The sequence below is a fragment of the Pseudomonas sp. NY15437 genome (assembly GCF_048068435.1).
Lineage (GTDB): Bacteria > Pseudomonadota > Gammaproteobacteria > Pseudomonadales > Pseudomonadaceae > Pseudomonas > Pseudomonas nitroreducens_B.
Genome location: NZ_JBLUQC010000014.1, coordinates 108,762 through 163,990, shown reverse-complemented (window position 1 = coordinate 163,990; position 55,229 = coordinate 108,762). Strand labels below are relative to the sequence as shown.

51 protein-coding genes (2 of these 51 cut by a window edge) are annotated in these 55,229 nt (G+C 68.3%); 25 read left to right on the top strand and 26 right to left on the bottom strand.

Annotated elements, in window-relative coordinates:
* The 4 genes from hppD to ACNFIA_RS26035 form a co-directional block, all read left to right on the top strand.
* A protein-coding gene (hppD, locus tag ACNFIA_RS26050; protein WP_416789864.1) for a 4-hydroxyphenylpyruvate dioxygenase crosses the window boundary here: on the top strand, positions 1-150 show its end. Its footprint begins 933 nt before the window's first position; the window shows 150 of its 1,083 coding nt (coding positions 934-1,083); its start codon lies beyond the left edge, outside the window; the stop codon is at positions 148-150.
* Between the two features lie 52 nt (positions 151-202).
* Positions 203-844 carry a maleylacetoacetate isomerase gene (gene maiA / locus ACNFIA_RS26045; RefSeq protein ID WP_416789862.1) on the top strand — a complete coding sequence of 214 codons (642 nt, stop codon included), beginning with the start codon at positions 203-205 and terminating at the stop codon, positions 842-844.
* 100 nt (positions 845-944) lie between these two features.
* On the top strand, positions 945-2,360 hold the full coding sequence (locus tag ACNFIA_RS26040; RefSeq protein WP_416789861.1) for an amino acid permease: 1,416 nt from the start codon (positions 945-947) through the stop codon (positions 2,358-2,360).
* 91 nt (positions 2,361-2,451) lie between these two features.
* Positions 2,452-2,829 carry an MliC family protein gene (locus ACNFIA_RS26035; protein WP_017517672.1) on the top strand — a complete coding sequence of 126 codons (378 nt, stop codon included), beginning with the start codon at positions 2,452-2,454 and terminating at the stop codon, positions 2,827-2,829.
* A 171-nt stretch (positions 2,830-3,000) separates the two neighbouring features.
* On the opposite strand, the gene ACNFIA_RS26030 is transcribed toward ACNFIA_RS26035, so the two are convergent.
* Positions 3,001-3,795, bottom strand: a complete 795-nt coding sequence (locus tag ACNFIA_RS26030; protein WP_416789868.1) for a nucleoside-binding protein — start codon at positions 3,793-3,795, stop codon at positions 3,001-3,003.
* Positions 3,796-4,165: 370 nt separating this feature from the next.
* Between ACNFIA_RS26030 and arfB the strand changes: the two genes are divergently transcribed.
* Positions 4,166-4,579, top strand: a complete 414-nt coding sequence (arfB, locus tag ACNFIA_RS26025) for an alternative ribosome rescue aminoacyl-tRNA hydrolase ArfB (protein ID WP_416789859.1) — start codon at positions 4,166-4,168, stop codon at positions 4,577-4,579.
* Positions 4,580-5,041: 462 nt separating this feature from the next.
* Here arfB and ACNFIA_RS26020 read toward each other — a convergent pair whose 3' ends face one another.
* The 5 genes from ACNFIA_RS26020 to glcD form a co-directional block, all read right to left on the bottom strand.
* Positions 5,042-6,733, bottom strand: a complete 1,692-nt coding sequence (locus ACNFIA_RS26020) for a lactate permease LctP family transporter (RefSeq protein ID WP_416789858.1) — start codon at positions 6,731-6,733, stop codon at positions 5,042-5,044.
* Between the two features lie 244 nt (positions 6,734-6,977).
* Positions 6,978-7,376, bottom strand: coding sequence for a heme-binding protein (locus ACNFIA_RS26015; protein ID WP_259753840.1), 399 nt, complete (start codon positions 7,374-7,376; stop codon positions 6,978-6,980).
* Positions 7,355-8,629, bottom strand: a complete 1,275-nt coding sequence (gene glcF / locus ACNFIA_RS26010) for a glycolate oxidase subunit GlcF (protein ID WP_416789857.1) — start codon at positions 8,627-8,629, stop codon at positions 7,355-7,357. The genes ACNFIA_RS26015 and glcF overlap by 22 nt, the downstream gene beginning before the upstream one ends.
* The gene (glcE, locus tag ACNFIA_RS26005) at positions 8,629-9,669 is read right to left on the bottom strand and encodes a glycolate oxidase subunit GlcE (protein ID WP_416789856.1); all 1,041 of its coding nucleotides are present in this window, start codon (positions 9,667-9,669) and stop codon (positions 8,629-8,631) included. Before glcE ends, glcF begins: the two co-directional genes overlap by 1 nt.
* A complete protein-coding gene (gene glcD / locus ACNFIA_RS26000) occupies positions 9,669-11,168 on the bottom strand; it encodes a glycolate oxidase subunit GlcD (protein ID WP_416789855.1) in 1,500 nt (499 codons plus the stop codon). The genes glcE and glcD overlap by 1 nt, the downstream gene beginning before the upstream one ends.
* 241 nt (positions 11,169-11,409) lie before the next feature.
* Between glcD and glcC the strand changes: the two genes are divergently transcribed.
* Complete coding sequence (glcC, locus tag ACNFIA_RS25995) at positions 11,410-12,171, top strand: transcriptional regulator GlcC (RefSeq protein WP_416789853.1); 762 nt, start codon at positions 11,410-11,412, stop codon at positions 12,169-12,171.
* A gap of 161 nt (positions 12,172-12,332) precedes the next feature.
* On the opposite strand, the gene ACNFIA_RS25990 is transcribed toward glcC, so the two are convergent.
* The gene (locus ACNFIA_RS25990; protein ID WP_416789852.1) at positions 12,333-12,842 is read right to left on the bottom strand and encodes a MerR family transcriptional regulator; all 510 of its coding nucleotides are present in this window, start codon (positions 12,840-12,842) and stop codon (positions 12,333-12,335) included.
* A 79-nt stretch (positions 12,843-12,921) separates the two neighbouring features.
* Here ACNFIA_RS25990 and ACNFIA_RS25985 point away from each other — a divergent pair, with 79 nt between their 5' ends.
* Positions 12,922-14,154, top strand: coding sequence for an NADH:flavin oxidoreductase/NADH oxidase family protein (locus tag ACNFIA_RS25985; RefSeq protein WP_416789850.1), 1,233 nt, complete (start codon positions 12,922-12,924; stop codon positions 14,152-14,154).
* Between the two features lie 160 nt (positions 14,155-14,314).
* On the opposite strand, the gene ACNFIA_RS25980 is transcribed toward ACNFIA_RS25985, so the two are convergent.
* Positions 14,315-15,040 carry an SDR family oxidoreductase gene (locus ACNFIA_RS25980; protein ID WP_416789848.1) on the bottom strand — a complete coding sequence of 242 codons (726 nt, stop codon included), beginning with the start codon at positions 15,038-15,040 and terminating at the stop codon, positions 14,315-14,317.
* 112 nt (positions 15,041-15,152) lie between these two features.
* Here ACNFIA_RS25980 and ACNFIA_RS25975 point away from each other — a divergent pair, with 112 nt between their 5' ends.
* Positions 15,153-15,938, top strand: a complete 786-nt coding sequence (locus tag ACNFIA_RS25975; RefSeq protein WP_416789846.1) for a LysR family transcriptional regulator — start codon at positions 15,153-15,155, stop codon at positions 15,936-15,938.
* A gap of 1 nt (position 15,939) precedes the next feature.
* On the opposite strand, the gene ACNFIA_RS25970 is transcribed toward ACNFIA_RS25975, so the two are convergent.
* Complete coding sequence (locus ACNFIA_RS25970) at positions 15,940-17,145, bottom strand: MFS transporter (RefSeq protein ID WP_416789844.1); 1,206 nt, start codon at positions 17,143-17,145, stop codon at positions 15,940-15,942.
* A gap of 88 nt (positions 17,146-17,233) precedes the next feature.
* On the opposite strand from ACNFIA_RS25970, the gene ACNFIA_RS25965 reads away from it, so the two are divergent.
* The gene (locus ACNFIA_RS25965) at positions 17,234-17,788 is read left to right on the top strand and encodes a TetR/AcrR family transcriptional regulator (RefSeq protein ID WP_416789842.1); all 555 of its coding nucleotides are present in this window, start codon (positions 17,234-17,236) and stop codon (positions 17,786-17,788) included.
* Between the two features lie 133 nt (positions 17,789-17,921).
* On the opposite strand, the gene ACNFIA_RS25960 is transcribed toward ACNFIA_RS25965, so the two are convergent.
* Both ACNFIA_RS25960 and ACNFIA_RS25955 read right to left on the bottom strand, forming a co-directional pair.
* Positions 17,922-19,154 (bottom strand): FAD-dependent oxidoreductase, encoded by a 1,233-nt coding sequence (locus ACNFIA_RS25960; protein WP_416789840.1) that lies wholly within the window; start codon positions 19,152-19,154, stop codon positions 17,922-17,924.
* A gap of 163 nt (positions 19,155-19,317) precedes the next feature.
* Positions 19,318-20,388, bottom strand: a complete 1,071-nt coding sequence (locus ACNFIA_RS25955) for an AbrB family transcriptional regulator (RefSeq protein ID WP_416789839.1) — start codon at positions 20,386-20,388, stop codon at positions 19,318-19,320.
* Between the two features lie 106 nt (positions 20,389-20,494).
* Between ACNFIA_RS25955 and ACNFIA_RS25950 the strand changes: the two genes are divergently transcribed.
* Positions 20,495-21,397 (top strand): LysR family transcriptional regulator, encoded by a 903-nt coding sequence (locus ACNFIA_RS25950; protein ID WP_416789838.1) that lies wholly within the window; start codon positions 20,495-20,497, stop codon positions 21,395-21,397.
* Positions 21,398-21,813: 416 nt separating this feature from the next.
* On the opposite strand, the gene ACNFIA_RS25945 is transcribed toward ACNFIA_RS25950, so the two are convergent.
* Positions 21,814-22,740, bottom strand: coding sequence for a TauD/TfdA dioxygenase family protein (locus ACNFIA_RS25945; RefSeq protein ID WP_416789837.1), 927 nt, complete (start codon positions 22,738-22,740; stop codon positions 21,814-21,816).
* Positions 22,741-23,207: 467 nt separating this feature from the next.
* Between ACNFIA_RS25945 and ACNFIA_RS25940 the strand changes: the two genes are divergently transcribed.
* The 5 genes from ACNFIA_RS25940 to ACNFIA_RS25920 all read left to right on the top strand — a co-directional run bounded on the left by ACNFIA_RS25940 (position 23,208) and on the right by ACNFIA_RS25920 (position 32,211).
* The gene (locus ACNFIA_RS25940) at positions 23,208-25,487 is read left to right on the top strand and encodes an acylase (RefSeq protein ID WP_416789835.1); all 2,280 of its coding nucleotides are present in this window, start codon (positions 23,208-23,210) and stop codon (positions 25,485-25,487) included.
* 187 nt (positions 25,488-25,674) lie between these two features.
* Positions 25,675-26,592, top strand: a complete 918-nt coding sequence (gene ppk2 / locus ACNFIA_RS25935) for a polyphosphate kinase 2 (RefSeq protein WP_416789833.1) — start codon at positions 25,675-25,677, stop codon at positions 26,590-26,592.
* Positions 26,593-26,777: 185 nt separating this feature from the next.
* Positions 26,778-28,391: an inorganic phosphate transporter gene (locus ACNFIA_RS25930; protein ID WP_259753856.1), complete on the top strand. Its 1,614-nt coding sequence runs from the start codon at positions 26,778-26,780 to the stop codon at positions 28,389-28,391.
* 984 nt (positions 28,392-29,375) lie between these two features.
* Positions 29,376-30,614, top strand: coding sequence for a glutamine synthetase family protein (locus ACNFIA_RS25925; protein WP_259759599.1), 1,239 nt, complete (start codon positions 29,376-29,378; stop codon positions 30,612-30,614).
* A gap of 256 nt (positions 30,615-30,870) precedes the next feature.
* On the top strand, positions 30,871-32,211 hold the full coding sequence (locus ACNFIA_RS25920; protein WP_259753857.1) for an MFS transporter: 1,341 nt from the start codon (positions 30,871-30,873) through the stop codon (positions 32,209-32,211).
* 43 nt (positions 32,212-32,254) lie between these two features.
* Here the strand turns inward: ACNFIA_RS25920 and ACNFIA_RS25915 are convergent, their stop codons facing one another.
* From ACNFIA_RS25915 to flgA, 4 genes are all read right to left on the bottom strand, one after another.
* The gene (locus ACNFIA_RS25915; protein WP_259753858.1) at positions 32,255-33,004 is read right to left on the bottom strand and encodes a flagellar brake protein; all 750 of its coding nucleotides are present in this window, start codon (positions 33,002-33,004) and stop codon (positions 32,255-32,257) included.
* A 95-nt stretch (positions 33,005-33,099) separates the two neighbouring features.
* The gene (locus ACNFIA_RS25910) at positions 33,100-33,561 is read right to left on the bottom strand and encodes a flagella synthesis protein FlgN (RefSeq protein ID WP_416789832.1); all 462 of its coding nucleotides are present in this window, start codon (positions 33,559-33,561) and stop codon (positions 33,100-33,102) included.
* A gap of 43 nt (positions 33,562-33,604) precedes the next feature.
* Complete coding sequence (gene flgM / locus ACNFIA_RS25905) at positions 33,605-33,919, bottom strand: flagellar biosynthesis anti-sigma factor FlgM (RefSeq protein WP_259753860.1); 315 nt, start codon at positions 33,917-33,919, stop codon at positions 33,605-33,607.
* A 142-nt stretch (positions 33,920-34,061) separates the two neighbouring features.
* On the bottom strand, positions 34,062-34,751 hold the full coding sequence (gene flgA / locus ACNFIA_RS25900) for a flagellar basal body P-ring formation chaperone FlgA (RefSeq protein ID WP_259759601.1): 690 nt from the start codon (positions 34,749-34,751) through the stop codon (positions 34,062-34,064).
* A 137-nt stretch (positions 34,752-34,888) separates the two neighbouring features.
* Here flgA and ACNFIA_RS25895 point away from each other — a divergent pair, with 137 nt between their 5' ends.
* Both ACNFIA_RS25895 and cheR read left to right on the top strand, forming a co-directional pair.
* Positions 34,889-35,827, top strand: a complete 939-nt coding sequence (locus ACNFIA_RS25895; RefSeq protein ID WP_259753861.1) for a chemotaxis protein CheV — start codon at positions 34,889-34,891, stop codon at positions 35,825-35,827.
* A gap of 121 nt (positions 35,828-35,948) precedes the next feature.
* Entirely contained in the window at positions 35,949-36,770 is an 822-nt protein-coding gene (gene cheR / locus ACNFIA_RS25890; protein WP_259753863.1) for a protein-glutamate O-methyltransferase CheR, read from the top strand.
* A 252-nt stretch (positions 36,771-37,022) separates the two neighbouring features.
* Here the strand turns inward: cheR and ACNFIA_RS25885 are convergent, their stop codons facing one another.
* Positions 37,023-37,391: a hypothetical protein gene (locus ACNFIA_RS25885; RefSeq protein ID WP_416789831.1), complete on the bottom strand. Its 369-nt coding sequence runs from the start codon at positions 37,389-37,391 to the stop codon at positions 37,023-37,025.
* A gap of 114 nt (positions 37,392-37,505) precedes the next feature.
* On the opposite strand from ACNFIA_RS25885, the gene ACNFIA_RS25880 reads away from it, so the two are divergent.
* Both ACNFIA_RS25880 and ACNFIA_RS25875 read left to right on the top strand, forming a co-directional pair.
* Positions 37,506-41,822, top strand: coding sequence for a DEAD/DEAH box helicase (locus ACNFIA_RS25880; protein WP_416789830.1), 4,317 nt, complete (start codon positions 37,506-37,508; stop codon positions 41,820-41,822).
* 57 nt (positions 41,823-41,879) lie between these two features.
* Positions 41,880-43,400 carry a glycosyltransferase family 39 protein gene (locus ACNFIA_RS25875; protein WP_416789828.1) on the top strand — a complete coding sequence of 507 codons (1,521 nt, stop codon included), beginning with the start codon at positions 41,880-41,882 and terminating at the stop codon, positions 43,398-43,400.
* 4 nt (positions 43,401-43,404) lie between these two features.
* Here the strand turns inward: ACNFIA_RS25875 and ACNFIA_RS25870 are convergent, their stop codons facing one another.
* On the bottom strand, positions 43,405-43,722 hold the full coding sequence (locus ACNFIA_RS25870; RefSeq protein ID WP_416789826.1) for an Mpo1-like protein: 318 nt from the start codon (positions 43,720-43,722) through the stop codon (positions 43,405-43,407).
* Between the two features lie 148 nt (positions 43,723-43,870).
* On the opposite strand from ACNFIA_RS25870, the gene ACNFIA_RS25865 reads away from it, so the two are divergent.
* Positions 43,871-44,869, top strand: a complete 999-nt coding sequence (locus ACNFIA_RS25865; RefSeq protein ID WP_416789825.1) for an AraC family transcriptional regulator — start codon at positions 43,871-43,873, stop codon at positions 44,867-44,869.
* A 245-nt stretch (positions 44,870-45,114) separates the two neighbouring features.
* On the opposite strand, the gene ACNFIA_RS25860 is transcribed toward ACNFIA_RS25865, so the two are convergent.
* A complete protein-coding gene (locus ACNFIA_RS25860; protein WP_259753874.1) occupies positions 45,115-46,569 on the bottom strand; it encodes a TrkH family potassium uptake protein in 1,455 nt (484 codons plus the stop codon).
* 155 nt (positions 46,570-46,724) lie between these two features.
* On the opposite strand from ACNFIA_RS25860, the gene ACNFIA_RS25855 reads away from it, so the two are divergent.
* Positions 46,725-47,096 carry a YkgJ family cysteine cluster protein gene (locus ACNFIA_RS25855; RefSeq protein ID WP_259753876.1) on the top strand — a complete coding sequence of 124 codons (372 nt, stop codon included), beginning with the start codon at positions 46,725-46,727 and terminating at the stop codon, positions 47,094-47,096.
* Positions 47,097-47,173: 77 nt separating this feature from the next.
* Positions 47,174-47,734, top strand: coding sequence for a nitroreductase family protein (locus tag ACNFIA_RS25850; protein WP_416789823.1), 561 nt, complete (start codon positions 47,174-47,176; stop codon positions 47,732-47,734).
* Here ACNFIA_RS25850 and ACNFIA_RS25845 read toward each other — a convergent pair.
* The 7 genes from ACNFIA_RS25845 to ACNFIA_RS25815 all read right to left on the bottom strand — a co-directional run bounded on the left by ACNFIA_RS25845 (position 47,715) and on the right by ACNFIA_RS25815 (position 52,404).
* On the bottom strand, positions 47,715-48,209 hold the full coding sequence (locus ACNFIA_RS25845) for a hypothetical protein (protein WP_416789821.1): 495 nt from the start codon (positions 48,207-48,209) through the stop codon (positions 47,715-47,717). The genes ACNFIA_RS25850 and ACNFIA_RS25845 overlap by 20 nt on opposite strands.
* Positions 48,210-48,235: 26 nt before the next feature.
* A complete protein-coding gene (locus tag ACNFIA_RS25840) occupies positions 48,236-49,570 on the bottom strand; it encodes a sensor histidine kinase (protein WP_259753882.1) in 1,335 nt (444 codons plus the stop codon).
* Between the two features lie 93 nt (positions 49,571-49,663).
* The gene (locus ACNFIA_RS25835) at positions 49,664-50,125 is read right to left on the bottom strand and encodes a Spy/CpxP family protein refolding chaperone (protein ID WP_416789819.1); all 462 of its coding nucleotides are present in this window, start codon (positions 50,123-50,125) and stop codon (positions 49,664-49,666) included.
* Between the two features lie 169 nt (positions 50,126-50,294).
* On the bottom strand, positions 50,295-50,972 hold the full coding sequence (locus tag ACNFIA_RS25830) for a response regulator transcription factor (RefSeq protein ID WP_259753885.1): 678 nt from the start codon (positions 50,970-50,972) through the stop codon (positions 50,295-50,297).
* Positions 50,973-50,985: 13 nt separating this feature from the next.
* A complete protein-coding gene (locus ACNFIA_RS25825) occupies positions 50,986-51,408 on the bottom strand; it encodes a translation initiation factor 2 (IF-2, GTPase) (RefSeq protein WP_259753887.1) in 423 nt (140 codons plus the stop codon).
* A 101-nt stretch (positions 51,409-51,509) separates the two neighbouring features.
* Positions 51,510-51,809 (bottom strand): YciI family protein, encoded by a 300-nt coding sequence (locus tag ACNFIA_RS25820; protein ID WP_416789817.1) that lies wholly within the window; start codon positions 51,807-51,809, stop codon positions 51,510-51,512.
* Position 51,810: 1 nt separating this feature from the next.
* The gene (locus ACNFIA_RS25815; protein WP_259753889.1) at positions 51,811-52,404 is read right to left on the bottom strand and encodes a septation protein A; all 594 of its coding nucleotides are present in this window, start codon (positions 52,402-52,404) and stop codon (positions 51,811-51,813) included.
* Positions 52,405-52,585: 181 nt separating this feature from the next.
* Between ACNFIA_RS25815 and ACNFIA_RS25810 the strand changes: the two genes are divergently transcribed.
* The 3 genes from ACNFIA_RS25810 to ACNFIA_RS25800 form a co-directional block, all read left to right on the top strand.
* A complete protein-coding gene (locus tag ACNFIA_RS25810; protein ID WP_416789816.1) occupies positions 52,586-53,461 on the top strand; it encodes a PHP domain-containing protein in 876 nt (291 codons plus the stop codon).
* On the top strand, positions 53,458-54,087 hold the full coding sequence (locus ACNFIA_RS25805) for an L-threonylcarbamoyladenylate synthase (protein ID WP_259753891.1): 630 nt from the start codon (positions 53,458-53,460) through the stop codon (positions 54,085-54,087). The genes ACNFIA_RS25810 and ACNFIA_RS25805 overlap by 4 nt, the downstream gene beginning before the upstream one ends.
* A 61-nt stretch (positions 54,088-54,148) precedes the next feature.
* A protein-coding gene (locus ACNFIA_RS25800; RefSeq protein WP_416789815.1) for a tryptophan--tRNA ligase crosses the window boundary here: on the top strand, positions 54,149-55,229 show its 5' portion. The gene runs 155 nt beyond the window's last position; 1,081 of the gene's 1,236 nt are visible here — the first part of the coding sequence; its start codon is at positions 54,149-54,151; its stop codon lies off the right edge, out of view.

Sequence of the window (55,229 nt, the reverse complement as noted above, 5' to 3'; positions counted from 1 at the left end):
CAGATCTTCACCAACACGGTGATCGGGCCGATCTTCTTCGAGATCATCCAGCGCAAGGGCAACCAGGGCTTCGGCGAGGGCAACTTCAAGGCCCTGTTCGAATCCATCGAGGAAGACCAGATTCGCCGTGGCGTGATCTCCGACCAGTAATGCGCTTGCCGGGCGGCCGCGCGGATAGCGCGGCCGCCTGCGGAGAATCGCCATGCTCACCCTGTATTCCTACTGGCGCTCCAGCGCCGCCTACCGCGTGCGCATCGCCCTCGGGCTCAAGGGCCTGGCCTACCGCCAGGTGCCGGTGCACCTGGTGAAGGACGGCGGCCAGCAGCACGCCGCCGACTACAAACAGCTCAACCCGCAGGAGCTGGTGCCGTTGCTGGTGGATGGCGACGCGCGCATCGCGCAGTCCCTGGCCATCCTCGAGTACCTCGACGAAACCCACCCGCAGCCCGGCCTGCTGCCGCGCGACGCGCTGCAGCGTGCGCAGGTCCGCTCCCTGGCCCTGCACATCGCCTGCGACATCCACCCGCTGAACAACCTGCGCGTGCTGCAGTACCTCAGCGGCCCGCTGGAGGTGGCGGACGAGGCGAAGAACGCCTGGATCCGCTACTGGGTCGAGACCGGCCTGCGCGCGGTGGAAGCGGGCGTCGCCCACTGGACCGGGCCGCTGTCCCTGGGCGAGCGCCCCGGCTACTTCGAGGCCTGCCTGATTCCCCAGCTGTACAACGCCCGCCGCTTCGATTGCGACCTTTCCGCCTGCCCGCGCCTGCTCGCCATCGCCGCGCGCTGCGAAACCCTCGACGCCTTCCAGCAGGCCGCCCCGGAGGTGCAGCCCGACGCCCAGTAAGCCCCACCGTTCCACCGCTCTTTAGCCTTGCCTTGCCCGCACCGTCCGGCCACAAGCCGGGCGGCCGATTCCCGTCACAGATAACAACAACAGGTGACGCATGACGCGTGAAACTCAACACGCAGGCCAGCTCCAGCGCGGCCTGAAGAATCGCCATATCCAGCTGATCGCCCTGGGTGGCGCCATCGGTACCGGGCTGTTCCTCGGCTCGGCCGGGGTGCTCAAGTCCGCGGGGCCGTCGATGATCCTCGGTTACGCCATCGCCGGTTTCATCGCCTTCCTGATCATGCGCCAGCTCGGCGAGATGATCGTCGAGGAGCCCGTCGCCGGGTCCTTCAGCCACTTCGCGCACAAGTACTGGGGCGGCTTCGCCGGCTTCCTCTCGGGCTGGAACTGCTGGGTGCTGTACATCCTGGTGGGCATGTCGGAGCTCACCGCGGTGGGCAAGTACATCCACTACTGGTGGCCGGAGGTGCCGACCTGGGCGACCGCCGCACTGTTCTTCGTGGTGGTCAACGCCATCAACCTGTTCAACGTGAAGGCCTTCGGCGAGGCGGAGTTCTGGTTCGCCATCATCAAGGTCGCCGCCATCGTCGGCATGATCGCCCTGGGCTGCTACCTGCTGGCCAGCGGCACCGGCGGCGAGCAGGCGGCGGTGAGCAACCTGTGGGCCCACGGCGGCTTCTTCCCCAACGGCATCGGCGGGCTGGTGATGGCCATGGCGATCATCATGTTCTCCTTCGGCGGGCTGGAAATGCTCGGCTTCACCGCCGCCGAGGCCGACCAGCCGAAGCAGGTGATCCCCAAGGCGATCAACCAGGTCATCTACCGCATCCTGATCTTCTACATCGGCGCGCTCACCGTGCTGCTCTCGCTGACCCCGTGGGACAGCCTGCTGCAAACGCTCAATGCCTCCGGCGACTCCTACAGCGGCAGCCCCTTCGTGCAGATCTTCTCGATGATCGGCAGCAGCACCGCGGCCCACGTCCTCAACTTCGTGGTGCTCACCGCCGCGCTCTCGGTCTACAACAGCGGCACCTACTGCAACGGCCGCATGCTGGTAGGCCTGGCGGAGCAGGGCGATGCGCCGCGGGCCCTGGCCAAGGTGGACAGCCGTGGCGTGCCGGTGCGCTCGCTGATGGTCTCGGCGGCGGTGACCTTCCTCGCCGTGCTGGTGAACTACCTGGTGCCGGCCCGCGCGCTGGAGCTGCTGATGTCCCTGGTGGTCGCCGCACTGGTGATCAACTGGGCGATGATCAGCCTGGCGCACCTGAAGTTCCGCGCACGCATGGATGCCGACGGCAAGCGCACCGCCTTCCGTGCCGTGGCGTATCCCGCGGCCAACTGGCTGTGCCTGGGCTTCGTGGTGTTCATCCTCGGCGTCATGCTGCTCACCCCGGGCATCCAGGTGTCGGTCTATGCGATTCCGGTGTGGCTGCTGGTGATGTACGGCTGCTATCGCCTCAAGCGCCAGGGCGCGGCGCGTGGCGAGGTGCGGGCCGCGTTGGCGGATTGAGCCGCCCGACTTTGAGACGGGCCGCCCGCGATTGACCGTGCGGCCCGACCTTTCCTAGAGTGACCGGGCCATTTTCGTCAGAGGGATACTCATGAAAAAAGCACTTTGGCTGCTCGCGGCGGCCGTGCCGGTCCTCCTCGTCGCCTGCGGCGGCGAAGAGAAGAAAGCGCCCCAGGTGGACGCGCTGGTCCTGCCCGGCGACGCCAAGCTGGACTCGCGCAGCGTCTCGTACAAGTGCGAGGACGGCCGCAAGATCAGCGTGCAGTACCTGAACAAGGGCGACAACAGCCTCGCCGTGGTACCGGTGACCGACGCCTCCAGCCTGGTCTTCGCCAACGTCATCTCCGCCTCCGGCGCCAAGTACGCCGCCGGCCAGTACGTCTGGTGGACCAAGGGCGAAGACGCCACCCTGTACAAGGACTGGAAGGGCGGCGAACCCGCCGATGGCGTGGCCTGCAAGGAGCGCTGATGTTCCTGTGCCACATGAAAAAGCCCGGCCGATGCCGGGCTTTTTCATGGACTTTCGATCGGTGAGGTGGGTGCCGGGCGGGTTCGCGAGCAAGCTCGCTCCTACGAAAAGCGGATCTGCCGCAGCTCTTGTAGGAGCGAGCTTGCTCGCGAACCGCCGCCACTCCCGAGGCTAGAAGGTGAACTCCAGGTTCACCGTCGGCGTCGAGGTCCGTGTGCCGCGCCCACCGTCCACGCCGAACTTGTTGTGCCAGTACTCGTAGCCCACGCCCAGCCACAGGTTCGGCTGGCGCTTGGCGCCGGGCAGGGTGGCGAACATCAGCGAGGTGCGGATCAGCGTCTCCGGCGCGGTGTCGTTGTCGTTGTAATCCTCGCCCTTCTCCCCGGTGTAGTTGAGGAAACCCTGGAACTTCGCCCCGTGGTCGCCCAGCTGGAACGGCCGCAGCCAGGTCAGGTTGACCATGTAGGTGGTGTCGAAGGTGTGGTCCGGGTGCTTCACGTTGGGGATGCCGGAATGGTTCTTCTCGCGGTAGTAGAACAGCGACAGGTCCAGCACGCCGGGGCCGTTGAACTTGAGGGTGGGGCCGAACACCAGGGCGCGCTTCTTCGCCGAGCCGAGGTTGTTGTTGCGGCTGGCGTCGAAGCCGAAGGTGAAGGCGTGGTCCTTTACCAGCCCCTTGCCCTGGGGCAGGTCGAACACCCGCGAGGCATAGAGTTGGCTGCGGAACACGCCATAGACCTCGCTGCTGCCATGGTCGGTGCCCTTGCGCGGGTCATCGCTGTCGGACTGCAGCACGTCGAGGTGGAAGAAGTTGCTGCCGTAGCGATACCCGTCGGCGTGGCTGAAGCTGAAGATGCGCTTGCTGATGTCGTGCGGGTTGTTCGGGTTGGTGAAGCCCTTGCCGTAGCGGAAGCCCAGCGTGTTGCTGGTCCACTCGAAGAAGCGATCTTCATCGGCCTGCGCCATGCCCAGCGGGGCGAGCACCAGCGCGGTACCGAGGGCGAACCGGCGGCCGTTGCTCAGGCGGCGGCTGGAACGCGGTTGGGAGCGGGCGGCGCCAAGGGCCGTCATCGCGGATGAAACCATGCTGCACCTCTGTATTTTTCTTGTTTTCGTGGCTTTCGGGGCCGGCGTCCCGCCGAAGGAACGGCGGGCGGTGACAGGCTGGGTTCTAATGGTGAATTGATGACATTGCAAGAAAAACTTGTACACAAATTCGTATACAAAAATTGACGCGAAAGTCAGGAACGCGCGCTTCGCGGCGCGCTAGATGGCGCCGGGACAGCCGCGCCGGTGCGCGGTATGCTGGCCATCATTTCCGCACTGAATCCTTCCCATGCTGCAGATTTCCAACACCGTGCAGATTCCCGATGGCGAGATCGAGCTGAACGCCATCCGCGCCCAGGGCGCCGGCGGGCAGAACGTCAACAAGGTGTCCAGCGCCGTGCACCTGCGCTTCGACGTGCGCGCGTCCTCACTGCCGGAGTTCTACAAGGAACGCCTGCTGGCCCTGAGCGACCAGCGCATCACTGGCGAGGGCGTGGTGGTGATCAAGGCGCAGCAGTACCGCACCCAGGAGCAGAACCGCGAGGACGCGCTGAACCGCCTGGCGGAGCTGATCCGCAGCGTGGCGAAGGTGGAAAAGAAGCGCCGCCCGACCAAGCCGACGCTGGGTTCGAAGACGCGCCGGCTGGAGGGCAAGAGCAAGCGCGGGGCGATCAAGGCGGGGCGGGGGAAGGTGGATTTCTGATCGGTTGGTTCAGCTGGAGATAGGCGCTCGGGCGGTTCCCTCACCCCAGCCCTCTCCCAGAGGGAGAGGGGGCCGATCGTGCCGGCTGACAGTGTGGTTTCATCCTGCACCGAACAGTCCCCTCTCCCTCTGGGAGAGGGTTAGGGTGAGGGGCTCTTGCCCCTTGTAGGGCGGATAACCTGGAACAGGTTATCCGCCGCCTCCCTCCACGGCGGATAACGCTGGCGCATTATGCTCCCTGCACACTGACTTCCCAAGGCTGCCCAATCTGCCGAATAGTCCCCTCTCCCGCTTGCGGGAGAGGGTTAGGGTGAGGGGCTCTTGCCCCTTGTAGAAGCAGGCCATGCCCGCGACCGCGCGCATGGCGCGCTCCTACAGGGAGTGCCATGCCTGCCTCGCGGACGGCCGCCGTAGCGGTTCGCGAGCAAGCTCGCTCCTACAGGGAATCCTGACGTCGGGTAGTCAGTGCACCAGCATCCCCGTGAACACATAGGCCTGGGCCAGGGTGATCAGGCCGATGAACGCGGCGAACATCAGGCTGTGCTTGACCGTAAAGCGGAACAGGTCGGACTCGCGCCCCACCATCCCGGTGGCAGCGCAGGCCACGGCGATGGACTGCGGCGAGATCATCTTGCCGGTCACCCCGCCGGTGGTGTTGGCCGCCACCAGCAGCGTGTCGCTGACCCCGAGCTGGTGCGCGGTGGTCGCCTGCAAGGAGCCGAACAGCGCGTTGGACGAGGTGTCCGACCCGGTCAGGAACACCCCCAGCCAGCCGAGGAACGGCGAGAAGAACGGGAAGGCCGCGCCGGTGCCCGCCAGCACCAGGGCCAGCGTCGTGGACATCCCCGAGTAGTTGGTGACGAAGGCGAAGGCCAGCACCATGCCGATGGTCAGCACCGGCCATTTCAGTTCCCTGAGGGTGTCGCCGAAGGTCGCCGCGCCGCTCTTCACGCCGATGCGCAGGATCGCCATGGAAATCAGCGCCGCGAGGAAGATCGCCGTGCCGCTGGCCGACACCAGGTCGAACTTGTAGATCGCCGGCATTGGCGTCGCGTTGGCGACGATGGGCGCAGCCTTGAGCACCAGTTGGTCGAGGTAGGGCACCGGGATTACCGCCACCCAGCTCTCCAGCGCGCCGCCGGGCAGGAACATCGCCTTGAACGGCTTCATGGTCCAGATGGTCACCAGCACGGTGAGGATCAGGAAGGGCGACCAGGCCTTGAAGATCTGCCCGACGCTGTACTGCGACTCCCGCCGCTGCACGCCGCCGCCACCGACCGCGCCCAGCGTCGCCGTGCCGTCGGCGTTGACGCTGGAGAACTCCGTCTCGCGCACGTTCGCCGGCTGCCACACGCGCAGGAACAGGGTCAGGCAGACCATGCTCAGCAGCGCCGAGGTGATGTCTGGCAGCTCCGGGCCGATGTAGTTGGAGGTGAGGAACTGGCTGATGGCGAAGGTACCGCCGGCCACCAGCAGCGCCGGCCAGGTTTCGCGAATGCCGCGCCAGCCGTCCATCATCGCCACCAGCCAGAACGGCACGATCACCGACAGGATCGGCAACTGCCGCCCGGCCATGGCGCCGATCTTGAAGGCGTCCACCCCCGACACCTGCCCGGCGACGATGATCGGGATGCCCAGCGCACCGAACGCCACCGGCGCGGTGTTGGCGATCAGGCACAGCCCGGCGGCGTACAGCGGGTTGAAGCCCAGGCCCACCAGCAGCGCCGCGGTGATCGCCACGGGTGCGCCGAAGCCCGCCGCACCTTCGAGAAAGGCGCCGAAGGAGAAGCCGATCAGCACCACCTGCAGGCGCTGGTCGACGGTGATCGACAGCACCGAGCTGCGGATGATCTCGAACTGTCCGCTCTTCACCGTCAGCTTGTAGAGGAACACCGCCGCCACGATGATCCAGGCGATCGGCCAGAGCCCGTAGAAGAAGCCGTAGACCGCCGAGGCCAGCGCCTTGTCCACCGGCATGTGGTAGACGGTCACGGCGATCAGCAGCGACAGCGCCAGGGTGATGGCGCCGGCGACGTGCCCCTTGAGGCGGAACACTGCCAGGGCGAGGAAAAAGAAAATGATCGGCACGAGGGCGGCCAGGGCCGAGAGGCCGAGGCTGCCGAGCGGGGTGTAGAGCTGCTGCCAGGTTTGCATGGGGATTGTCCCTTGTTGTTGTCGGAGGCAAAACGTCAGCGGTGGATAAGGCTTTCAGGGGGCGCTTGCCGGGGCGGCGCACGGGCCGGCAGGTATTGAAAAAGCCCCGCAACGCGGCGCGTAGCGGGGCTTCTGAAGGTTGGTTCGGGCAAGCTGTTCGGGGTGTCGTCGCCGGCTCGCTCGAGGCCGGCGACGACCACCTCCCGGCCGCTGGCCACCTGTCGCCAGGGCCGCTTGAGCGCTCTCAAAGCGCGGCCACTCCGGCGCTGGCGACCTGTGCATCCTCGCCGGCCTTCACGCCGGACACGCCCACCGCGCCGATCACCTGGCCGTCCAGCACGACCGGCACGCCGCCTTCGAGCGAGGTGAGCAGCGGCGCGGTGACGAAAGCCGTGCGGCCGCCGTTGACCATGTCCTCGTAGCCCTTGGTTTCGCGCCGGCCCAGGGCCGCGCTGCGGGCCTTCTCGGTGGCGATGTAGGCGCTGGCCGGGGCGCAGCCGTCGAGGCGTTCCAGGGCCAGCGGGTGGCCGCCGTCGTCGACCACCGCGATGGACACCGCCCAGTGGTTGCGCTGCGCCTCGGCGCGCGCGGCGGCAAGGATGCGACCGACTTCCTGCTGGGTCAGAACGGCTTTGTTGAGCATGCGTGCACCTCGCCTTGAAGGGTTTCCAATGGCGCATCGGCCAGCGCCTCTTCCACCAGTTCGATCCAGTGCCGCACCGGGGTGCGGCCGGCGCCGGCCAGGTGTGTCTGGCAGCCGATGTTGGTCGTGACGATGACCTCCGGGGCGCCGCTCTCCAGCGCTTTCAGGCGGTTGTCGCGCAGGCGCCGGGACAGCTCCGGCTGGGTCAGCGAATAGGTCCCGGCGGAGCCGCAGCACAGGTGGCTGTCCGGCACGCTGGTGAGGCTGAAGCCCAGTCGCGTGAGTACGCCTTCCACCGCGCCGCCGAGCTTCAGCGCATGCTGCAGCGTGCACGGGCAGTGGAAGGCCAGGCGCCGGTCGCCGTGCAGGTGCAGCGTTTCCAGCGGCTCGTCGCGCAGGATTTCGGCGAGGTCGCGGGACAGTTCGCTGACCCGCCGCGCCTTGGCCGCGTACTGCGCATCGTGCGCCAGCAGATGGCCATAGTCGCGGACGAAGGCGCCGCAGCCGCTCGCCGTCTGCACGATGGCTTCGGCGCCGGCCTGGATCGACGGCCACCAGGCGTCGATGTTCCTGCGTGCCCGCTCCAGCCCCTGCTCCTGGGCATTCAGGTGATAGTCCACGGCGCCGCAGCAGCCGGCATCCGCCGCCGGGATCAGGCTGATGCCGAGGCGATCCAGCACCCGTGCGGCCGCGGCATTGGTGTTGGGCGACAGGGCCGGTTGCACGCAGCCTTCCAGGATCAGCATGCGCCGGGTGTGGCGCGGCCTCGGTCGCTCCACGGGGGGATGCGGATGGCGCGGCAGCTTGCTCTGCAGGCCCGCCGGCAGCAGTGGATAGAGCGCGCGCCCGGCCCTGGCCAGGGTGCCGAACAGCGCAGCATTGGCCACCACGGCGCGCAGGCCTCGGCGCATCACGCGCTCGCCAAGGGAGCGCGGTACCTGCTGCTCGACCGCTGCGCGGCCGATGTCCAGCAGGTTGTGGTAATCCACGCCGGAGGGGCAGGTGGTCTCGCAGTTGCGGCAGCTCAGGCAGCGGTCCAGGTGCTCGCGGGTACTGGCGCTCGGCGCGGTGCCTTCGAGCACCTGCTTGATCAGGTAGATGCGCCCGCGCGGGCCGTCCAGCTCGTCGCCCAGCAACTGGTAGGTCGGGCAGGTGGCGGTGCAGAAGCCACAGTGCACACAGGAGCGCAGGATGCGCTCGGCTTCCTCGGCGCGCGGCAGCTGCTTGGCCTGTTCGCTCAGGTTGGTTTGCATCAGAGCTCCCTGTACATCCGGCCGGGGTTGAAGAGGCCGTGCGGGTCGAGTTGGCGCTTGAGGCTCTGGTGGTAGCGCAGCAGGGCGGCAGGCAGCGGATGGAAGCCGTCGTCGCCCGGTGTGCAGCGCAGGGCGTGGCCGCCGACTTCGGCAACGCTGTGGCGGATCAGCTCGGCGTCCGCCTCGGACTTCAGCCAGCGCTGCGCGCCGCCCCAGTCGATCAGTTGCTCGCCGGGCAGGGCCAGCGCGGGGGTTGCGTTGGGCAGCGACAGCCGCCACAGCGTGCCGGGCCCGGCGAAGAAGCCGAGGCGCTGCTCGCGCAGGTCCTGCCAGTAGCCGCTGTCTATCTCTTCCCCGCCCAGGCGCAGGCGTGCCGAGCACACCGAGCCTTCGCCGCCTTCCAGGCGCAGGTGCAGCGCCGTGCCGTCATGGCAGGCGGCGGTGATCGGGATCGGCTGCGCGCCCCATTCGGCGAGCTCCCCCAGCGCCTGGTGAACGTCCATTTCCAGGCGCAGGCTGGCGCACATCCGCGGCTTGGGCAGCACCTTCATCGAGACCTCGGTGAGCACTCCCAGGCAGCCGAAACTGCCTGCCAGCAGGCGCGACAGGTCGTAGCCGGCGACGTTCTTCATCACCTCGCCGCCAAAGCGCAGCAGCTTGCCGTGGCCGGTGATCAGCCGTGTCCCCAGCACGTAGTCGCGCACCGAGCCCGCCCAGGGCCGGCGCGGGCCGGAAAGCCCGGCGGCGACCATGCCTCCGAAGGTCGCGCCGGAGTGATGGGGTGGCTCGCACGGCAGCATCTGTCCGGCGGCCTCCAGCGCCGTTTCGATCTCTGCCAGCGGCGTGCCGGCGCGGGCGGTGAGCACCAGTTCGGTCGGGTCGTAGCTGACGATGCCGCTGTGGGCGCGGGTGTCCAGCTCCACGCCGTTCACCGGGCGGCCGAGGAAGGCCTTGCTGTCGCCGCCGCGAATGCGCAACGGCGTGCGGGTGTCCAGGGCCCGGTTTACCTGATCGAGCAGGTCGGCGCTGGCGTCGGCCATCAGAAGCGCTCCAGGTCGGGGAAGGGCAGTTGCCCGTGGTGCACGTGCATCGCGCCGAACTCGGCACAGCGGTGCAGGGTGGGGATGTTCTTGCCGGGGTTGAGCAGGCGGTCCGGGTCGAACGCCGCCTTCACCGCATGGAACAGGGTCAGTTCGTCGGCGTTGAACTGCGCGCACATCTGGTTGATCTTCTCGCGCCCCACGCCGTGTTCGCCGGTGATGCTGCCGCCCACCGCCACGCAGAGTTCGAGGATCCTGCCGCCGATGGCCTCGGCGCGCTCCAGCTCGCCGGGCACGTTGGCGTCGAAGAGGATCAGCGGGTGCATGTTGCCGTCGCCGGCATGGAACACGTTCGCCACGCGCAGGCCGAATTCCTGCGACAGCTCGGCGATGCCGTGCAGCACGCGCGGCAGCTCGCGGCGCGGGATGGTGCCGTCCATGCAGTAGTAATCCGGCGAGATGCGCCCCACCGCCGGGAAGGCATTCTTGCGCCCGGCCCAGAAGCGCACGCGCTCGGCCTCGTCGCAGGCCAGGCGCACGTCGGTGGCGCCGGCGGCGCGCAGTACACCGTCGACCCGCTCGCAGTCGTCCTGTACGTCGGCTTCCACGCCGTCCAGCTCGCACAGCAGGATGGCCGCGGCGTCCACCGGGTAGCCGGCGTGAATGAAGTCCTCGGCGGCGCGGATCGACAGGTTGTCCATCATCTCCAGCCCGCCGGGGATGATGCCCGCGGCGATGATCTCGGCCACCGCGCGGCCGGCCTTTTCCACCGAATCGAAACTGGCCAGCAGCACCCGCGCCACCTGCGGGCGCGGCAGGAGCTTGACGGTGACTTCGGTGACGATGCCGAGCATGCCCTCGGAGCCGGTGAACAGCGCCAGCAGGTCGAAGCCGGGGCAGTCCAGGGCGTCGCTGCCCAGCGTCAGGTGCTCGCCCTCGACGGTGAGGATGTCCACCTTCAGCAGGTTGTGCACGGTCAGGCCGTATTTCAGGCAATGCACGCCGCCGGCGTTCTCGGCGACGTTGCCGCCGATGGAGCAGGCGATCTGCGAGGACGGGTCGGGCGCGTAGTACAGCCCGTGCGGCGCGGCGGCCTGGGAGATCGCCAGGTTGCGCACGCCCGGTTGCACGCGGGCGAAGCGCCCCTGCGGATTCACCTCGAGAATCCGGTTGAAGCGCGCCATCACCAGCAGGACGCCTTTCTCCAGCGGCAGCGCGCCGCCGGAGAGCCCGGTGCCCGCGCCGCGTGCCACTACCGGCACCTTTCGCGCATGGCAGAGTTTGAGCAGCGCCTGTACCTGCTCGATGCGCTCGGGCAGCGCCACGAGCAGGGGGACGGTGCGGTAGGCGGAAAGCCCGTCGCATTCGTAGGGGGCGAGGTCTTCGGCGCGGTGCAGCAGGTCGAGGTCCGGCACGGCGGCGCGCAGCTCGGCCAGCAGGGCGGCCTTGTCGACCGCGGGCAACGCGCCATCGACGCGTTCGTCGTAGAGGATGTTCATGGGCTGACGGTGCTCTGGTGTTGTTCTTGTTCGCGCCCGCCATGCGGTCGCGTGGAGCCACGGCACCCTGAACATGCGGCCGCTGCGCGGGCCACGTCCATCGTCATCGACACTGGTCCTACCAGTTCTTGCACGGCCGTGCAGTGGAAAGGTCCTGTCCTGAGGGCTAGGGTTCCTGTGGGTAGGCAGGGTTTCGCCTACTGGTCCTACCAGTTGTTCAGCGCCGTTGTGGAGATCCGTGATGACCCAGGCCAAGCTGCGCGTTGCCGACCAGGTGGCGCAGAAGATCGAGCGGCTGATCGTCGATGGCGTGCTCAAGGTCGGCCAGGCGCTGCCTTCGGAGCGACGCCTGGTGGAGAAGCTCGGCTGCTCGCGGTCGGCGCTGCGCGAAGGGCTGCGGGCCCTGCGCGGGCGCGGCATCGTCGATACCGAGCAGGGCCGCGGCTCGTTCGTCGCCGATCTGACCGGGGCCGACGACGTATCGCCGCTGATGCACCTGTTCCGCTCGCAGCCGCGCACGCTCTACGACCTGCTGGAAGTGCGCGCCTTGCTGGAAGGCGAATCCGCGCGCCTGGCCGCGCTGCGCGCCACCGAGGCTGACCTGGTGCTGATCAGCCGGCGCTTCGAGGAGATGCACGCCGCCTTCGAGCAACCCCAGCCGCTGGACCCGCGCGAGCATGCGCGACGCGATCATGCCTTCCACCAGGCGATCAGCGAGGCGTCGCACAACCCGGTGCTGGTGCACACTCTGCAGTCGCTCAACGAATTGATGCTCAGCACCGTGTTCGCTTCGGTGAACAACCTTTACAACCGCCCGCCGCAGAAGCGCCAGATCGACCGCCAGCACGCGCGGCTGTACCGCGCCATCAGCGAGCGCCAGCCCGAACAGGCCCAGCGCGCGGCGCGCGAACATATCCACAGCGTGCGGGACAACCTGCGCGAGATCGAGCAGGAGGAACAGCGGCTGGTGCGGGCGACGCTGCGGCTGGAGGGGTGGACATAACGCAGGAGCGGACTTCGTCCGCGATCGCTTGCCGGCGGCTCCGGGCTTGGGCGGGGCCAATCGCGGACCGAGTCCGCTCCTACGCAGGCCGGGAGTAGCGGTGTAGGAGCGGGCCATGCCCGCGACCGCCTGACGGACCGTCCAGCGGCCGGAGTGCGGATTCAGGATTCGGTAGGGGCAGGGCGCTTCGCTGAAGCGCCGGACGTTGTCCGCTCATCGCGGGCATGGCCCGCTCCTGCAGGTTTGGCGGGTTGGCTTCTAATTTTCCGCTCGCGCATCTGCGCCAGCATGCGCTCCGCGTTCGCCTGACAGCCCATGCCTTCGGGCTTGTTCTCGATGCCGTCGATCACCGCCAGCAGGCGCAGGCGGTTCTCCCGCAACTGCTGCTCCATCGCCTCGATCTCCGCCACCTTGCGGCGCAGGCCGGCGACCAGTTCGCCGTGGCTGTTCTCAAGCGGGGTGGAATGCGGCAGCAGGTTGCGGATTTCCTCCAGGCTGAAGCCGGTCTGCTGGGCGCTGCGGATGATCTCCAGCAGGTCGAGGGTTTCCGGCGGATACGCGCGGTAGCCGTTGGCCAGGCGGCGCGCCGGGGCGATCAGCCCGCTGGCTTCATAGAAGCGGATGCGCGAGGGGGCGAGGCCGCTGAGGCTGGCCAGTTCACCGATTTTCATGCTGGGCTCCGGAAGGGGCTTGACCTTGAAGTGAACTTTAAACTTAACCTCGCCGGCACCACAACCCAGGAGCCTCGCCATGTCGCCCTTCCAGCCCCTGCGCCTGCCCAACGGCGGCGAAGTCCCCAACCGCATCGCCAAGGCCGCCATGGAAGAGAACCTGGCCGACGCCGACCAGGCGCCCTCGGCCGCTCTGCTGCGCCTCTACCAGGCCTGGGCGGAGGGCGGCGTCGGCCTGATCTTGAGCGGCAACGTGATGATCGACGGCCGCGCCATGACCGGCCCCGGCGGCGGCGTGCTGGAGAATGACCGGCACCTGCAGCGCTTCCGCGAATGGGCGCGCGTGGGCCGCTCCCGCGGGGCGCAGTTCTGGCTGCAGCTTAACCACCCCGGCCGGCAGGTGCAGACCAACCTCGGCCAGGGTGCCATCGCACCGTCTGCGGTGCCGCTGGAGATGGGCAGGTTCTCCAAGCTGTTCGCCGTTGCCCGCGAGATGACCGAAGACGATATCGCCGAGGTGGTCGAGCGCTTCGTCCGCGCCGCCCGGCTTGCCGAACAGGCCGGCTTCACCGGCGTGCAGATCCACGCCGCGCATGGCTACCTGCTCAGCCAGTTCCTTTCGCCGCTGGCGAACAAGCGCCAGGACCGCTGGGGCGGTTCGCTGGAGAATCGCGCGCGGCTGCTGCTGGATGTCGTCCGCGCGGTGCGTGCCGAGGTTTCCCCGCAGTTCTGCGTGGGCGTGAAGATCAATTCCGCCGACTTCCAGCGCGGCGGTTTCGACGCCAGCGACGCGCGGCAGGTGATCGAGTGGCTGAACGACGAAAAGGTCGACCTGGTCGAGCTCTCCGGCGGCAGCTACGAGGCACCGGCCATGCAGGGCGACGCCCGCGACGGCCGCACCCTGGCGCGGGAAGCCTACTTCCTCGAATTCGCCCGTGAGATGCGGGAGGCGGCGCGCATGCCGCTGATGGTGACCGGCGGCATCCGTCGCCTGCCCGTGGCGGAGCAGGTGCTGGAGAGCGGCCTGGCGATGGTCGGCATCGGCACCGCCCTGGCACTGGAGCCGCAGCTGGTCCTGCACTGGCAGCGCGGCAGCCAGACCCAGCCGGAGCTGCCGCCGATCCGCTGGCGCTCCAAGCCGCTGGCGGCGCTGGCCTACATGGCGCTGGTCAAGCTGCAGCTCAAACGCATCGGCGCCCGCCGTGCGCCCAACCCGCAGGCGTCGCCGCTGCGCACCCTGGTGATGGAGCAATGGCACACGCTGCGCCGCGCCAGGCAGTACCGCCGCTGGGCGGCGCGGCAGGTGGGCTGAGCCGGTTCAATGCCGCCCTACGGACCTGCGTAGGAGCGGAATCCGTCCGCGATCGGCTGATCCCATGGCAAGGATCATCATCGGAGCAGCCGGACAGACATCGCGGACGGAGTCCGCTCCTACGAGCACCCTTCCCCTCGATAGGAAAGGCTGGCGTCGATCACGCCTGCTGCCGCGTCGCCGCCAGCACGATCTCGCGGATGCACACGCCCTGCGGCTGGTCGTAGGCATAGCGAATCGCATTGGCCACGTCCTCGGCACTGAGCACCTGGCCGCCCATCTCGCGCTTCCAATCCTGGTAGCCGCTCTTGATCGCCTCGTCGGTGGTGTGGCTGAGCAGCTCGGTTTCCACTGCGCCGGGGGCGATGGTAACGACGCGGACATTGTGCGCCGCGACTTCCTCGCGCAGGTTCTCGGAGATCGCGTGCACCGCGAACTTGGTGCCAACGTAGGCGACGTGGTTGGGGAAAGTCTTGCGACCGGCCACCGAGCTGACGTTGATCAGCGTGCCGCGGTTGCGCTCCACCATGCCCTTGAGCACGGCGTGCACGCCGTTGAGCAGGCCCTTCACGTTGACGTCGAGCATGCGCTCCCACTCGGCCGGGTCCTGCTCGACCATGTTGCCCAGCAGCATCACGCCGGCGTTGTTCACCAGCGCGTCGGCCGGGCCGAAGCGTTTCTCGGCTTCCGCCACAGCGGCCAGCAGCGCCTCGCGGTCGGTCACGTCCACGGCGCGGCTAAGCGCGTCGGGCAGCTGCAGCGCCTCCAGGCGCTCGATGCGGCGGGCGAGCAGCAGCAGCGGGTGGCCCTGCTGGGAGAAGAGGCGGGCGGTGGCTTCGCCGATACCGGAACTGGCGCCGGTGACGATGATCAGGGGCTTGCTCATGGGGATTCTCCTGCTATCGGAAATCTGAATGACTGAACGATGCGGTGAAGTATATTGAGCGGTATTCCGCCTGAAAAATGGCTTATTCCTGTGCCTGGCATCGGGTTTTTCTATGGATATCCGACAGCTGGCCGCCTTCGTCGCGGTCTTCGAAGAACGCAACATCACCGCTGCCGCCCAACGCCTGTTCGTCAGCCAGCCGACGCTGTCGGTGACCATCCGCCAGTTGGAGGAGGCCCTGGGCACCGAGCTGTTCCTGCGCCAGGCGCGCGGGGTGGAGGTCAGCGAAGCTGCTAGGGCGCTGTATCCCCGCGCCCGCGCCTTGCTGGCCGAAGCCGACGGCCTGCGCAACATGTTCCGCCAGGCTTCGGCGCATCAGCCGTTGCACCTGGGCGTGGAGGGCGACGTCAGCGCCGAGCAGGTCGAAGGCTTCGTCACCCTGGCGCAGCAGGCCGTGCCCAACCTGATGCTGCACCTGCAGGAGGGCTGCGTGGGGGACGCGCGGCTGGCGGTGGAGGAGTTCTGCTGTGAGGACGAACTCTTCGTGCCGGTCTGGGAAGACCCGTATGTGCTGGCGTTGCCGCCGGGCGTGGAGGATGCGCAGAGCAGTGGCTGGATCACCTGCCCGACGCATCCGTCCCATCAGCGACTGATGACGGCTTATGGCGGCGCGCCGGTGGTCGCGCAGGCCAGTACCCTGAACCTGGCGCTGCGTCTGGTCAGCGCGGGGGTGGGCGCGGCGATCTTGCCGGCATCGCTGCTGAGCGGCGCACCGGCGGTGCGCAGTAGCTCACTGAGCCTGCCGTTGCCGATCCGTCGCATCGGCCTCTGCCACTCCGCCCAGGCGCTGGAGCACCCGGCGGTGCGCGGGCTCTACGACTTCTTGCGAACGGCCTGAGTCAGGCCTGCGCCTTGCGCGCGCCCGTCGCCCGCAAGGACAACAGCAGGACCAGCGAGGCCGCGAGGATCTGCAGGCTGGCATAGCCATTGGTGGTGGCGACCAGGCCGTAGCGCTGGATCGCCAGCCCGGCGAGGATCGCCGGCACGCTGAAGGCCAGGTAGCTGAGCACGTAGAAACTCGCCATCAGCGCCCCACGCTCATGGGCGTGGGCCAGCGGTACCACCGAGCGCAGCGCGCCGAGGAAGCCGCCGCCGAAGCCCAGCCCGGCCACCGCGGTGCCAAGGAAGAACAGCCAGAGGTTGGCGCTGTCCACGCCGAGCAGGGTGATCAGCAGCCCGCCGACGAGCGCCAGGCCGCCACGGCGCAGGATCACCGCCGCTGGCTGGTGGCGCAGGGCGAAGATCGCCAGCGCGCCGCACAGGCACAGCAGCGACACCAGTCCGCCGCCGATCATCGGCACCTGCAGGCCCGTGACCTGGCGCGCCAGCGTCGGCCCCAGCGACAGGTAGAAGCCGCCCAGCGCCCAGAGACTGGCGTTCAACGGCGCCACGCTCCAGAACGCGCGGCGCGCCTGCACAGGAATGCGGATGCGCGGCCTCAGCGAGGCCAGCGCCCCCGGTTGCCGGCTGATGCTTTCCGGCAGCCAGCGCAGCAGCACGATGCCCACGGCGAACACCACCAGCAGCCACACATAGACCGCGTGCAGCGGATCGCCGCCGAACTGCACCAGTGCACTGCTGCCCAGTGCGCCCATGGCCATGCCGAGCATGGGCGCCACGCTGTTGATCAGCGGGCCGCGCTCGCGGTCGATATCCAGCATGGCCGCGCCCAGCACACTGGTGGCGATGCCCGTGGCGAAGCCCTGCAGCAGGCGCGCGAGGATCAGCAGCTCCACGGCGTTGGCGTACAGAAACACCGCCATGGCCAGCAGTTCGAGCATCAGCGCGGCGAGGATCACCGGGCGCCGGCCCAGGTGGTCCGACAGCGAGCCGAACACCAGCAGCGCCAGCATCAGCCCGCCGGCGTAGATGCTGAACACCAGGGTCAACAGGGCCGGCGAGAAGTGCCAGGATTCGCGGTACAGCGCATACAGCGGCGTGGGCGCGGCCGCGGCGGCGAGGAAGGCCATGAGGATGGCCGTCAGCAGCCACGCCGATGCTCGGGGTGAGAAGCCGGCCGCGCTTTTCGAGGGTGGGTATGTCATGATTCTGCTCGCAAAGGCTAAGATTTTGCTTTTGCGAGATGCTGGACCCCTTTCGGGATAAAAGCAAATTCTTTGCGTTAAGGTGCTTATGGCAATCAATCAGGGTGTTCGGCCGGGCGGGCGCAGCGCGCGGGTGCAGGCCTCGGTGCACAAGGCCGTGGCGGAGTTGCTGGAGAAGCGCGAGCGCGCGGAGCTGACCGTGCCGATGATCGCCGCCCGCGCCGGCGTTACGCCCTCGACCATCTACCGGCGCTGGGGCGACCTCAACGAGTTGCTGGGCGACGTCGCCCTGCAGCGCATCCGCCCCGACGCCGAACCGGCGGATACCGGCAGCCTGCGCGGCGACCTGCTGGCCTGGGGCGAGCAGTACATGGAGGAAACCGCCTCGGTGCCCGGCCGCGCGGTGGTGCTTGACCTGCTCGCGGCTGGCGGCGGCTGCTCGGGACGCTGCATGGCCATTGCCTGCGGCCAGTTCGACATCATCCTGCTGCGCGCCCGGGAACGCGGCGAGAACGTGCCCGAGGTCGACCGCATCGTCGACCGGCTGATGGCGCCGCTGGTGTACCGCATCCTGTTTTCCGCCGAGGAGCTGGACGTGGCGTATGTCGAGCGCCTAGTCGACCTGACGCTCGAAGGTTTGTAGCGGATTCGCCGAAAGGCTCTGCGCCGCATCCGACGTTTCTGCAATGCCCGGTTGGATCCTCTGTAGGAGCGAGCTTGCTCGCGAATCAGCGTCGCTCCGGCGCTGGGGAAACCGTTCGCGAGCAAGCTCGCTCCTACAATATCCGTGCGGCGTCTGCCCAGGCCTGCAAAGCTGCACAGGCTGCCAGCGCCATCTCCTCGTCGCTGCGCCCGGCGAACAGTCGATCCAGCGCATCCGCCGCAATCAGCCCGGCCACCGTTGGTGTGCCCACGCCATCGGTGAGGTCCAGCCACTCGCCAAAGCTGGATGGCGTGTCATACCAGCGCAGGTAACCCGACGGCGACACCGGCCACCAGCGCTCGTCGAATTGCAGCACGACCTTTTCCAGTCTACCCATGCCCAGGTGTGCCAGCGCCTCCTGCTGCGCTGCTGGCAGGGGCGGGGTGAAGTGGATATCGCGCAGTACGCCGATGGGCACGGTGCAGATGCAGAAATCAGCGACTTCGCCGTGCACATGCACCTGAGCGCCGGTCCAGTCGACTGCCGCCACCGGTCGGGCCAGGCGGATGTCCAATCCCTCGGCCAAGTGCTCGGCCAACTGTGAATAACCCTGTGGCAGGAAGCGGTCGCCCGCGCCGACGCCTTCCTCGTCCAGCGCATCCACCGACAGCGACTCCAGCGGTAGGCAGGCTTCCAGAATCAGATTGGCGTCCACGGCGAAGCGGGTCGCGCGACGGGTTGGCTCGTCGCGACCTTCGAGATAGCGCGCGACGCCTTCCGCCAATGGCAGGCTGCGGTCGATTCCACTGCGCAGGGCGTCCCACGCCGCCGCGATGTCGGGCACCGGGCCATCCGCGGCGGCGGCCAGGGGGCGGCTGAAGTCGGTTTCCCGCAGGGGCAGGCCGAGCCGCCGAGCCTGCTCGGCGAGCGGGTTCTCGTCGAAGTGCTGCAGCCAGGCCGCGCCTTCATCGACCTGTATCGGGCCGAGGGCGACGCTGTGAACTCGGCCGCCGATACGGTCGCGGGCCTCCAGCACCCGGCAGTCGATTCCGGCTTCATGCAGGCGTCGGGCAGCGGCGAGCCCGGCGAAGCCCGCGCCGATCACCAGCACCCGTCGGGCGCCGTTTTCGAGGGCGAGTTCGGCTGCGCGCAGGCCATCGTTCCACGCGCCGTGGGTCATGGCCGGGGCGACGGGATTGCAGGCCTCGCCGGCCAGTACCAGCCGGCCGCCCAGCGCCTCACCCAGCCGGCGCCTGTGCTCCGGCGTGGCGCCGGCTAGCAGGGTGCTGTAGGCGCCACGGCTGAACGGGTCGTCGCACCAGTGGGTGACGTGGAAGGCGATGGGGCGGTGGCGAAGGCTGTCCATGGCGTGCTCGCGCTCTGAAGGAGCGACGACCTTAGTGGCGGATCGAGCGGCATTTCAAGGGGGCTTTTCGTAGGAGCGAGCTTGCTCGCGAAAGGAGTCAACCGGCAGCGCCGATACTGGGCTGTTCGCGAGCAAGCTCGCTCCGACAGGTTCCCGTTCCGCATCAGGCGCGGCTCAGGCGGATCACCGTGCGGGCGACGGAGACGCCGGTGAACAGCACCACGAACAGGCGCAGGGTCTGCATGGCCAGCACCAGGCCGACGTCGGAGTGGGTGTCCACCGCGATGATCGCCATGGCGTCCAGGCCGCCGGGGCTGGTGGCGAGGTAGAGGGAGAGGAAGTCCATCCCGGTGAGGGCTGCCAGCGCCCAGGCGAACAGGGCGCAGCTGGCGATCAGCGCCAGCGCGCTGACCAGCATGGCCGGCAGGTGGCGGCCGACATAGGCGAGGCTTTCGCGGTCGAAGCGCAGGCCGATGTAGCAGCCGATCACGCCGTAGGCGGTGGCCAGCAACCAGTGCGGCAGGGTGATGTGCAGCACGCCGGAGAGCTGCAGCATGGCGCCGGCCACCAGCGGCACCAGCAGCGGGCCGGCTGGCAGTTTGGCGCCGGCGGTGGTGCAGACGAAGATCAGCAACAGGCAGTTGATCAGGTCCGGCAGGGTGTCGGTGTCGATGATCGGCGCGCTGTGCGCCACCGAGCCGCCGCCTTCGATGCCCAGCAGGCGGCCGACCAGGGCGCCGGCCATGACCACGCAGACCACCCGCACGTACTGCATGGTGGCGACCACGCGCGGGTCGGCACCGTTGGCCTCGGCCATCGACACCATGGCCGCCGCGCCGCCGGGCGCGGTGCCCCAGGCGGCGGTGCTGCCAGGGATGCCGCCGAAGCGCACCATGGCGTAGCTGACCACCGCCGAGAGCAGCAGGGTGAGCAGGGTGGCGCTGAGCATCAGCGGCCAGGAGGCGTCCATCGCCTGCAGCACCGACCAGCTCATGGCGTGGGCGACCAGCAGGCCGATGCAGCCCTGGCTGAGGCGAAAGGCCTGGCGCGGCAGGCGGATCTGCGCGCCACTGACACCGAAGGCGATGGCCACCAGCATGGGGCCCAGGAACAGCGCGGCGGGGATGCCCAGCCAGGTCAGCAACTGCCCGGCGCCTCCGGCCCCCAGTGCCAGGGCCAGCCATTGCAGGCTGGCGGGGATGCGGGCGACGGACAGGGCAGGGCGGCTGGACACGGACGGCTCCGGGCGGGGAATACGGAGGAATTATCGATAGCCGAATCCATCAAGTCTATTTTCTAATAGTCATGAATCCATTCCTGAAATTTATCAGTTGGCCGCCATGGACCTGCGTGATCTCGCCTACTTCGAAACCATCGCCGAACTCGGCCACCTGGGACGCGCCGCCGAGCGCCTGGGGCGCAGCCAGCCGGCGCTGACCAAGAGCATCCAGCGCCTGGAGGAATCACTGGGCGCGCGCCTGTTCCAGCGCGATGGACGACGCATCCGTCTCACGCCCGCTGGCGAATTGATGCTGCAGCGCGCGCGACAACTGCGTCAGGACGTGGAGGAAACCCGTCGCGAAGTGCGCGATTTCGCCAGCGGTGTGGTGGGCAATATCCGCCTCGGCTGCGCGGCGACCATGGCCGAATACCTGTTGCCGCGCCTGACCGAGGACCTTCTGGCGCGCGCGCCTGACATCACCATGAGCCTGGTGCTGGGCCAGGACGACGTATTGCGCGAGGCGCTGCGCAGCGGGCGACTGGACATGGCGATCTGCTCGCGGATCGTCGACGACCCGCAATTGAGCAGCGAGCCGCTGTTGCAGGACCAGGTGGTGGTGGTCGCCAGCCGTGACCACCCGATCTTCGACGGACCGGTGGTCATGGCCGACCTGTGCCGTTACCGCTGGGTGCTGCCCGCTACCGGGGTGTCGTCGCGGCGCTGGATGGACAGCACCTTCCAGGCCCACCAGCTGCCGCTGCCGCAGGTGCAGATCGAGACCAACGCGATCACCATGCTGCCCAACCTGATCGCCCGCACCCGCCTGCTCAGCTTCCTCGCCCGCGAAGCGCTGGCCGGCGGGCACGGCATGGACCAGTTGCGCGAGGTGGCGTTGGCCGAGACGACGCTGACACGGACCATCGGCCTGGCGGTGCGGGAGGGCGCCTACCTGCCGCCGGCGGCCCAGCTGCTGCGCGGGATGTTGCGCGAGCATGCGCAGCGGTTTGGAGCGGAGTGGTAACCCGCGTCGACACAACCTGCAGGAGCGGGCCATGCCCGCGATCGCGGACAACGTCCGCGTTCACCGGAACGTAGCGATGCGGGCGGTTCGCGTTGTGTCGTTTGGCAAAGTAGGTCGCCCGAAGGGACGAAACCACCGAGTCCCCACGCGCGTCGAAGCGGCGTTGGAATATCCAAGCCGACGCCGGCCCTGCCGGCGGATCGCGGGCATGGCCCGCTCCTACAGTTCCGTAGGGCGAATAACGCGCTAGCGTTATCCGCCGCAATGCATCCGGCGGATAACCTGTTCCAGGTTATGCGCCCTACGTGTTGCGCAGCGGTATGGCACGGAATTGTAGGCGGTTGTAGGAGCGAGCTTGCTCGCGAACCGCCTGGCGTCGGAGCTGCCGGAAACACCGTTCGCGAGCAAGCTCGCTCCTACAGTGGGCAGAGTTCCGTTGGGCGGGGGGGGCAGCGACTCGGCACGTCGCCCACCACCGTGGTGCGGTACATCTCCCGGCGCATGCCGTGGTAGTCCGACACCGGGTAATGCCAGGTGCTGCGGTTGTCCCAGATCGCCAGGGTGCCGGGGCTCCAGCGCATGCGGCAGGTGAAGGCCGGCTGGGTGGCGATGCTGAACAGGTAGTCCAGCAGCGGCTGCGCTTCCGCCGGGCGCATGCCCTTGATGCCGCTGGTGTAGGCCGGGTTGATGTAGAGGATTTTCTTGCCGGTTTCCGGGTGCCGGGTCACCAGCGGATGCGAGCGCACTTCGCCCTCGTGGCTGCCGTAGCGCACCGCCATGTTCTCCATCAGGTCGTTGTGCTTGGCCTCGGCGCCATAGGCGCGCTCGGGACTGTGGATGGCGTCGAGGGTTTCCAGTTGCGCGCGCAGTTTCGGCGACAGCCATTCGTAGGCCAGCGCGAGGTTGGCGTAGAGGGTGTCGCCGCCGAACGGCGGGATGTCGTGGCCGTAGAGCAGGGTGAAGGCTGGCGGCCGCTCCTGGAAGGACCAGTCGCTGTGCCAGGCACCGCCGAACACCACCGGCGTCTTCTCGTTGGCTTCCTTCAGCACCCGCACCACGTGCGGGTGATCGTCCATGCCGACCACATAGGGTTCGCGGCCGAATTCGCCGAAGCGCAAGGTCACGGCTTCGAGGTCCGCCACGCTCAGGTTCTGTCCGCGGATGAACAGCACCTTGTGCGCCAGCAGTGCCTGGCGCAGCTCGGTGTAGCCCTCGGCACCCAGGGCGGTGAGGTCGAGATCGCTGACGTCCGCGCCGATCGCGCCGGTGGCGGGGACAACGCGGAAGTGGCGGTAGTCGGCCGCGCGGTTCTGGCTCGGCAGCGCGTAGAAGAACTCGAACATGGGCAAGCCTCTTGGATTTTTTGTGGGCTCCCCAAGCATGGCAGCGATGGCGCGTTCTTCCATTTTTTCGCGCGTGGGCAGGCATGGCCGGGCAGCGCTCCGGAACCCTCCCGGTGTGATGAAGTCGAACCGCCCGCGGCGCCTCTGGAACGGTTGAAAGCCGCGAGATAGAGCCTTGCGATGTGGCTGATTGCCATCGCGCACGGGTTAATTTCGCGCGCTCCCCATCCGTTCCCCTCAAGAGGCGCATCGCCATTTTCGTGAGGCGCCCAACAAGAAAAGGAGAACCCAATGTCCTGCCCAACCTGCCTGCGCGCGTGCCTCGGAAGGCGCGGCGCGATGAGTTCCAGCGCACTGCATTGGCTGGCGTGAGCCGCCATCCACCCCGTGCACCGGCACCGCGCAAGCGGCGCGGCCGCGTGCCCCTGGCCGGGCATCCGGCCGTCATCCGAGCATTGAGGGAATCGATGAGCAAGACCTTCCGACTGGCCACCGTGGCCGGCAGCCTGCTGGCTGCCGGACTGCCCGCGCTGGCCCATGGCGCCGCGCTTGAAGCGCAGATCCGCTGGACCCGCTATGGCATCCCGCATATCCAGGCCCGCGACGAATTGGGCCTGGGCTACGGCATCGGCTACGCCTACGCCCGCGACAACGCCTGCCTGCTGGCCGAGGAAGTCCTCACGGCACGGGGCGAGCGCTCGCGCTATTTCGGCGTGGACGGCACGTCCTCCGCCGGTATCGGCAACCTGCCGTCGGACTTCTTCTACACCTGGCTCAACGACAACGAATCCCTGCGCCGACTGCGCAGCGCCCAGCCGCAGCCGATCCGCGACCTGCTCGATGGCTACGCGGCCGGTTTCAACCGCTGGCTGTGGGATACCCAGGCCGCCGGCACGCAGTGCGCGGGCAAGGCCTGGCTGCGCCCGCTGGAGGCCGACGACCTGCTGCGCCTGACCCGCCGCCTGCTGGTGCAGGCCGGCGCCGGGCAGTTCGCCGAGGCGATGATCGCCGCTACGCCGCCCGGGCAGGCGACGTCCTCGGTGGTCAGCGACGGCGAGGTGCTGGCAGCGATGGCGCGCCGCGAGAACTTCCACCAGGCCCACGGCAGCAATGCCGTCGCCGTGGGCAGCGAGCGTTCGGCCGACGGCAACGGCCTGTTGCTGGCCAACCCGCACTTTCCCTGGTCCGGCGCGCTGCGCTTCTACCAGATGCACCTGACCATCCCCGGCCAGCTCGACGTGATGGGCGCCTCCCTGCCGGGCATGCCGCTGGTGAACATCGGTTTCAGCAAGGACCTGGCCTGGAGCCACACGGTGGATACCTCCAGCCACTTCACCCTGTACCGCCTCGACCTCGACCCGCAGGACCCGCGCCGCTACCGTGTCGATGGCCAGTCGCGGCCGCTGAAGGAAGTCACCCTGCGTGTTCGCGTGCTCGAGCCCAATGGCCGCGTCGGCACGCGCAGCCATACGCTGTACGAGTCCGAATACGGCCCGCTGCTGAGCGTGCCGGGCAAGTTCCCCTGGAGCGCCAGCCAGGCCTTCGCCGTGCGCGACGCCAACCTGGGCAACGACCGCGTGCTGCAGCAGTGGTACGCCATCGATCACGCGCGCAGCCTGGACGAACTGCGCGGCAGCATCGAGCGGGTGCAGGGCATTCCCTGGGTCAACACCCTGGCCACCAGCGCCGAGGGCAAGGTGCTCTACCTCAACCAGTCTGTGGTGCCGCACCTGAGCCCGCAGCAGTTGGCCGACTGCGCCATCGCCGAGTACCAGCAGCAGGGCCTGCCGGTGCTGGAGGGCGGACGCCGCGCCTGCAACTGGTCGAGCGCGCCGGGTGCCCGGCATGCCGGGCTGATGCCGCCGGAACAGATGCCGGCGCTGGTTCGCGAGGACTTCGTGCAGAACTCCAACGACAGCGCCTGGCTGAGCAACCCGGCGCAGCCGCTGACCGGCTTCTCGCCGCTGGTGAGCCGTGATTCGGTGCCGGTCGGTGCGCGTGCGCGCTTCGCCCTGGAACGCCTGAAGGGCGACGACAAGATCGGGCCGGACGACCTGCAGAAGATGGTCACCGACAACCGCGTCTATGTCGCCGACCTGCTGCTCGACGACCTGCTGCAGCTGTGCAAGCCGGCCCCGGCGGGCGCCGAGACGGCCTGCGCCGCGCTGGGGGCATGGGACCGCCACGTCAACCTCGACAGCAACCCCGGCTTCGCCTACTTCCAGGCCTTCGTCACGCGCTTCCTGACGATCGATGGCGGCTGGCGCCTGCCCTTCGATCCCAAGCTGCCGCTGGCCACGCCCTCGGGCATCGCCCTGGACAACCCGGCGGTTCGCCAGCAGGCGCAACACGCGTTGCTGGCAGCCGCGCAGGAGATCGATGGGCGCCGTATCCGCGCGGACGAGAAGTGGGGCGAGCTGCAACTGACCGGCGACGCGGCCAACCCCCTGGGCATTCCCGGCGGCACCGGCAACGAGGGCGTGTACAACGCCATTACCTCGGAGTGGCAGGGCGATCATTACCGCGTGCTCAGCGGCAGCAGCTACATCCAGCTGGTGGACTTCACCGCCGAGGGGCCCAAGGCGCGCGGGCTGCTGGCGTTTTCGCAATCCAGCGACCCGGGCTCGCCGCACCATCGTGACCAGACCGAGCTGTTTGCCAAACAGCAATGGCCGGCGCTGCCGTTCACCGAGGAAGAGATCAAGGCCGATCCGGAGCTGAAGGTGATGGAATTGCGCGAGCAGTAACGCGTGCATTTACGGCGGGCATGCTTTTCGTAGGAGCGAGCTTGCTCGCGAACCGCTCAACTCCGAGTCACCGGGGAGCACCGTTCGCGAGCAAGCTCGCTCCTACAGGTTGGCTGAACGCTGTCACCAGCCTGACACCCAGCGCCCCTAGTCTGGCGGCCAAGCCCCCTGCGCGAAGGCCGCCGCCATGCCCCTCACCCAAGAATCCGTGATCCGCCGCATCCACCGCGAACTGCTCGACCACAGCGACGAAGAGCTGGAGCTGGAACTGCTGGAAGACGTGCGCAACCTGGACGAGCTGTTCGACGAGCACGCCGACGTCGACGAGGAGAAGCTCGCCCGCCGTCGCTACTTCAGCGAACTGTTCCGCCTGCAGGGCGAGCTGGTGAAGCTGCAGAGCTGGGTGGTGAAGACCGGCCACAAGGTGGTGATCCTCTTCGAAGGCCGCGACGCGGCGGGCAAGGGCGGGGTGATCAAGCGCATCACCCAGCGCCTCAACCCGCGCGTCTGCCGGGTCGCCGCGCTGCCCGCGCCGAACGACCGCGAGCAGACCCAGTGGTATTTCCAGCGTTACGTCTCGCACCTGCCGGCGGCGGGGGAGATCGTCCTGTTTGACCGCAGCTGGTACAACCGCGCCGGCGTCGAGCGGGTGATGGGCTTCTGCTCGGACGACCAGTACGAGGAGTTCTTCCGCAGCGTGCCGGAGTTCGAGCGCATGCTGGCGCGCTCGGGCATCCAGTTGATCAAGTACTGGTTCTCCATCTCCGACGACGAGCAGCACCTGCGCTTCCTCAGCCGCATCCACGACCCGCTCAAGCAGTGGAAACTCAGCCCCATGGACCTGGAATCGAGGCGGCGCTGGGAGGCCTACACCAAGGCCAAGGAAATCATGCTCGAACGCACCCACATCCCCGAGGCGCCCTGGTGGGTGGTGCAGGCCGACGACAAGAAGCGCGCGCGGCTCAACTGCATCAGCCACCTGCTGGGGCTGATCCCCTACGAGGACGTCGAGCACCCGGTGGTGGTCCTGCCCCAGCGCCAGCGCCACGAGGACTACACGCGCACGCCGACGCCGCGGGAGATCGTGGTGCCCGAAGTCTACTGAGGGCTTGCACACCGCGTAGGAGCGGACTCCGTCCGCGATGGCATCGGCGCGAAGCGGACCCGATCGCGGACGGAGTCCGCTCCTACGCCCAGTTTGCCTTCGTGCGGGCCGTCATTTCGCTGAGACACAACCTGTAACATTCCCCGCCGATCATGACCGGGACATCCACTCAGCGGACTCCCAGCATGACCACCGATACCCTGGCCGCCGGCGACCTTCCCGTCGTCGACGAGCGGCCCCATCTGGAACACAAGCCCGGCCGCATCACCGCCTTCCTGTTCTTCGCCGTGCTCGCCGTCGGCCTGCTGTTCTCGGCCTGGAGCCTGGTGCGCGACGTCGATGACGTCACCACCGTGGTGACCACCTGGACGCCGTTCCTGCTGCTGGGGGTCGCCCTGTTCATCGCCCTGGGCTTCGAGTTCGTCAACGGCTTCCACGACACTGCTAACGCCGTGGCCACCGTCATCTATACCCACTCGCTGCCGCCGCACTTCGCGGTGGTCTGGTCGGGCTGCTTCAACTTCCTCGGCGTGCTGCTGTCCAGCGGCGCGGTGGCCTTCGGCATCATCGCGCTGCTGCCGGTGGAGCTGATCCTGCAGGTCGGCTCGTCCGCCGGCTTCGCCATGGTCTTCGCCCTGCTGATCGCCGCCATCCTGTGGAACCTCGGCACCTGGTGGCTGGGCCTGCCGGCGTCGTCCTCGCATACCCTGATCGGCTCGATCATCGGCGTGGGCGTGGCCAACGCGCTGATGCACGGCCGCGACGGCACCAGCGGCGTGGACTGGGCGCAGGCGACCAAGGTTGGCTACTCGCTGCTGCTCTCGCCGCTGATCGGCTTCGTCTGCGCCGCGCTCCTGCTGCTGGCGCTGCGCCTGCTGGTGAGGAACCGCGCGCTGTACAAGGCGCCCAAGGGCAAGACGCCGCCGCCGTGGTGGATCCGCGGCCTGCTGATCCTGACCTGCACCGGCGTGTCCTTCGCCCATGGCTCCAACGACGGGCAGAAGGGCATGGGCCTGATCATGCTGATCCTGGTCGGGACCCTGCCGATGGCCTATGCGCTGAACCGCACCATGCCGGCGGACCAGACCGTGCAGTTCGTCGCCATCGCCGAAGTCACCCAGCAGGCGCTGGTGCGCGCCGCACCGCAGCCGGCCCCGGCCGACCCGCGCGCGGTGCTGTCGGAGTACGTGCGCACCAAGGTGGCCACGCCGGAGCTGATCCCGTCGCTGGCGGCGCTGACCGGTGCCATCGGCGCGGAAGTGAAGGGCTACGGCAGCCTTGCCCGCGTGCCGGCCGAGGCCATGGGCAACGTGCGCAACGACATGTACCTGACCAGCGAGGCGATCCGCCTGATGGACAAGGACAAGGTCGGCAATTTCGACGCCGATACCAGCGGCAAGCTGGCCGCGTTCAAGGGCAGGATCGACGAATCGACCCGCTTCATCCCGCTCTGGGTGAAGGTCGCCGTGGCCATCGCCCTGGGCCTTGGCACCATGGTTGGCTGGAAGCGCATCGTGGTGACCGTAGGCGAGAAGATCGGCAAGACCCACCTGACCTACGCCCAGGGCGCTTCGGCGGAACTGGTGGCGATGATGACCATCGGCGCGGCGGACCTGTACGGGTTGCCGGTGTCGACGACCCACGTGCTGTCCTCCGGCGTGGCCGGCACCATGGCGGCCAACGGCTCGGGGCTGCAGATGCGCACCATCCGCAACCTGCTGATGGCCTGGGTGCTGACCCTGCCGGCGGCCATCGTGCTCTCCGCGTCGTTGTACTGGCTGTTCACCCACCTGTTCTGAACGCGGGTGATCTACTGAAAGCGCCGCTCCCCGAGCGGCGTTTTCCTTGGCATCCGTTCCCCTGTAGGAGCGGGCCATGCCCGCGATCCGCCGGCAGGGCCGGCGCTTTCTGTCGCTCTGGTATTGCAGGTCTGATGCGTTGCCTTGGGTGTTTCTGCGCCGCTTCGGCGTACGCGCGGATTCTGTGTTTCGCCCCCTCGGGCGACCTTCTTTGGCAAATGACCCAAAGAAGGCAAAGGTCTTGCCCCAGCATCCGGCCCCGGCTTCGCCGGGGTTCCCTCGTTTCATCGAAGTTTCAGGGGCACGCCACGACGGGCCATCCCTGGCCCATCGCAGCTCTCGCGGCATCCATGCCGCTCAACCCCTGAAACTCCGACTCCACTCGGCCTCCTGAATGGGGCGTTGCGGAGTGCGCGGAGACTTTTCTGGAAATCCGTTGAGCGCTAAAGCGGGTAGGAATGCTCTCCGTAGGAGCAAATGTCTTTATCTGCCCCCGTGCCGGCGATTTCCCTCTCCCTAACCCTCTCCCTGAAGGGAGAGGGGACTGAGTCGGTGCCGGCTGAAACTGTGGCGGTCAGCCGGCTCGGATGGCTCCCTCTCCCTTCAGGGAGAGGACGGGGGAGCCTCTGCGCAGGTAGTTTCCACGTAGGAGCGGACCTTGTCCGCGAAATCCCCCCGGCGGGACACGCTGGCCGGAACCCCCGATGCATGAGGCCATCGGCGGGAGCCCGCGATTCCCGCACGTCGCGCGTTCCTACCGGCAGGCTCCTCGTTTCCTACCACCCCGCTTGAAATATCGAACGCGTGGTGCGTATTTTGTACGGGCTCGCGCGCCTCGCGCGGCGTCCTGTGACAGGGACACGAAAACAAGGATAAGACGTCATGAGTAACGATCCTGGAACCCCACTCGCCGAACGCCTGGCTGGAGTGGAAGAGATCGAGTGCGTCACCCCCGACCTCAACGGGGTGCCGCGTGGCAAGGTGATGACCGGCGAGGGCTTCCTCACCGGGCGCCGGCTGCAACTGGCGCGCGGCGTGCTGCTGCAGTGCATCATGGGCGGCTACCCGCCGGCGAAGTATTACGGCAGCGACGACGGCGACCTCGCGCTGGTCGCCGAGCCGACCCAGATCCATCGCCTGCCGTGGAGCGACGAACCCCGCGCCTTCGCCATCTGCGACGCGCTGGAGCTCGACGGCAAACCCTCCGGGCTGTCCACCCGCGGGCTGCTCAAGCAGGTGGTCGCGCGCTACGCCGAACGCGGCTGGAGCCCGGTGGTGGCGACCGAACTGGAGTTCTTCGTGTTCGCGCCCAACCCCGATCCGCTGGAGGCCTTCCAGGCGCCCGTCGGCCTCGATGGCCGCCGCGAGATCGGCCATTGCGCGTTCAGCGTGTCGTCCAACAACGGCCTGCGCCCGTTCTTCCAGGATGTCTACCGCTGCATGGAGGCGGTGGGGCTGGAGCGCGACACCTTCATGCACGAGATGGGCACCACCCAGTTCGAGATCAACTTCCTGCACGGCGATCCGGTGCTGCTGGCGGACCAGACCTTCCTCTTCAAGCACCTGCTCAAGGAAGTCGCGCTCAAGCACGGGCTGATCGTGGTGTGCATGGCCAAGCCGCTGGCGCACACGCCGGGCAGTTCGATGCACATCCACCAGAGCATCGTCGATGGCGAAGGGCGGAATATCTTCAGCGACGCCCAGGGCGAGGCCACGCCGGCCTTCCGCCACTTCATCGGCGGCCTGCAGGCGTGCCTGGCGGACTTCACCCTGCTGTTCGCGCCGAACGTGAACTCCTTCCAGCGCCTGTGCCACCCCTACGCCTCGCCGAACAACGCCTGCTGGTCCCACGACAACCGCGCCGCCGGCCTGCGCATTCCGGCCAGCGCGCCGGTGGCTCGCCGGGTGGAGAACCGCCTGCCGGGCGCCGACGCCAACCCCTACCTGGCGATTGCCGCGAGCCTCGCGGCCGGCCTGCATGGCATCGAGCGCGCGCTGGAACCCACCGCGCCGATCCAAGGCGAATTCGAGGTGCCGCCGGAGCTGCTGCTGCCCTGCACGATGTACGACGCGTTGCAGCGCCTGCAGCGCAGCGAACTGGCCCGCGAGGTGTTCGGCAACGAGTTCATCGACGGCTACAGCGCCACCAAGTCACTGGAGCTGACCAGCTTCTTCGACGAAATCACCCCCTGGGAGCGCCGCGTTCTCGCCGCCCAGGCCTGATGCGCGGGCGCGCTGACACAGTGGCGGAGAATTCGCCGCCGCTGTGATCGGCGGCCATCTCCTGGCGATCTTCAAGCCATCCTCGTTCATCGGGCAGGCATCGGAGCAAACGCCCTCCGCCAGCGCGCGCGACGCCCGCCGTTCCAGGCCCGGCAGGCCTCTCGACGCGCCGAGTGGCAGCCTCTAAGGTGTGAGCGCAAGTCCCGCTTTCCGCTGCCCGGCCACGTGCCGGGGTTGTCCTGGACCAGGAGGTCCAATGCTTCGGATCGTCACTGCCTTCCGCGCTCTGTACTTCGCCGCCGTCATGCTCCTGACCGGTTCCGGTCTGCTCAGTACCTACCTCGCGTTGCGCCTGGGCGCGGAGAAGGTCGACGGGCTGTGGATCGGCGCCATGATGGCCGCCTACTACCTGGGCCTGGTGCTGGGCGGCAAGATCGGCCACCGGCTGATCGCCCGCGTCGGCCATATCCGTGCCTATGTTGCCTGTGGCGGGCTGGTGACCGCTGCCGTGCTGGGCATCGGCCTGTTGCCCTGGCTGGGCTTCTGGCTGGTGCTGCGGACCGCCATCGGCCTGGGGATGATGTGCCAGTACATGGTCATCGAAAGCTGGCTCAACGAGCAGGCCGAGGCGCGCCAGCGTGGGCTGGTGTTCGCCGGCTACATGGTCGCGTCGTACCTGGGGCTGGTGCTCGGCCAGCTGGTGCTGGTGGTGCATCCGGGGCTGGGGCCGGAGCTGCCGATGCTGATCGCGCTGTGCTTCGCCCTGTCGCTGATCCCGGTGGCGATCACCCACAAGGTCCACCCCGCGCCGCTGCGTCCGGCGCCGCTGGAGCCGCGCTTCTTCATCAAGCGGGTGCCGCAGTCGCTGACCACGGTGCTGGTGTCCGGGCTGGTGGTCGGCTCGTTCTACGGCCTGGCGCCGCTCTACGCGGTGGACCAGGGCCTGAGCACCGAGGAGATCGGCCTGTTCATGGGCGGCTGCATCTTCGCCGGCCTGCTGGTGCAGTGGCCGCTGGGGTGGCTGTCGGACCGCATCGACCGTGCCGTGCTGATCCGCAATGCCGCCATCCTGCTGTTGCTGGTGGCCCTGCCGCTGGCCGCGCTGCCGCTGCTGCCGGTGCCGCCGCTGAGCCTGGCGCTGCTGTTGCCGATGGGCTTCCTGGTCTGCCTCGTGCAGTTCACCCTCTACCCGTTGGCGGTGGCGTTCTCCAACGACCACGTCGAGGGCGAGCGCCGTGTGTCCCTGACCGCCATGCTGCTGGTGACCTTCGGCGTCGGCGCCTGCGTCGGCCCGCTGGCGGCCGGCGCGCTGATGAAGGTGTTCGGCAGCAACATGCTCTATGCCTTCGTCTGCGCCTGCTCCTTGATCCTCATCTGGCGCGTGCAGCCGGAGAAGGTCAGCGGCGTGCACCGGGTCGACGAGGCGCCGGTCAAGCACGTCGCCACGCCGGACAGCCTGGCGTCCTCGCCGCTGTCTGCCGCCCTCGACCCGCGGGTCGACGAAGCGGCGGTGAAGGAGCAGATGACCCGCAACGACACCAGCGCGCCGGTGACCGAGTCGGAAGCGGAAGCAGAGGAAGAAAGCCGGCCCGCGTGAGGCCGCAAGGGAAGGGCGGCAAGCGCGTGCCGCCCGGGACGGGCTAGAACAGCTCGTCCTTCTCGAAGCGCCGGGCTTCGCGCTGCAACTGGTAGACGAAGCGCTCGATGTTGCGCTGGGCCAGGCCGCTCATCTGGTGGAAACGCATGCCGGCGAAGCTGTAGCCGACCTTCTCCTCGAAATGCACGTGGCGCAGTTCGACGGCCATGGTCAGGGCGCCGAAGGGCAGACGCGCGGTGAATTCCTCATAGACCTGGCCGGGTTGCAGGCGCTCCGCGGCGTTGCCTTCCAGGCGGATCTTGCAGCCGGTGGCGGAGATGTCGATCAGGCTGCCCTTGAGCGGCGACTTCAGCTTGCTCCCGCCGATTTCCACCGCCACCGGCTGGCCCTGGCCAACGGGGGCGCGGAAGGCGTTGCGGCGCTGGTGGTAGAGCATCTCGGCCGGCACCGGCAGCCAGTAGCAGCGGGCACCGTCGATCTCGGAGAAGAAGGCGTTCTGGGTGCTCTCCCAGGCGATGCGCACGCCTTCATGGAAGGCCTCGATGCGAAATTGCTCGCCGTTCTGCAGGAAGCGTTCGCCATCGTTGGGGATGAGCTCGTCGAGGGCGACGATGTTGCGCTCGCGGTTGATCTCGACGACGAAGCTCTGGAAGCGCTGGCCTCGGCCTTCGAAGGTGATCACCAGGGGATCGTGACTGTCCATCAGCATTTTCAGGCTGGCGTGGATCTCCACCGGAGCTTTCAACACCTTCGGTGGTTGAGGGCCATTTTCCTCGGCGAACAGATTGGACACGGTCCGCAGGTCTCCATTGTGTTTGTTATGTGTCGTGCACGGGCAGGGTCGATAGTGGCATTCTGCCCTAGGGCGGGCCTTCAGGCCAGAGGAGGTCAGGCCTGGCTGAGCGGACGCTGGCGGTTGCCCTGGGTCGAGCCGCCGTAGCGGTCATACAGGCGCGGGGTGTCCTGGCCGCGCAGGATGTCGAGCGTGCGCTCGGTGCTGGCCTGGCCGGAGCGGATGATGCGGCCGTTGCGCTGGTTGGCTTCCTGGCAACGCTCGAGCAGCGCGCCAAGTTCCTGCGCGCGTTCGGTCAGCGCAGCATTGCCGGTGGCCTGGGCAATCTGCGCGAGGCCCTCGCTGTCGGCGCTGACCCCGGCCTGCTGCAGTGCCTGGGTGCGGATGCGGCCGTTCTGCTCGAGCTGTTGCAGCAGCGGCAGCTTGCTGTCGAGCAGCTTCTGCAACTGGTCCAGGTCACGCGCTTGCAGCGCCTGGTACTCGTCGTCGATCAGCTGCAGCAGCTGGCTGGCTGCTTCGATGTCGCCGTTGATCAGGGAAAGCAGGGCATCGGACATCTTCGGCTCGGCGTTCTAGCGGTTGACCCGGCGCTGACTGGACTCAGCGCTGGGATTCGAAATCGAGCAGCTTGCTGGCGACTTTCTGGCTGTCGACCTGGTAGCTGCCGTCAGCGATGGCCGCCTTGAGGCGAGCCACTTTCTCGTTGTCGACCACGGGCTGGTCCTTCAGTTGATCGCTTACTTTCTGCAGCTGCTGTGCCGTATCGCTGAGCTGTACCGGTTCGCCGCTCTTGGCCGGGGCGTTGACGGAGGCATTCTCGGCGGCGGCTTCGCTGCGACCGCTCTGGGCAGCACTGCTACGGCCAGTGCTGGCTGTCGTAGAGGCCGGGTTCAGCCGGTTGAAGTCGATGACCATGGTGGGAAACCTCTGGAGGTATTGGACGCTTGCCAAGCTTTTCGGCCGCCTTGAGAGAAACTTTAGGCCGAATTTTCGTGCACCCGCGCACATTTTGCAGAGGGCTGCGTCCATCATGCCAGAAAAGGCCGGAGTCGGAGAGCTACAGGCTGACTTCCACCGTCCCCGGCTCGACCACCCGAGCCCTCACGATACGCTGCGAGCGCAGGTTGCGCACGCGGATCTGCTCGCCGGGCACCCCGTCGGAGAGCGCCTCGCCGGGCATGAACACGTTGATCGCACTGGTCTTGGCGCGGATCACCACCTGGTCGCCCTTGCGCACCGCCGCCGCCTGTTCGAGGAACACCGGCGCCAGCACCTGGTCGTTGACGGTCGGGCGCTTGAGCTTCATCCCGACCACCTGGTTGGGGTCGGTCAGAAAGCCCTGGCTGAGCTGGCCGACGTCGCGCTCGACCACGCTGATGTCGCCCGGCTCGATGACATGGTTGCGTTGCAGCGGCAGAGTGGTGACGACAACTTGACGGAACAGCCTGACCGTCGCCGGCACGAACACCGTCCACGGCGAGCTGCCCTCGCAGAGCACCCGCACGGTGACCCGACCAACGGGCTGCGCCGGGCTTTCCAGCTTCTGTGTCAGGTCCTTGTCGCACTCCGCCAGGCGCAGCCGGGGGTCGATGCGTGCGACTTCGATCTCGTAGCGTGCGTCTATGCCCGAGGTCTGCAGATAATCTTCCACCTTGAACTCAAGAAAGCCCTGGGTGGAGCCGATAAGGATCTCAGGCGCGGTGAAGCCTTCCGCCCCAGCCGGGGAGAGGGTCAGCGCACCCGTCATGCCGAGCAGCGTCGCCACCAGGGTGCGCGCGAGTCTGGGCTGTCGGAAAAATGTCGTTGCCTGTTTCATGCAACGATCCTAGCAATGGTCATGCCGTCTTCGTGAGTCGGGGCGGCGTTGCGTGCACAGGAGGCTCAATGGCCGGAGTCATGGATTCGGTCAACCAGCGTACGCAGCTGGTTGGCCAGAATCGTCTCGAACTGCTGCTGTTTCGCTTGAACGGCAGCCAGCTGTACGGGATCAACGTGTTCAAGGTGAAGGAGGTGCTGCAGTGCCCCCGCCTGACCGTGATGCCCAAGTCCAGCCAGGTGGTGCGCGGGGTGGCGAACATCCGCGGCGGCACAATTCCGATCCTCGATCTGGCGCTGGCCACGGGGCGGCACGCCCTGCGGGACATCGCCAACAGCTTCGTGATCATCACCGAGTATAACACCAAGGTGCAGGGCTTCCTGGTGCACTCGGTGGAGCGCATCGTCAACATGAACTGGGAGTCGATCCATCCGCCACCCAAGGGCACCGGCCGCGATCACTACCTGACGGCGGTGACGCGGGTGGACAACCAGCTGGTGGAAATCATCGACGTGGAGAAGATCCTCGCCGAAGTGGCGCCGACCTCGGAGGACATCTCCGATGGCGTGCTGGATGCCGAGACCCAGGCCCGCGCGGTGAGCAAGCGCGTGCTGGTGGTGGACGACTCCTCGGTGGCGCGCAAGCAGCTGGTGCGTTGCCTGGAGACCGTCGGCGTGGAAGTGCTGGCGCTCAACGACGGCCGCCAGGCGCTGGATTACCTGCACCAGATGGTCGAAGCCGGCGGGCACCCGGGCAGCGATCTGCTGATGGTCATCTCGGATATCGAGATGCCGGAGATGGATGGCTACACCCTCACGGCGGAAATCCGTCACGACCCGCGCATGCAGGATCTGCACATTCTCCTGCATACTTCGCTGTCCGGGGTGTTCAACCAGGCCATGGTGAAGAAGGTCGGCGCTGACGACTTCCTCGCCAAGTTCCGCCCTGATGACCTGGCGGCCCGTGTGTCGGACCGCATCAAGGCAGTGGATGGCGCGACGGCCTGAGCCGTTGTGATGAGGTGCGGGCGGCGCCGGTGTCGCCCGCATCGTCTAAGGTTTTTTTGAACACCGGTCAGACCGCTGTCGTCGTAGCACTGACAGCTGTCACGAGCAAAGAGGCTTATCTGTGACATCCACCAATTCTGAATTCGAGCTGTTCCGGGATTTCCTGGAGAAGACCTGCGGCATCCTCCTGGGCGCCAACAAGCAGTACCTGGTCTCCAGCCGCTTGAACAAGTTGATGGAGCAGCAGGGCATCAAGTCCCTGGGCGAGCTGGTGCAGAAGATCCAGATGCGCAGCCAGCTGCGCGAACAGGTGGTCGATGCGATGACCACCAACGAGACCCTGTGGTTTCGCGATACCTATCCCTTCGAGGTGCTGAAGAACCGCGTGCTGCCGGAGATGATCAAGGCCTCGCCGGGGCAACGCCTGCGCATCTGGTCCGCGGCCTGTTCCTCGGGTCAGGAGCCGTATTCGCTGTCGATGGCCATCGATGAATTCGAACGCACCAACCTCGGCCAGCTGAAGGCCGGCGTGCAGATCGTCGCCACCGACCTCTCCGGCTCCATGCTCACCGCCTGCAAGGCCGGCGAGTACGACAGCCTGGCGATCGGCCGCGGCCTGTCGCAGGAGCGCCTGGCGCGCTACTTCGACCAGAAGACGCCGGGACGCTGGACGGTGAAGCCGGCGATCAAGAGCCGTGTGGAGTTCCGCGCGCTGAACCTGCTGGACAGCTACGCCACGCTGGGCAAGTTCGACATGGTGTTCTGCCGCAACGTGCTGATCTACTTCTCGGCCGAGGTGAAGCGCGACATCCTCCTGCGCATCCATGCCACCCTCAAGCCGGGCGGCTACCTGTTCCTGGGCGCCTCCGAAGCGCTCAACGCGCTGCCCGACCATTACCAGATGGTCCAGTGCAGCCCGGGGATCATTTACAAGGCCAAGTGATGAGGCCGTGGCGGATCGGGCGGAGTTCGCAGAGGTGTCCGATCCGATCGCGGACGACGTCCGCTCCTACGCACAGCTTGGCGCTGGTAGATGCCCCCGTCTCCTTCTGAACATCCGTGCGGGTCTGTTCCTGACCCTGGCTGCGCGCCCCTCTCCCTAACCCTCTCCCTGAAGGGAGAGGGTGTAATCCTGCGCGAACCCTGTAGGAGCGGGCCATGCCCGCGATCCGTCGGCAGGGCCGACGATGGCCTGTCACCAGGTCTTCGGCCGATAGCCCTTCACGCAGGCGCGCACCTCGTCATCGATCACGTTGCCCGGCTTGATGCACTCGGCCAGCGTGCGCGGGCTGTCGCTGTAGGGCGAGGCCACCGGCGCCGACGGTGTACCGCCCGGGGCCATGCCCAGGCGCGCCTGCAGCAGCACCCAGCGCTCCTGCAGCCAGGCATGGCTGGCCGGGTGGCGCCATAACCCGGTGCCGGCGGCGAGCAGCAGCAGCGGTATGAGCAACCACAACAGCGGCTTGACCAGCATCCGCCAGGAGCGCTTCGGCTCTTCGGGCGGCTTCTGCCGGTTCTGCTGCCTGACCTGCTCCCAGTAATAGTCGCGATCGCGGTCGCTCATCGGTGTTCGTCCGCCACGGGGTGATGCGTGCAAGAGTAACGGCTGGCGCGGCCTGCGGCGAGGCGCGATCAGCGGTCCTTGTGACGGTCTTCGCGCGCCACCATATTGATCGACATGACTGCTCCCCGAACCTCCCCCCGCGCCCGGCGCGCCGATGTGCTGTCCGCGTTCCACCCGGCGGTGGCCGGCTGGTTCCGCGCGCATTTTCCCGCGCCGACGCCGGCACAGGTGCAGGCCTGGCCGGCGATCCAGGCCGGCGAATCGACCCTGGTCGCCGCGCCCACCGGCTCGGGCAAGACCCTCACGGCGTTCCTGGCGGCCATCGACGCCCTGGTTCGCGAGGGGCTGGCCAACGGCGGCGAACTGCCCGAGCGCACCAGCGTGGTCTACGTCTCGCCGCTCAAGGCGCTGTCCAACGATATCCGCATCAACCTCGAGGAGCCCCTGGCCGGCATCCGTGCCGCGCTGGTGGAAAGGTGCCTGCCGCCGGTGGATATCCGCACCGCGGTGCGCACCGGCGATACCACCTCCAGCGAGCGCGAGGCCATGCGCCGGCGCGTGCCGCACATCCTGGTCACCACGCCGGAGTCGCTCTACGTGCTGCTCGGCTCGGCATCCGGCCGCGCCATGCTGGCCGGCGCGCGCAGCGTGATCGTCGACGAAATCCACGCCATCGCCGCGAGCAAGCGCGGCAGCCACCTGGCGCTGTCGCTGGAACGCCTGCAGGCCCTGTGCGAGGCGCCGCTGGTGCGCATCGGCTTGTCCGCCACGCAGAAGCCCATCGAGGCGGTGGCGGGCTTCCTCGTCGGTCGCCACCAGGCCTGTCGCATCGTCGACATCGGCTACAGCCGCCAGCGCGACCTGAACCTGGAGGTGCCGGCGGCGCCGCTGGAGGCGGTGATGTCCCACGACGTCTGGGACAAGGTCTACGACCGCCTGGCCGAGCTGGCCAGCGCCCACCGCACCACCCTGGTGTTCGTCAATACCCGGCGGCTGTCCGAGCGCATCACCCGGCACCTGGCCGAGCGCCTCGGCGCCGGCTGGGTGGCGGCGCACCACGGCAGCCTGTCCAAGGAGCAGCGCCTGGGCGCCGAGCGGCGGCTCAAGGCGGGGCAGTTGAAGGTGCTGGTGGCCACCGCGTCGCTGGAGCTGGGCATCGATATCGGCGACGTCGAACTGGTCTGCCAGATCGGCTCGCCGCGCTCCATCGCCGCCTTCCTGCAGCGCGTCGGGCGCTCCGGCCACAGCGTCGGCGGCACGCCCAAGGGCCGGCTGTTCCCGACCTCGCGGGACGACCTGATCGAATGCGTGGCGCTGCTGGACAGCGTGCGCCGCCACGAGCTGGATGCGCTGAGCATTCCGCGCGCGCCGCTGGATGTGCTGGCCCAGCAGATCGTCGCCGAGGTGGCCTGCCAGGAATGGCACGAGGACGCGCTGTTCGCGTTGTTCACTGCGGCGCAGCCCTACGCGGAGCTGCGCCGCGACCAGTTCGACGCGCTGTTGCGCACCCTCTCCGAGGGCTATGCCAGCCGCAACGGACAGCGCGGCGCCTACCTGCACCGCGACGCCGTGCACCAGCGCCTGCGCGGCCGGCGCGGCGCGAAGCTGGCGGCGGTGACCTCCGGCGGCACCATCCCCGACACCGGCGACTATGCCGTGCTGCTGGAGCCGCAGGGTCTCGCTGTCGGCACGGTGAACGAGGACTTCGCCGTGGAAAGCCTGGCCGGCGACATCTTCCAGCTCGGCAACACCTCCTACCGCATCCTGCGCGTGGAGGCCGGCCGGGTGCGGGTCGAGGACGCCCAGGGCCAGCCGCCGAACATCCCCTTCTGGCTCGGCGAGGCGCCGGGGCGCAGCGACGAGCTGTCCGCCAGCGTGGCGCGCCTGCGTGGCCAGCTGGACGAACTGCTCGCCCAGGGCGAGCACGACCCCGAGCCGCTGGCCCGCGTCATCGACTGGTTGCGCGGCCAGCTCGGCCTGGACGATGCGGCGGCGCGGCAACTGGTGGAGTATCTCGCCCGCGCGCGGCATGCGCTCGGCACCCTGCCGACGCAGAAGACGCTGATCCTCGAACGCTTCTTCGATGAGTCCGGCGGCATGCAGCTGGTCATCCACTCGCCCCATGGCAGCCGCCTCAACCGGGCCTGGGGCCTGGCGCTGCGCAAGCGCTTCTGCCGCACTTTCAATTTCGAGTTGCAGGCCGCCGCCACCGAGGACGCGATCATTCTCTCGCTGGCCACCAGCCACAGCTTCCCCCTGGACGAGGTGTGGCGCTACCTGCATTCCAGCACGGCCGAGCAGGTGCTGGTGCAGGCGCTGCTCGACGCGCCGCTGTTCGGCGTGCGCTGGCGCTGGAACGCCACCACCGCGCTGGCCCTGCCGCGCTTCGCCGGCGGACGCAAGGTGGCGCCGCCGTTGCAACGCATGCGCAGCGAAGACCTGCTGGCCTCGGTGTTCCCCGACCAGGTGGCCTGCCTGGAGAACATCGCCGGCGAACGCGAGATTCCCGATCACCCGCTGGTGGCGCAGACCCTCGACGATTGCCTGCACGAAGCCATGGACAGCGAAGGCTGGCTCGACCTGCTGCGGCGCATGGAGCGCGGCGAGGTCACCCTGCTGGCGCGCGACCTGCCGGCACCCTCGCCGTTGGCGGCGGAGGTGCTGTCCGCCAGCCCGTACGCCTTCCTCGACGATGCGCCGCTGGAGGAGCGCCGCACCCAGGCCGTGCAGAGCCGCCGCTGGACCGACCCCGAAAGCGCCGACGATCTCGGCGCGCTGGATGCCGAAGCCATCGAGGCGGTGCGCGCCGAGGCCTGGCCGGAAGCCCGCGACGCCGACGAGATGCACGAGGCGCTGACCGCCCTGGGCGGCCTGCGGGACAGCGAGGCGCAGGCCAACGATGGCTGGCCGTTCCTGCTCAAATCCCTGGCCAAGGCTGGCCGCGCCACGTGCCTGAGGTTATCCACAGGTGCCGTGTGGGTCGCGGCGGAGCGGCTCAGCCAATGGCTGGCGCTGCATCCGCAGGCGGCGATGACACTGCGGCTCGACCTGCCGCCGGCGCTGCGTGAACCCTGCGCGGCGGACGAGGCGCAGGTCGAACTGGTGCGCGCGCGCCTGACCGGGTTCGGCCCGCGGCTGCTGCGCGAGCTGGCGGACGACCTGGGTATTTCCGCAGGCGATACCGGCGTCGCCCTGGCTAGCCTGGAGCGCGAAGGCTACGTGCTGCGGGGCCGCTTCACGCCCGGCGCGAGCGAGGAGCAGTGGTGCGAGCGGCACCTGCTGGCGCGCATCCACCGCTACACGGTCAAGCGCCTGCGCCGGGAAATCGAGCCGGTGGCGCGGGCGGACTTCATGCGTTTTCTCTTCGACTGGCAGCGCGTCTCCGCGGGGACGCGGGTGCGCGGGGCGGAATCCCTGGCCGGCGTGCTCAGCCAGCTGGAAGGTTTCCAGGCGGCGGCCAGTGCCTGGGAGAGCGACATCCTGCCCAACCGCGTGGCCGACTACGGCATCAACTGGCTGGACGACCTGTGTCGCGCCGGCCGCATCGTCTGGGCACGCCTGCCGGGCCGAGTGACCGCCAAGGGCCGCGGCGGGCCGCTGAAAAGCACGCCCGTCGTGCTGCTGCCCCGGGCGCAGATGGCGCTGTGGAGCGCGCTGAGCGCGGGGCAGGCGGAGGCCGAGCTGTCGGCCAAGGCCAACAAGGTGCTGGAAGTGCTCAAGGAGCACGGCGCGTCGTTCTTCGAGGAACTGGCCAGCGACAGCCACCTGCTGCGCACCGAACTGGAAAGCGTGCTGGGCGAGCTGGTGGCGGCGGGGCGGGTGAACGCCGACAGCTTCGCCGGCTTGCGCGCGCTGCTGATGCCGGCGGCCAGGCGGCACCCGCAACGCCGCTCGCGCACGCCGCTGTTCGGCATGGCCGATGCCGGCCGCTGGGCGCTGCTGCGCCGCGCCACGCTGGAGCCGGGGGCGCGTCTGCCGGCGGAGATACTCGAACATGTCGCGATGACGCTGCTGCGCCGCTATGGCGTGGTCTGTTGGCGCCTGCTGGACCGTGAGGCCGACTGGCTGCCGCCCTGGCGCGACCTGTTGCGGGTCTACCATCGCCTGGAAGCGCGCGGGGAGATCCGCGGCGGGCGCTTCGTCGCCGGGCTGACCGGCGAACAGTTCGCCCTGCCCGAAGCCGTCGGCCTGCTGCGCGAGGTGCGCCGCCGCGGGGCCAGCGGCGAGTGGCTGGTGGTCTCGGCGGTCGATCCGCTGAACCTCGCCGGCACGCTGCTGCCGGGGCGCAAGGTGCCGGCCGTCAGCGGCAACCGCGTGCTCTACCGCGACGGCGTGCCGGTGGGCGCGTTGATCGCCGGCGCGGTGGAACTGCTCGCCGAGTTGGCGCCGGACGACCAGGCCCGCGCGCGGGAACTGCTGATCCGTCGATAAGCCAGGTGCGCCTGGCATACACTCAGCGGCACGGACGTTTCTCCCAGTGAGGCTGTGATGTCTTCCCGCGAGTCCCAGAGCCTGCCCGAGCTGTTGCGCCAGTGGTGGTTCCTGCCGCTGCTGGCGCTGGCGCTGTGCCTGCGCCTGTATGAACTGACCGGTGCGGCCATCTGGGGGGACGAAAGCTCCAGCCTGTTCCTCGCCCGCTACGCGCCGCTGCCGCTCTGGCAGCACGCCGCCCATGACGTGCACCCGCCGCTGTACTTCTACCTGCTGCACCTGTGGATTGGCGTGTTCGGCGAGAGCGTGCTGTCGCTGCGCCTGCTCAGCGCGCTGTGCGGCACGCTGGCGGTGTTCCTCGGCGGCTGGCTGGCCTGGCGCCTCGCCGGTCGCCGCACGGCCTGGCTCGCCGTCCTGCTGCTGGCGCTGCTGCCCACGGCGGTGCGCTACAGCCAGGAAGTGCGCATGTATGCACTGCTCGGCTGCTGGTTGCTGGCGGCGACCCTGGCCTTGCTCTACTGGCTGGACGACGGGCGGCGACGTTACCTGCTGGCCTACGTGCTGCTGATGAGCGCGGCGTTCTACACCCATTATTTCAGCCTGTTCGGCCTGATGGTGCACTGGGCCTGGCTGGCATCGCTGCCGGGCGGCCCGCTGCGCCGGCGCGACTGGTGGTTGGCCAACCTGGCCATCGCCGTGCTGTTCCTGCCCTGGCTGCCGGGGCTGCTGGACCTGATTGGCCACATGGCGGTGCTGGTGGCCGGCGGCGACGTGGGCTGGGAGCCGCCGGTGGATGCGCGCTCCGTGCCGTCGATGCTCTGGCAATGGCTGGCGCAGTCGGACGGTAACGAACTGGCCTGGCCGTTGCTGGTGGGCGTGCCGCTGCTGGTGGTCGCGGCGATCCTGCTGGTGCTGCGCCTGGATCGCAGCCGCCAGCGCGCCGGCGTGCTGTTGGCCCTGTATGTCGGTCTGCCGCTGCTGGCACTGTATGGCGTGTCGTTCGTCTCGCCGGTGTTCGTCGAGCGCTACCTGACGGCGTTCGCCCTGGGCTTGCCGCTGCTGTTCGCGCTGGCGCTGGACCACCTGCTGGCGGCGCGGCGGGTGCTGGGCGTGGCGACCCTGGCGACGCTGCTCGGCTTGCAGGGCATGGGGCTGCAACGGGCCCTGGAAACGGACCCGGACGAGCAGTTCGACGGCATGGTCGCCTACGTCAATGCCCACTACCGCGCCGGCGACCGGGTGGTGGTGGACGATATCCTCTGGTACCTGGCGTTCCGTTACTACAACCGCACCGGCAGCGAACCGCTGCTCTACACCGCGCCGGCGGACGACGGTTCGTCCGGGCGACCGGGCGAGTACGGATTCGGCTCGCTCATCGATGATCGCCAGCACAGCTTCGTCGACCGCCTGGCCGACCTGCCGCGCGATGACGGCCGTGTCTGGCTGGTGATGAGCCGCTACAACGACCAGGAGATACCGGACGTGCCGGCCCACTGGCGGCGCATCGCCCAGCATGCCGGCGGGGAAGTGCAGGCGCTCCTGTTCGAGCGCGCGTCGCTGCGCAACGCCGCGCGCTGAGGGCTCAGAAGCGGATGCGGCCGGTGAAGGCGTCCTTGAGCATCACCCAGTCGCCCATCAGCGACCACAGCGGGTACTTGAAGGTGGCCGGGCGGTTCTTCTCGAACACGAAGTGGCCCACCCAGGCGAAGCCATAACCGGCCAGCGGCATGGCCAGCAGCCACAGCCACTGCCCGCTGACGAGGGCGTAGGCGAGGATCGACAGCACCAGCAGGCTGCCCACGTAGTGCAGGCGGCGGCACACGGGGTTGCTGTGCTCCTGCAGGTAATACGGGTAGAACTCGGCGAAGCTCTGGAATCGATCGGCGGTCTGGGTGCTCATGGCGCACCTCCTGTTGTTGTGGTGGCGCCAGTGTAGGCCGCCGCCTTCAGACTTGCGGATGACATAGGGGGCCAGTTTAGTATCCCCCTGTGCCGCCGGCCTATCCGACCGTTCGGCGCGGATCACCACCATAACCAGAAGAAATTGCATGCCTGAGCGTACGACCCTGTCGAGCTGGGTGCGGGGGATCGTCCAGTCGCTGGAGCTGGAAGGCCTCGACTGCCGCGCGCTGTTCACCGAACTGGAGCTGGACTTCGCCGCTCTCGACGACCCCGACGCACGCTTCCCGCAGGACGCCATGAGCCGTCTGTGGAACCGCGCCGTGGAGCTGTCCGGCAACCCGGCCATCGGCCTGAACATTGCCCGCGTGCACACCCCGGCGTTCCCCGTGGTGGGCTATGCGCTGATGTCCAGCCGCAACCTGGCCGAGGGCTTCGAGCGCCTGGAGCGCTACCAGCGGATCATCGCCGAGGGCGCCGACCTGACCTTCCGTCGCCTGCCCGAGGGCTGCCTGTACCGCATCGTGGTGCATGGCGATCGCCTGCCGGTGCCGCGACAGAGCGCGGAGTGCTCGCTGGCCAGCCTGATCGCCATGCTGCGCTGGATCACCGGGCGGGCGATAAGGCCGCTGGAAGTGCGCCTGGCCGGCGAGGCGCCGCCGGATGACGAACCCTACCGCGCGCTGTTCCAGGCGCCGCTGAGTTTTGGCCACGCGGACTGCGCGATGCTGTTCTCCCACGAGGACATGAACGCGCCGCTGCCCACCGCCAACGAAGAACTGGCGCGCCTGCACGACCGCTTCGCCGGCGAGTACCTGGCGCGCTTCGTCAGCAGCCGCTTCAGCCACCAGACGCGCCAGGTGCTGTGCCGCCTGCTGCCCCAGGGCGAGCCCAAGCGCGAGAGCGTGGCGCAGGCGCTGCACCTGTCCGAGCGCACCCTGCAGCGCCGGTTGCAGGAAGAGGGCACCAGCTACCAGCAGTTGCTCGACGACACCCGCCGCGAGCTGGCCCAGCAGTACCTGGCCACGCCGCGCATGACGCTGCTGGAGATCGCCTACCTGCTGGGCTTCTCCGAGCCGAGCAACTTCTTCCGCGCCTTCCGCCGCTGGTTCGGCAAGACGCCGGGGGAGTACCGCGAAGAGCTGTAGTACCGGCTCTTCGTAGGAGCGAGCTTGCTCGCGAAGGGATTCCCGGCGGCTGCGGCGTCAGGCGGTTCGCGAGCAAGCTCGCTCCTACAAAGGCTGCGCCACGTGCCGGCGCTCCCGGTATGCGCGTTTGTAGGATGGGTGGAGCGCAGCGATACCCATGCTGCCGGTGCCGGGATTGACGGGTATCGCTTCGCTCCACGCCATCCTGCGGCGTGTTCATTTGGCCAATGGGGCTGTCAGGGCGATCAATGCCGCCAGAACGCCGGGGTGAACAGCACCAGCACGGTGATGATCTCCAGCCGCCCCAGCAGCATGCCGCCGCACAGCAGCCATTTCGCCGCGTCCGGCAGCGAGGCGAAGTTGCCCGACGGGCCGATGATCGGCCCCATGCCCGGCCCGACGCCGGCCACGGTGCTGGCCGCGCCGGTGAGCGAGGTCATCCAGTCCAGGCCGAGGAACGACAGGCCCAGCGCCAGGCCGCCGACGGTGGCGCCGAAGAAGAACGAGAAGGTCAGGATCGAGCGCACGATCTCTTCGTCGAGGCGGTGGCCGTTGTAGCTCTGGCGGATCACCGCGCGCGGGTGGATCAGCTGGTACAGGCTGGCGCGCAGTAGGGTGTAGGCCACCTGGAAGCGGAAGATCTTGATGCCGCCGGCGGTGGAGCCGGAGCAGCCGCCGATGAAGCCCAGGTAGAAGAACAGCATGATCGAGAAGTGGCCCCACAGGCTGTAGTCGCCCAGCGCGAAGCCGGTGGTGGTGACCACCGAGGTGACGTTCACCGCGACGATGCGGAAGGCGTCCAGCCACGGCAGGCCGGAGTTCACCGAGTACCAGGTGCCCATCACCAGCCAGGTGAACACCAGCAGGCCGAGAAAACCATGCACCTGGTGATCGCGGATCAGCGCCTTGCGGTTGCCGCGCAGCGTGGCGACATAGAGCACGAAGGGAATGCTGCCCAGGATCATCACCATCACCGCGACCCAGTGCACCGCCGGCTGGTGCCATTTGGCCAGGGACTGGTCGGAGGTGGAGAAGCCGCCGGTGGAGATCGCCGACATGGCGTGGTTGAGCGAGTCGAACAGGCCCATGCCGGCCCACCAGAAGGCCAGGGTGCCGGCGATGGTGATGGCGACGTACACCCCGACGATGTACTTGGCCACCATGTGCGAGCGCGGCATGACCTTGTCGGAGCGGTCCGAGGATTCGGTCTGGAACAGGCGCATGCCGCCGATGCGCAGCATCGGCAGGATGGCCACCGCCATGGCGATGAAGCCGATGCCGCCCAGCCAGTGCAGCAGCGAGCGCCAGATGAGGATGCCCGGGGACATCTTGTCCAGCCCGGAGAGGATGGTCGAGCCGGTGGCGGTGATCCCCGACATGCTCTCGAAGATCGCGTCGGTGAAGCTGATGTGCCGGGCGAACATGAAGGGCAGGGCGGAGAAGAAGCAGACGATCACCCAGCTCGACACGGTGAGCATGTACATGTCACGCGGGCGCAGGTGCACCTGCTCGGGGCGGCCGGGGATGACCATGCCCAGCCCGCAGGTGAAGGTGATGATGGCCGACCAGATGAAGGGGTGCAGTTCGTTGGCGCGGCCGTAGTAGAGCAGCGTGGCCATGGGGACCAGCATGGCGACCGCCAGCGTGATCACGAAGATGCCGATGATGAATCCGAGGGTGCGTAGTGTCGGCAGGGCCATGCGCTGAGGTCTGAAACAAGTGGGAATCGGCCATTTTACCTGTCGTCCGCCGCCTGTAAACCGAGTGAAATCTCCCTCTTCACAAGCGCAACGGGATGGATAGAATCTGCCTTCGCCCGCCGGCGCTCGCCGGTTTCTCTGGTGCTTTCGCATCCATGTCCACTCACAATCCGTGTTTGAATTGCGGCGCCTGCTGTGCGCATTTCCGTGTGTCCTTCTATTTCGGCGAGTGCCGCTCCGCCGGCGGTGTCGTCCCCGATGAACAGGTCGTCCAGGTCAGCCCGCACCTGGTGGCCATGCGCGGTACCGACGTGCGCCCGTCGCGCTGTACCGCGCTGCTGGGTGACGTCGGCTGCGGGGTGCGCTGCACCCTGTACGAGCAGCGCTCCTCGACCTGCCGGGAGTTCGAGGCTTCCTGGACCGATGGCGTGCACAACCCCAACTGCGACACGGCCCGCGCCGCCTATGGCCTGCCGCCGCTGACGCCGCCGGTGTTGCCGACCCTGTCGCCCGACCGGGTGGCGTGAGGCGCGCTCACGCGCTGGGCAAATGCGAACCCTTTGCGTCTACAATGGCGGCTTTCGAGATTGACTGGAGGCAGCCCATGGAGGCTCTCGACGCGTTGCTCAACCGTGTGTCCCACGCCCGCCTGAGCGAGCCGGCACCCACCGCCGAGCAACTGGATCGCCTGTTCCGCAGCGCGCTGCGCGCCCCGGACCACGGGCAGCTGCGCCCCTGGCGCTTCCTCACCGTGGCGGGCGAGGCGCGCACGGCGCTGGGCGAATTGTTCGCCCGCGCCATCGCCGCGAAGGAGCCGGACGGCAAGCCCGAGGCGCTGGACAAGGCGCGTGCCATGCCGCTGCGCGCACCGTTGCTGGTGGTGGCCGTGGCGCGCCTGCAGGATCACCCCAAGGTGCCGGAGATCGAGCAGTGGCTGGCGGCGGGGTGTGCCGCCCACGGCATCATCCAGGCGGCCTACGTGGAAGGGTTGGGCGCGATGTGGCGCACCGGCCCCCTGGCGTTCGATCCGCTGGTGCGCGAAGGGCTCGGCCTGGCGGAGAACGAACGCATCGTCGGTTTCATCTACCTCGGCACGCCGGTCGGCGAATTGCGCCGCCCGGCGCCGCTGGACCCGGCCGAGTTCGTCAGCGCCTGGCAGGGCTGAGCGGCAGCTCCAGGCGAACGGTCCAGCTCCCGGCCTGATTGGCAGAGCGGGGTGCGCGCCAGAGCAGGTGCCCGCCCTGCCACGCGGCCAGGCGCCGCGCCGGCGGCAGCGCCTCCGGCAGCCAGCCCAGGGCGTGCGGGTCGTAGCCCTGCAGGTCCAGGCGCAATTCGCCGTGTGCGGAGCTGAGCGACAGTTCCAGTGCCGCGTGCGGATGGTGCGCCAGCGCTCCTTCCAGTAGCGAATCCAGGGCTTCGCCCAGCGTGTCGGGCCAGCTTTCCAGCGGCCAGGTGCCGCTCTGCGGCAGGCTCAGGCGCAAGCCCGGCCAGCGTGCCCGCCATTGGGCGGCCAGGCGCGCCAGCTCCACCGCCAGCACCAGGTACTGCGGGTCGTCATAGGGCTCGCTGCGCAGCAGGGCGGCCGGCGGCAGCGGTGGTTGCGCGGCGGGGATCGGGGTAGCGAAGGCGGGAAGGCTCATGCTGGCTCTCCGTGAATACGCTCGGTTCAGGCGGTCTGGCGACGCAGCGGCAAATCGATGCTGGCCAGGAAACCGCCGTCGGGGTGGTTGCTCAGGCGCAGCCGTCCGTGGTGCCGCTCGATGGCGCGCCGGGCGATGGCCAGGCCCAGGCCGTGGCCGGGGCTGCTCTGGTTGGGCGCGCGGAAGAACGGCTCGCCCAGTTGCGCCAGGTGGTCTTCGCCGGCGCCGGGGCCGTGGTCGCGCACGCTCAGGTGCAGACGCTCGCCTTCGATCTGCGCCTGCACCTGCAGCGGCTGCTCCGCCGGGTTGAAGCGCAGGGCATTGCGCAGCAGGTTGTCGAGGGCGCGTTCGAGCATGTCCGGCCAGCCGTCTACGGCCAGGTGCGGGGCGATGTCGAGCTGGATGTTCTGCTCCGGGTAGAGCAGTTGCGCGTCATCGCGCAGGCGCTGGAACAGCGGCAGCAGTTCGATGCGGCTGGTCGGGCCGGGCTCGGCGTCGAGGCGGGCGAGGGCGAGGATTTCGCCGATCAGCGCCTCCAGGCGGTCGCATTCCTGCTCCAGGCGCGGCCACATGGCGGCACGCTGCTCGGGGTCGGCGCGTTCGGCCAGGGCCAGGGCGATGCGCAGGCGCGCCAGTGGCGAGCGCAGTTCGTGGGAGACATCGCGCAGGAGCTGGCGCTGGCTGCCGATCAACCCTTGCAGGCGGGCACCCATGCGGTTGAAGTCGCGGGCCAGCACGCCCAGTTCGTCGCCGCGGCGGGACAGGCGGGCGAGGCTGTCCTGTTGATAACTGGTCTGGCCGAGGTCATGCACGGCGCGGCGCAGGCGGTTCAGCGGGCGGGTGATGGACAGCGTCAGCAGCAGGCTGAACACGGTCAGCACCACCAGGGCGATGCCCAGGGCGCTCAGCGGCCAGAGCAGGCTGCTGCGGTGCCAGGCCTGCAGCGTCGGGTGCGGAATACGGTAGATGAACAGGTAGGTCTGGTCGGTGCGGCTGCTGGTGTATTCCTGGCTCAGCTGGCGCCAGGGGAAGCGCGGCAGCTCGTTGCGGTCGAAGTTGCCGCGCGGGCGTGGCGGGCGCGGCAGGTAGGTGCCGTTCACCAGGCGCTGGCCGGTCTCGTCGAGCACCTGCACCGAGAGCTCGTATTGCTGCCGGCGGCTCTCCAGCAATTGCTGGGCGGCATCCGGGCCTTGCGTCTCGTAGAGCAAAGTCCATTGCTTGGCGATGTCGTGCAGCCCGGGATAGCGGGCGATGACCCAGGTGTCCTGGTTCAGCGCGCGGCCCAGCAGGATCGACAATCCGGCCACCAGCAACAGGGCGAGCCAGAAGGCGGCGAGGATCCGCCAGAAGAGTGAACGCATGGTCTTCCTGTTCAGCCGCATGGTGTATCCAGTGTCGGGGCTTCATGGCAGGGCGCCGGGTCGAAACCCGGCGCCTGCGGTGGCTGGAGCGAATCAGTTGCTCTTCGCGCCGTCCTTCTGGGCCTTCCAGCTCTGGAATTCAGCCCATTCGGCCTTGCGCTGTTCGCGCTGCTTCTTCAGCTCGTCGAACTTCTTCTGCTGTTCGGGGGTGAGGATGCCGCGAATGCTGGCGTCGGTCTTGTCGTGGTTGGCCTTGAGCTCGTCCTGCATGGCTTTGCGGTCGGCTTCGGGCAGCTTGTTCCAGTACTTCTCGGTGATCGCGCGGCGATCCTTCATCGAGTCGCCCATCACCTTGCCGACTTGCTGGCGCTGGTCCTGGGTCAGGTTCAGTTCGCGGAACGCGCCGCCGTGTTCGCCGCGCGGGCCGTGCATGCCCGGGCCTTGTTCCTTCATGAACGGGGCGGGCGGCGGAGCGTCGGTCGGCGCCGGAGTGGCCGCCAGCGCGACGGTCGGCAGGGCGGCAGCGATCAGCAGGGCGGTCAGGGTCTTGCGCATGGTGTTTCTCCTTTCAGGGACCGGTCGTTACCGGATGAGCCTAGTCTAGGGTTGGCAAGGTCAAGGGCGGTCAGCCACAGGTAAAGCTTCGGTAAAGATTCGGTGAAGCCCGGCTGGAAACCTGGCGACGCGCATGCCAGAGCGGTCCGCGCGCCCGGCGCGGCAAGGCTCAGGCGGCGTAGAAGTAGCCGCGGCCGCGCAGGGCGAGGATGCGTGGGCGGCCGTCGGGGTGGCTGCCGAGCTTCTTGCGCAGGTTGCTCACGTGCATGTCCAGGCTGCGGTCGTAGAGGGTCAGCTTGCGGCCCAGGGCGAGCTGCGCCAGGGCCTGCTTGTCCAGCGGTTCGCCCGGCTGGCGCAGCAGCGCTTCGAGGATGCGGCTCTCGGAGAGGGTCAGGCTGATCTCTTCGCCGCCGACGGTGGCGACGCCGCGCGACAGGTTCAGCGCCAGGTCGCCCAGCTCCAGCTGCGCGGTGGGTTGCGCCGGGTGGCTGCGGCGCAGCACGGCGCGCAGGCGGGCGGTCAGCTCGCGCGGGTCGCAGGGCTTGGCCAGGTAGTCGTCGGCGCCCAGTTCCAGGCCGAGGATGCGGTCCAGCGGCTCGCCGCGGGCGGAGAGCATCAGCACCGGCAGGTCCGGGTGGTCGCTGCGCAGCGACTTGAGCAGTTCCAGGCCGCTGCCGTCGGGCAGCATGACGTCGAGCACCACCGCGTCCGGCGCGCGGCTGCCCAGGGCGGCGCGGGCCTGGGCGCCGTCGTGGGCGGCGCGGATGCTGAAGCCTTCCTGGGTCAGCCAGGTGCTCAGCAGTTCGCAGAGTTCGATGTCATCGTCGATCAGCAGCAGTTCACTCATGAAGACGCTTCTTTCAGTTGATCCATTCGCGGCGCGAGCGGCGTCGGCCACGGCTGAGCATGCCCAGGATGAACGCCAGCACGGCGGTGCCGGCACCGGCCACGTACCAGGTCTGCTGCTCGCTGAGCAGGCGCGGCGGCTGGTTGGCCTGGGCCTCGCGCAGTTGCAGTTTCAGCCGCTGGTTTTCCTGGCTCAGGCGGGCGATACGGGCTTCGTCCTGGCTGTTGTCCGCCGGCGTGGCCTGTTGCGCCGCCAGCGCTTGGCGTTGTTGCTCGCTCTGCGCCAGGCGGCTCTCCAGGGCCCTGATGCGCTCGTCGGTGCTGGCGGCGTCAGGCTGTGGAGTGGACAGCGCGGCCTCGCTGGAGGGCACAACGGGGTCCTCCGCGTGGGCGAGCAGGGGCAGGGCGAGACTGAACAGCAGGGGCAGTCGATGCATCGCGACTCCTTGTTCGATGGCAGTACCGACCTCGACGAGGCGGTGGATTCGGCTGCGCATCCCCGGCGTCCCTGCCCTGGGGCTGCAACGATGGTGGATCGTTACGGCAATACTTTCTTGAACGGCTTGACCACGACCTCGGCGTAGACGCCGGCGGCGCGGTACGGGTCGGAGTCAGCCCAGGCCTGGGCGGCGGCCAGGGAGTCGAATTCGGCGACGATCAGGCTGCCGGTGAAGCCGGCGGCGCCCGGGTCGTTGCTGTCGATGGCCGGGTGCGGGCCGGCCAGCACCAGGCGGCCTTCTTCCTTCAACTGCTCCAGGCGTGCGATGTGCGCGGGACGGGCAGCCAGACGGCGTTCTTGGGAAGCGGTGATATCACGGGCAATGATCGCGTAGAGCATGTCAGTCCTTGGGTTTTTCGCCGGTAGGTTCATCGTGCATGTGGCGGGCCAGGAACACGCCCTGGCCGATCAGGAACAGCAGGGTCATGCCCAGGCTGCCGAACACCTTGAAGTCCACCCAGATGCTCTGGAAGGTGAAGGCGACGAACAACTGGACACAGCCGCAGATCAGGAAGAACAGCACCCAGGCGATGTTCAGCTTCGCCCAGAGGGAATCGGTCAGGTGCACGGCATGGCCCATGATGCGCTGGATCAGCGGGCGGTCGCCGACGAAGTGGCTGCCGGCGAAGGCGAGGGCGAACAGCCAGTTCACCACCGGTGCCTTCCATTTGAGGAAGGTCTCGCTGTGGAAGGCCAGGGTCATGCCGCCGAACACCAGGCAGGCGGCCAGGGTCACCCACTGGCCCTTGTCGAGCTTGCGCTGCTTGATCAGCAGGGCGCCGTAGACCACCACGGAGGCGGCGATCAGCACGGCCGTGGCGCTGTAGATCCCCCCGACCGAGAAGCTCTGGCCGGCGAGTTCGACGTTGCGCGGGTCGAGCTTGTAGACGATGAAGAAGAGGATGAGGGGAATGAAATCGATGAATTGCTTCATTACGGCAGCCAGAGCCCAGTAGAGCCGGCATAATACCAACCTGCGGATGAACTGAAAGGGCCATCCGCCCAACGCTGCGTCAGATCATGGTTTCAACGCATTGCCGCGGGAGCGGTGACGCAGAAACGTCTATACAGAAAGCTATCGCGACACAACCCACCCTGCATTCCCTGGAAGCCCCATGCGAGTCGACCTGCACTGCCACAGCACCGCGTCCGACGGACAGCTCAGCCCGACGGCCCTGGTCGAGCGCGCCCACGGGCGCGGCGTGCGCGTGCTGGCGCTGACCGACCACGACACCCTCGACGGCCTGCCCGAAGCGCGCCGCGCCGCCCAGGCGCTGGGTGTGGAACTGGTGGACGGCGTCGAGCTGTCCTGCACCTGGGGCGGGGCGACCATCCACGTGCTGGGCTATGGCTTCGACGGCCAGGCCGAGCCGCTGGTGAAGGCGCTGGCGGATCTGCATCGCGCCCGCTGGACCCGCGCCGAGGAGATCGGCCGGCGCCTGGAGGCCAAGGGCATGCCCGGCGCCTTCGAGGGCGCGCGAGCGGTGCAGGCCGAGCTGGGCGACAGCGAGAACGCCCCGGCGCGCCCGCATTTTGCCGAGTTCCTGCTGCGCCAGGGTTACGTCAAGGACCGCGCCGAAGCCTTCCGCAAATGGCTGGGCGCCGGCAAGCTGGGCGACGTCAAGCAGCACTGGCCCAGCCTTGCCGATGCCGTGGGCACGCTGCGCGCGGCGGGTGCCTGGATCAGCCTGGCGCACCCGTACCACTACGATTTCACCCGCACCAAACGGCGCAAGCTGGTGGCCGACTTCATCGCCGCCGGCGGCCATGCCATCGAGGTGGTGAACGGCCCGCAGCCGGCCGAGCAGGTGGGCGTGCTGAGCATCCTCGCCCGCGAGTTCGGCCTGATGGTCACCGCCGGCAGTGACTTCCACGGCCCCAGCGACTGGTCGGAGCTGGGCCTCTACCGCAGCGTGCCGGACGACCTGCCGCCGCTCTGGCCGCGCTTCGCCAGCGCCGAGAACGCCATCGGGACCAAGGAGACGCCATGAGCCAGTTCTTTCAGATCCACCCGGAGAATCCCCAGGCGCGCCTGATCAAGCAGGCAGTGGAGATCGTCCGCCAGGGTGGCGTGATCGCCTATCCCACCGACTCGTCCTACGCGCTGGGCTGCCGCATCGGCGAGAAGTCGGCCGTGGAGCGCATCCGCCACATCCGCCGGCTGGACGACAAGCACAACTTCACCCTGGTCTGCCGCGACCTCTCCGAGCTGGGCCTGTACGCCAAGGTCGACACCGGCCTGTTCCGCCTGCTCAAGGCGCACACCCCCGGCCCCTACACCTTCATCCTCAACGCCACCCGCGAAGTGCCGCGCATGCTGCTGCACCCCAAGCGCCGCACCATCGGCCTGCGCGTGCCGGCGTGCCCGATCGCCCTGGCGCTGCTGGAGGAACTGGGCGAACCGCTGATGAGCGTCAGCCTGATCCTGCCCGGCCAGAGCGAGCCGCTGAACGACCCCTACGAGATGCGCGACCTGCTGGAACACTCGGTGGACCTGATCATCGATGGTGGTTTCGGCGGCGGCGAGGCCTCCACGGTGATCGCCCTGACCGACGAGGACCCGGTGGTGGTGCGCGTCGGCTGCGGCGACCCGGAACCCTTCATGGTCAACGCCTGAACAGCCCCGGCGTGCTGGCTATACTCCCTCGTCTGATCGTCGAACCCGCGAGGTTGACCGCTTGACCAGCGTCGAATCCCTGCGCCGTGTGCTGTCCGGCATGCGCCCCACCGGGCGCCTGCACCTGGGCCATTACCACGGTGTGCTGCAGAACTGGGTGAAACTGCAGCACGAGTACGAATGCTATTTCTCCATCGTCGACTGGCACGCCCTGACCACCGAGTACGACGAGACCGCCAGCATCCGCCAGCACGTGCGCGACATGGCCATCGACTGGTTGGCGGTGGGCGTGAGCCCCAGCGCCGCCACGATGTTCATCCAGTCCCAGGTGCCCGAGCACGCCGAGCTGAACCTGCTGCTGTCGATGATCTGCCCGCTGTCCTGGCTGGAGCGCGTGCCGACCTACAAGGAGCTGCAGGAGAAGCTGGTCCACAAGGACCTCTCCACCTTCGGTTTCCTCGGCTATCCGCTGCTGCAGGCCGCGGACATCCTGATCTACCGCGCGGGCCTGGTGCCGGTGGGCTCGGATCAGTTCGCCCATGTCGAATTCACCCGCGAGATCGCCCGCCGCTTCAACCACCTCTACGGCGGCGAGGTGGACTTCGAGGACCGTGCCCAGACCGCCATCGCGCGGCTGGGCAAGAAGACCGGCAAGCTCTACAGCAGCCTGCGCCGCGCCTGGCAGGAGCAGGGCGACGCGCAGGCGCTGGAAACCGCCCGCGCGCTGCTCATGGAGCAGCAGAGCCTGACCCTGGGCGACCGCGACCGGCTGTTCGGCTATCTCGAAGGCAGCAGCCGCATGCTGCTGCCCGAGCCGCAGACCCTGACCAGCCACGCGCCGAAGATGCCGGGGCTGGACGGGCAGAAGATGTCCAAGTCGCACCACAACACCATCGCTCTGCGCGACAGCCCGGCGGTGATCGAGGAGAAGATCGCCCGCATGCCCACCGACCCTGCGCGCGTGCACCGCCGCGACCCGGGCGAGCCGGAGCGCTGCCCGGTGTGGCAGTGGCACCTGATCTACTCCGACGACGGTTGCCGCCAGTGGGTGCAGGAGGGCTGCCGCAGCGCCGGCATCGGCTGCCTGGACTGCAAGCGGCCGGTGATCGAGGCGATCCTCCACGAGCTGGAACCGATCCAGG

Bases quoted from the DNA above. Each gene is read 5' to 3' on its own strand.
- ACNFIA_RS26030 (WP_416789868.1), bottom strand. From the start codon at position 3,795: ATGGCGCAGGCCGATGAAGATCGCTTCTTCGAGTGGACCAGCAACACG.
- ACNFIA_RS25920 (WP_259753857.1), top strand. From the start codon at position 30,871: ATGCTTCGGATCGTCACTGCCTTCCGCGCTCTGTACTTCGCCGCCGTC.
- ACNFIA_RS25895 (WP_259753861.1), top strand. From the start codon at position 34,889: ATGGCCGGAGTCATGGATTCGGTCAACCAGCGTACGCAGCTGGTTGGC.
- glcD (WP_416789855.1), bottom strand. From the start codon at position 11,168: ATGAACATCCTCTACGACGAACGCGTCGATGGCGCGTTGCCCGCGGTC.
- ACNFIA_RS25805 (WP_259753891.1), top strand. From the start codon at position 53,458: ATGAGCCAGTTCTTTCAGATCCACCCGGAGAATCCCCAGGCGCGCCTG.
- ACNFIA_RS26020 (WP_416789858.1), bottom strand. From the start codon at position 6,733: ATGCAAACCTGGCAGCAGCTCTACACCCCGCTCGGCAGCCTCGGCCTC.
- ACNFIA_RS25855 (WP_259753876.1), top strand. From the start codon at position 46,725: ATGTCCACTCACAATCCGTGTTTGAATTGCGGCGCCTGCTGTGCGCAT.
- ACNFIA_RS26015 (WP_259753840.1), bottom strand. From the start codon at position 7,376: ATGCTCAACAAAGCCGTTCTGACCCAGCAGGAAGTCGGTCGCATCCTT.
- ACNFIA_RS25880 (WP_416789830.1), top strand. From the start codon at position 37,506: ATGACTGCTCCCCGAACCTCCCCCCGCGCCCGGCGCGCCGATGTGCTG.
- ACNFIA_RS25835 (WP_416789819.1), bottom strand. From the start codon at position 50,125: ATGCGCAAGACCCTGACCGCCCTGCTGATCGCTGCCGCCCTGCCGACC.
- glcE (WP_416789856.1), bottom strand. From the start codon at position 9,669: ATGGCCGACGCCAGCGCCGACCTGCTCGATCAGGTAAACCGGGCCCTG.
- ACNFIA_RS25810 (WP_416789816.1), top strand. From the start codon at position 52,586: ATGCGAGTCGACCTGCACTGCCACAGCACCGCGTCCGACGGACAGCTC.
- ACNFIA_RS25925 (WP_259759599.1), top strand. From the start codon at position 29,376: ATGACCGGCGAGGGCTTCCTCACCGGGCGCCGGCTGCAACTGGCGCGC.
- ACNFIA_RS25865 (WP_416789825.1), top strand. From the start codon at position 43,871: ATGCCTGAGCGTACGACCCTGTCGAGCTGGGTGCGGGGGATCGTCCAG.
- flgA (WP_259759601.1), bottom strand. From the start codon at position 34,751: ATGACGGGTGCGCTGACCCTCTCCCCGGCTGGGGCGGAAGGCTTCACC.
- ACNFIA_RS25825 (WP_259753887.1), bottom strand. From the start codon at position 51,408: ATGCATCGACTGCCCCTGCTGTTCAGTCTCGCCCTGCCCCTGCTCGCC.
- ACNFIA_RS25815 (WP_259753889.1), bottom strand. From the start codon at position 52,404: ATGAAGCAATTCATCGATTTCATTCCCCTCATCCTCTTCTTCATCGTC.
- ACNFIA_RS25945 (WP_416789837.1), bottom strand. From the start codon at position 22,740: ATGTTCGAGTTCTTCTACGCGCTGCCGAGCCAGAACCGCGCGGCCGAC.
- ppk2 (WP_416789833.1), top strand. From the start codon at position 25,675: ATGCCCCTCACCCAAGAATCCGTGATCCGCCGCATCCACCGCGAACTG.
- ACNFIA_RS25875 (WP_416789828.1), top strand. From the start codon at position 41,880: ATGTCTTCCCGCGAGTCCCAGAGCCTGCCCGAGCTGTTGCGCCAGTGG.
- ACNFIA_RS25985 (WP_416789850.1), top strand. From the start codon at position 12,922: ATGTCGCCCTTCCAGCCCCTGCGCCTGCCCAACGGCGGCGAAGTCCCC.
- ACNFIA_RS25885 (WP_416789831.1), bottom strand. From the start codon at position 37,391: ATGAGCGACCGCGATCGCGACTATTACTGGGAGCAGGTCAGGCAGCAG.
- glcF (WP_416789857.1), bottom strand. From the start codon at position 8,629: ATGCAAACCAACCTGAGCGAACAGGCCAAGCAGCTGCCGCGCGCCGAG.
- ACNFIA_RS26035 (WP_017517672.1), top strand. From the start codon at position 2,452: ATGAAAAAAGCACTTTGGCTGCTCGCGGCGGCCGTGCCGGTCCTCCTC.
- ACNFIA_RS25990 (WP_416789852.1), bottom strand. From the start codon at position 12,842: ATGAAAATCGGTGAACTGGCCAGCCTCAGCGGCCTCGCCCCCTCGCGC.
- ACNFIA_RS25910 (WP_416789832.1), bottom strand. From the start codon at position 33,561: ATGTCCGATGCCCTGCTTTCCCTGATCAACGGCGACATCGAAGCAGCC.
- ACNFIA_RS25980 (WP_416789848.1), bottom strand. From the start codon at position 15,040: ATGAGCAAGCCCCTGATCATCGTCACCGGCGCCAGTTCCGGTATCGGC.
- ACNFIA_RS25870 (WP_416789826.1), bottom strand. From the start codon at position 43,722: ATGAGCACCCAGACCGCCGATCGATTCCAGAGCTTCGCCGAGTTCTAC.
- ACNFIA_RS25965 (WP_416789842.1), top strand. From the start codon at position 17,234: ATGGCAATCAATCAGGGTGTTCGGCCGGGCGGGCGCAGCGCGCGGGTG.
- ACNFIA_RS25960 (WP_416789840.1), bottom strand. From the start codon at position 19,154: ATGGACAGCCTTCGCCACCGCCCCATCGCCTTCCACGTCACCCACTGG.
- flgM (WP_259753860.1), bottom strand. From the start codon at position 33,919: ATGGTCATCGACTTCAACCGGCTGAACCCGGCCTCTACGACAGCCAGC.
- ACNFIA_RS25950 (WP_416789838.1), top strand. From the start codon at position 20,495: ATGGACCTGCGTGATCTCGCCTACTTCGAAACCATCGCCGAACTCGGC.
- ACNFIA_RS25970 (WP_416789844.1), bottom strand. From the start codon at position 17,145: ATGACATACCCACCCTCGAAAAGCGCGGCCGGCTTCTCACCCCGAGCA.
- ACNFIA_RS25840 (WP_259753882.1), bottom strand. From the start codon at position 49,570: ATGCGTTCACTCTTCTGGCGGATCCTCGCCGCCTTCTGGCTCGCCCTG.
- ACNFIA_RS25850 (WP_416789823.1), top strand. From the start codon at position 47,174: ATGGAGGCTCTCGACGCGTTGCTCAACCGTGTGTCCCACGCCCGCCTG.
- glcC (WP_416789853.1), top strand. From the start codon at position 11,410: ATGACCCAGGCCAAGCTGCGCGTTGCCGACCAGGTGGCGCAGAAGATC.
- ACNFIA_RS25930 (WP_259753856.1), top strand. From the start codon at position 26,778: ATGACCACCGATACCCTGGCCGCCGGCGACCTTCCCGTCGTCGACGAG.
- arfB (WP_416789859.1), top strand. From the start codon at position 4,166: ATGCTGCAGATTTCCAACACCGTGCAGATTCCCGATGGCGAGATCGAG.
- ACNFIA_RS25845 (WP_416789821.1), bottom strand. From the start codon at position 48,209: ATGAGCCTTCCCGCCTTCGCTACCCCGATCCCCGCCGCGCAACCACCG.
- ACNFIA_RS25820 (WP_416789817.1), bottom strand. From the start codon at position 51,809: ATGCTCTACGCGATCATTGCCCGTGATATCACCGCTTCCCAAGAACGC.
- ACNFIA_RS25975 (WP_416789846.1), top strand. From the start codon at position 15,153: ATGGATATCCGACAGCTGGCCGCCTTCGTCGCGGTCTTCGAAGAACGC.
- ACNFIA_RS25860 (WP_259753874.1), bottom strand. From the start codon at position 46,569: ATGGCCCTGCCGACACTACGCACCCTCGGATTCATCATCGGCATCTTC.
- ACNFIA_RS25830 (WP_259753885.1), bottom strand. From the start codon at position 50,972: ATGAGTGAACTGCTGCTGATCGACGATGACATCGAACTCTGCGAACTG.
- ACNFIA_RS25940 (WP_416789835.1), top strand. From the start codon at position 23,208: ATGAGCAAGACCTTCCGACTGGCCACCGTGGCCGGCAGCCTGCTGGCT.
- ACNFIA_RS26040 (WP_416789861.1), top strand. From the start codon at position 945: ATGACGCGTGAAACTCAACACGCAGGCCAGCTCCAGCGCGGCCTGAAG.
- maiA (WP_416789862.1), top strand. From the start codon at position 203: ATGCTCACCCTGTATTCCTACTGGCGCTCCAGCGCCGCCTACCGCGTG.